The following is a 56,580-nucleotide window of genomic DNA, read 5'->3' as shown; positions in this document are numbered from 1 at the left end:
GGCGCGACCTGATCGTCGCGGCGGCATTGGCGCTGCCGGTCTTTCTGCTCGAAATGGGCGCGCACCTGATCCCGGGCGTCCACATGCTCGTCGCCCGCACCATCGGGGTGCAGACGAGCTGGTACATCCAGTTCGCGCTGACCGCGCTCGTCCTGCTGGGTCCGGGCTTCCGCTTCTACAGAAAGGGAATTCCTGCGCTCCTGCGGCTTGCGCCCGACATGAATTCGCTGGTGGCGGTGGGCACGCTCGCCGCCTTCGCCTATTCGCTGGTCGCGACCTTCGCTGCCGATCGTCTGCCCGCGGGCACGGTCAACGTCTATTACGAGGCGTCGGCCGTGATCGTCGTCCTGGTCCTGCTCGGCCGCTATCTGGAGGCGCGTGCCAAGGGCCGAACCTCCGAAGCGATCAAGCGGCTTGTCGGTCTTCAACCCAGGACCGCGCGCGTGCTCCGCGACGGGGTGCCCGTCGACATGCCTATCGCGGACGTGGTTGCGGGCGATCTGGTCGAGGTCCGGCCCGGCGAGCGCATCCCGGTCGACGGGGCCGTGGTCGAGGGCGAAAGCTTCGTGGACGAGTCGATGATCACCGGCGAGCCGATTCCGGTCGCAAAGCGCACCGGCGCAGCACTGGTTGGTGGCACCGTCAACCAGACGGGCGCGCTTGCCTTCCGCGCGACGGCGGTGGGTGAGGCTACGATGCTGTCGCAGATCATCCGCATGGTCGAACAGGCCCAAGGCGCCAAGCTGCCGATTCAGGCGCTGGTCGATCGGGTGACCCTGTGGTTCGTTCCCGCCGTCATGGCTGCCGCAGCGCTGACCTTCGCCGCCTGGCTCGCCTTTGGACCGTCGCCCGCGTTGACCTACGCGCTGGTGAATGCTGTCTCCGTCCTGATCATCGCATGTCCCTGCGCCATGGGGCTGGCGACGCCGACGGCAATCATGGTCGGCACCGGCCGCGGCGCGGAGCTGGGCATCCTGTTCCGCAAGGGCGAAGCGCTCCAGTTGCTGAAGGATGCGCAGGTCGTTGCGCTCGACAAGACGGGTACGCTGACGGAAGGCCGGCCCACGCTGACCGATCTGGTGCTGACGCCCGGCTTCGAGCGCGGCCATGTGCTCGGCCGGATCGCCGCCGTTGAGGACAAGTCCGAGCACCCGATCGCCCGCGCCATCGTGGCGGCGGCGCGTGAGGAGGGTGTCGTCCTGCCGACCGCCACCGCCTTCTCCTCGGCCACTGGGCTGGGTGTGGAGGCAGAGGTAGAGGGGGAGCGCGTCCAGGTCGGCGCCGACCGCTACATGCGTGACATCGGCCTGGACCCCGGCGTGTTCGCCAAAGAGGCCGCGCGGCTGGGTGCCGAAGGCAAATCGCCGCTCTATGCGGCGATTGGCGGCAGACTGGCGGCAGTGATCGCCGTCGCCGACCCGGTCAAGCAGAGCACGCCGGCTGCCATCGCCGCACTTCATGCCCTCGGCCTCAAGGTCGCGATGATCACGGGGGACAATCGCCGCACTGCTGAGGCAATCGCGGACCCGCTCGGCATCGACGCGGTCGTCGCCGAGGTGCTGCCGCAAGGCAAGGTGGATGCCATCCGCCGCCTCAAGGCCGAACACGGGCGGGTCGCCTTCGTCGGCGACGGCATCAACGACGCGCCGGCGCTGGCGGAGGCGGACGTGGGCATCGCGGTCGGCACCGGGACCGACATCGCCATCGAGGCAGCCGACATCGTCCTCATGTCGGGGCAACTGAACGGCGTGTCGACGGCGATCGCGCTCTCGCGGGCGACGATCGGCAACATCCGCCAGAACCTGTTCTGGGCGTTCGCCTACAATGTCGCGTTGATCCCGGTGGCGGCGGGCGTGTTGTGGCCGATATCGGGCGTGCTGCTGTCACCTGTCCTCGCGGCGGGTGCGATGGCACTGTCGAGCGTGTTCGTGCTGGGCAACGCGCTGCGCCTGCGTCGGGCCGGTGGGTTGGCAGCAGCGGAACGCGCGTAGCAAGGGAAGCCAGGATGAACATCGGGCAAGCGGCGAAGGACTCGGGCGTCTCCGCCAAGATGATCCGTCATTACGAGCAGATCGGCCTGATCCCGAAGGCCGAACGACGGGACTCCGGGTATCGCGATTATTCGCCCGCGGATGTGCACGTCCTTCGGTTCATCCGCCGTGCGCGGGACCTGGGCTTTGCCGTTGCGGAGATCAATGACCTGCTGGACCTCTGGCGCGACCGTTCCCGCCAGAGCGCGGACGTGAAGCGCATCGCAAAGGCGCACATCGCCAACCTGCGCGAGCGGATCGCGAGCCTGGAACAGATGGCGGGCACGCTGGAGACGCTGATCGACTGCTGCGCCGGCGACGAGCGTCCCGATTGTCCGATCCTCGCCGACCTCGAGGACCCCGCCGAGTTCCTGAACGTCGCTTCGGCCCTGAACTTCCGCAAGGCGCATCCTTGACGCGGCAGACTCGCGTTGGCGGACGCCTTGAGAATCAATCCGGAATGAGCGCCCATCCGCGCAGCTGCAGGGTTGCAAGCGTGGTCATGGCGGAGACGTCTACCTCGATGCCGTCGGCGAGCTCGGCGCTGGCAATGCGGTTCCCGAGAAGCGCCTGACTGCAGACGCGCATCGACACCCCGGCGGACCGCAGCGCCGCGATCAGAGGCAGATTGGGATTGTGCCCGCCCTTGTTGCGTTGCGCGTAGGCGGCATCGCTGAGCACGAGCGAAGTCGCGGGGCCATGGATCACGACAACGACATCGCCGGGCCGAGGACGAACCCCGTCGCCGCCGAGCAGATTGAGGAACCGGGCGACCTTCTCCAAGCCTGGATTGACCCCGCCTGTGGCCGGAGCCCCCTTGCTGATGTCAAAGAGCACCCGGTAGCGAAGCGACGGATCGGGCCGCTCCTTCGCGTCTGGCACTTTGGTGATTGCACCGAAGTTCTGGACGACCGGGTGGCGATCATCGGCAGCTGTGGCGCTCGCTTCAGAAATGCACACGATCAATGAAGCCGCCAGAAGCAATATTCTTGGCATTCAACCCACTCTCCATCCCGCCTGAGTGACTACAAGAGCCCGTCCCCTCCGGTCGACCGACTCCCGGGCGACAGGCGCGCGGCCCGCTTGGTTGCAGCGGAGAGATGCCAAGACGGCTGCGGTCGCGCTACTATGATCCGTTCCGTTGACGCACGAAACATACATAGTTACCTAAATCATGATATTCGTTGGCGCGCAGACTGCGTGAAGCAGGGTCAAGGAGTTGGCCAACATGGAACTTGACGTCGGAGCTGCTCTCACCGGCTTAGCTGGAGGCCTCATCATTGGTCTCGCCGCGGCATTGATGCTGATCGCTAACGGTCGGGTGGCTGGGTGTAGTGGTTTGTACGCCCGGGCGCTCGGGTTGTCTCGCGAAGGTGCACCCCGGCAAGGGGCGCTTGCCTTCATGCTCGGCCTGCCCGCCGGTGCGGCGCTCGTTGCAGTCGTAATCGGGGTAGAGTCGCATTTCCCGACATCGTTGCCGTTGCTGGTATTGGCCGGTCTCGTCGTCGGCTTCGGCACGAGACTGGGCTCGGGCTGCACGAGCGGGCACGGCGTGGTCGGCATGGCACGACTTTCCCCGCGCTCGCTGGTCGCCACGGCGACCTTCATGGCGACGGGCATCGCGACCGCGACCATCCTGCGGATGACCGGATGGGCAGCGTGAAAGCGCCGACGATCGTTTCGGCCGTTTCGGGAATCCTGTTCGGCACTGGGCTTGCGGTTTCCGGGATGATCGATCCAGCACGCGTGCGGGCGTTTCTGGACGTCGGCGGCGCGTGGGATCCGACGCTTGCCTTTGTCATGGGGGGCGCATTGTTCCCCATGGCGTTGGCCTGGATGTTCGTGGGTCGCCGCTCCCGCCCGCTCGTCGAATCCCATTTCCACCTGCCCCCGACCAGACCGATCGATCTTCGGCTGATCGGGGGGGCGGCGCTGTTCGGGATCGGGTGGGGTCTGGTGGGTTTGTGCCCGGGCCCGGCCGTCGCCGCCCTGGCGGTGCACCCAGGCCCCGCCCTCGTTTTCTGTAGCGGGATGATCGCGGGCTTCGCGCTGTTCCGCCGGGCCGCGGACGGAGCTGGTCGGTCGTAGCCCAGCTCCCAGCCTAGCCCGCAGCCTCTCACGGCTCGGCGGAGACGAGCTTCACGAGCAGATCGGACGTCAGCACCTGCGGCAACTCCTCCGTCCGCCCGCTCGCATCCGTGTAGAGATAATAAGGGATGGAGTTGCGCCCCTTGCTCGCCAGGAAGCGCGTGATCGCCGGATCGCCGCGCGTCCAGTCGCCGATCAGCGTGACGACGCCCGCCGCGCGGAAGGCTTGCTGGGTCGCGGGGCGATCGATCGCGACGCGCTGGTTGACCTGGCAGATCAGGCACCAGTCGGCTGTCATGTCGACGAAGACCGGCGTGCCGGCGGCGCGCAGTTCCGCATAGCGCTTCTCCGAGAACGTCTCGGTCGCCAACTCCGTCGACGCGGCCGCAGCGCTCGCCGCAGGCAGCTCGATGACTGCGGTCGCGAAGAAGGCGGCCCCGACCGGAACGAGTGCGATCGCAACCCGCTTGCCGCGATGCTGGCGGATACCGACCCACCACAGGCCGATCGCCGCAAGCGTGGCGAGCGCCAGACCCAGCACCATGCCGGTCACACCGACCTGCCGGCCGAGAACCCATGCCAGGCCGAGCGCGGTGAGCAGCATGGGGATTGCCAGGATGCGGCGGAGATCGGCCATCCAGGAACCCGGCTTGGGCAGCAATCGCTGCAGGCGAGGAACGAAGGCGATCAGCAGGAACGGGAGCGCCATGCCAAGTCCGAGCCCCGCGAAGATTGCGAGTGCCGCTGGCGCCGGGAGCAGCAGTGCCGCGCCCAGCGCAACGCCCATGAAGGGCCCGCTGCACGGCGTTGCGATGACTGCCGCGAGCAAGCCGGTGCCAAAGGCGCCGACCCAGTCGCGGCGTGATAGCCAGCCGCCGCTCATCGACGGACCGTGGACTTCGAATAGGCCGGCCAGGTTCAGGGCGATACCGAGCGCAAGAATCGCCAAGGCAAGGATGATCCGAGGATCCTGCAACTGGAATGACCAGCCGATCTCATGGCCCATGGCGCGCGCGCCGAGCAGCACCGCGCCCAGCGCGGTTGTCGCGAGGACGCTGCCTCCGACATAGGCGATGCCTTCGATCCGCGCGGCGCGCTGATCTGCGCCGGACCGCGCAAGACTGAGCGCCTTCAGGGAGAGGATCGGAAAGACGCAGGGCATGAGGTTGAGCAGCAGCCCGCCGATCAGCGCGCCGATCAGCGCCAGGGCGACGGAAGGAGCTTCGTCTTGTCGGACGTCGGATACGGCTTCGGCCGTCGTCTGCGCCGGAGCGGTCGGAGCAGTGGCGGCAATAGTCTCCCCGACGGACTTGACCTGCGGGAGTGGTGCCTTGGCGGTGCCTGCATCGATGCCGGTCCGGGCCTGCACCACGACGGCTCGCCGTCCATCGCTCAGAACCCCCTTGAATGTGCCGGCCGGCGCGCTTCCGCTTGCGGCAACCGAAATAAGAAGCTGGTCGCCGGAGACGCCGACCCGCTGCCGGGCGTCGGCGCTGAACCAACCCTCGGTAGCGGGATAGAGCCGGACCTTGCCGCGATCGATTCCGGCCTCCGGATCGATCCGAAACTCCCACCGGTCCTGCTCGCGCGTGACGCGCATCTGTCCTTTTGCCGGGCGCGGAAGCACCGCTTCGCCGCGGCGAAGCAGGTCGGCGTTCTTGCCGATCGAGCTCGCGTCGCCTGCGACGAGGTCGATCGCGAGGTTTGCCCGCTCGGGCACGCACAGGCTGTCGGAACATGCGAGCCATGTCAGCGCCCCGCGGACAGGCAATGGCGTTCCGCTCGGCACCGAGGAATCGACACGCAGATGCGCGAGGAGCGTGAAGCGCCCTTCGTGAACATAGCTCGCCAGGCCGCCCAGCGTCAGCAGGCTCGGTGCGGGATGTTCGAGCGCACTGATCGTCACGCCCTCCGGCAGGGTCCATGTCACCTCTGGCGGAAGCCCGCTGTCGCCAGGGTTCTGCCAATAGGCGTGCCAACCGGATTGCGGTGTCATGGTGATGCCGATTCGTGTGCCCGCCCCGGGACGTGGATCGGACACGCGCACGGCCATTTCGGCAGCTATGTGCGAGGTGGGCCCCTGAGCATTGCCGGGCGAAAGGGTAGCGATGGCCGCGCAAAGCGCGATCAAGAGCCGGAGCAGCATTGCAGTCAGTCCGCAGCCGCGTCCGGAGCGGTGCGGGCAAGCGTGACCGCCTTGCGAAGTCCACCAAGGTGGACCGCGCCGGGGATCAGATAGGGTCCCACCAGCAGCGCCGGCGTCCCGCTCAGGCCCATCATCATGGCATAGCGGCCATTGCGGTCGATTAGTGCGTCGATATCGCCCTTGTGCGCCTGGAGGTCCGCCTGAAGCCTCGCCCAGTCGACACCCGCCTTGTTTGCCGCAGCCCGGATCGTCTGCGACGAAACCTTGCCCGGTGTTTCCATCAACGCGTTGTTGAAGGCGGCGTGCTTGCCCTGATATTTGGCGGCGATCGCGACATGCGCGGCTTCGACCGATCCGGCACCGAAGATCGGCCAGTCGCGATACACGACCTTCACCTTGGGATCTTCACGCATCAGCTGCTCGAGAGCCGGATGCACCTTGCGGCAGTAGGGGCATTGATAGTCGGAGAACAGGACGAGCGTCACGTCGGCACCCTTGCGCGCGACCGTCGGCGCCAGCGGATCGTTCTGAATTTCCGCCCGAATTCGGGCACCTTCGGCGGCCCGCCGGGTGTCGCCCGTTTCCTCGAACGTCTGCGCTTGGGCGCGATCGGCGGTGCCCAAACGTCCAACAACAGCGCCCACCAACAGCAGGGCAATCGCTGCCAGGCCCAAGATCGTCACTTTCTTCATTGTTGTTTCCTTTCCAGCTCGCGAATCCCGGAGGTCAGAGCTGCTCGCGAGATCTCGCCGGCGTGGACGCGAACGATTTCGCCATCCGCGTTCACGAAAATGGTCGTCGGGTACGCGCGCGCACCCGTGGCGCCGGCAACGCGCTGGGTCGCGTCGAGCAAGATTGCGTCGCTGGGCATGTCATTGATCGAGAGAAAGGCCTTCACTCGTCCCGCCGGCTCGCCCTGGTTGACGAGAAGCACGGGCACGCTTGAGGTCGCTGCCACGTCGATCACCATCGGCATCTCACGCCGACACGGCGGACACCAGGTGGCCCAGAGGTTCAGGACGAATCCGTGGCCGCGCATTCCGTCCAGCGCGACCGGTCTCCCCGTCAGGGTAGTGAGTTGGAGTCCTTCTGGCAGCTGCTTGGCCTTCGGTTCGATGGCGGCGCTCACCGCCGCATGGGTGAGCGACAGCCCGCCCAGCGCGCCGAGCATCAGAACGGTTGCCCGACGCCGCCCCATCTTGACGAGCAGCGCCAATGCCGCCGCCGCAACGCCCACCCAAGGGGAGAAGCCGCCCTGCCACACGGCAATCACTGTCCAGGGTTCCAGCAGAAACGCGGGCAGGTTTTCGAGCACATAGCCCAGCCGCGCAGCGACGAACCCGATCCCGATCGCAGTCCAGCCCGCCTGGCCGGCGTTGCTTCCGGTCCGGGCGGCGATCCACGTCGCGATGGCGAGAAATGCCCAGATCGCAGCGATCGCCAATGCTCGGTCGGTCGCAATCATGAAGGGGCCAAGGCTGATGATGCCGTCCATGTTGGCGCCCATTCCTCCCTCAGCTTAAGAGAGCCTTAGCTGGCGTTAAGGCGGGCATAAGTTTGCAGGTTGACTGAAGCGAGATGCGGATCCTGCTGATCGAGGACGATGACGTGCTGCGCGACGGCATCGCCGCCGGGCTGAGCCTGGAGGGGTTCGAAGTCGACGCCGTCGCCTCGATCGAAGACGCACGTGCAGGCTTGTCGATCAACGATCACGGCGGCGTGGTCCTCGACATCGGGCTGCCGGATGGTTCCGGGTTGGACCTGCTGGCAGAATGGCGGCGCTCGGAGGTCACCATACCAGTCCTGCTCCTCACCGCTCGCAACCTCGTCGCCGATCGGGTCGACGGGCTCGATGCCGGTGCCGATGATTACCTCGGCAAGCCGTTCGACCTCTCGGAACTGGCTGCCCGCGTGCGCGCCATGCTTCGGCGGCAGGGCGGACGGGCGTCGGACGAAATCGTCCTGGGCCGGTTGGTCATCAGCGTTGCGCGGCGAACCGTGACGCTGTCCGGCCAGGCGGTCGCTTTGTCGCGCAGGGAGTTCGCGATCCTCCATGCACTGGCGCAGCACCCTGGGCACGTGCTGTCACGCCGCCTGCTGGAAGACAGGATCTATGGTTGGCAGGAGGAGGTGGAAAGCAACGCCGTGGAAGTGCACATTCACAAGCTGCGTGCGAAGCTCGGTCGCGAACGTATCGAGACGGTACGAGGACAAGGCTACCGTCTGTCGCGATGATGCGGTCGCTTCGTCTTCGCCTGTTCGCGCTCGTCGCTGCCGTCACCTTGCTGGTGTGGGCAGGCGCGGCAATCTGGACCGGCATGTCGGCACGGGCGGAGGTCGAGCGGGTACTCGACCGGCGACTCATGGAGGCTGCCCGGATGGTTGCCGCACTGGACGTGGCGACGCGACGATCCGGAGATGCCCCCCCTCCCGATCCGCTACTCTCGCGATCTGTCGTGCCAGATATGGTCTCTGGACGGCGGGTTGATTGGCCGTTCCGCGGGAACGCCTGACGCCCCGCTGGCGGGCGGCAGGCCCGGCTTCACGGAACGGTTTGTTGGGGAGCGGCGTTGGCGGGTCTACACGCATGTCGATCCCGAACGGGGTGTCCGGGTGATGATCGGCGACAATCTCGCGATCCGCGAGCGGCTGGTGCGCGATCTGCTGCTTGGCCTCGTTCTGCCCGCAGTGGCCGGACTCGTCGCCCTTGGCGTTCTCCTCTGGCTTGGAGTCAGTCGGGGGCTGCGGCCGCTCGGAAGGATTGCCGAGGCGATCGCGGCTCGTTCGCCGGACAGCCTTGCACCGTTGAAGGTCGACCCCGTGCCGAGCGAGCTTACACCGCTGGTGCGAGCGATGGATACGCTGTTGATTGAACTGGATCGCGCCCGACAAGCGGAGCGCGCCTTCGTAGCCAACGCCGCACATGAACTGCAGACGCCACTGGCCGGGCTGAAGACCCAGGCAGAGGTTGCACGGCGGGCGATCGATCCGGCGATGCGGGACCATGCGCTGGAGCGGATCGTCGCCTCTGCAGATCGGACCAGCCGCCTGGTGCGCCAGCTGCTCGACCTTGCTGGGCAGGAACGGCACGAGCGCCGAGCCGGCGCATGGGTGTCGATCGATGACGCGATCGCGGCGATCGAGCAGGACTATGGTCTGATCGCGCACCGCAGCGGTCGCCGGATTGCGACGGCGTGCAGCCGTCCATCCCTTGAAGTGGCGCTGGACGAAGACGCCTTGCGGCTGGCGCTGGGTAACCTCGTCGAGAACGCGGTGCTGCACGGTGGCCCTGGCGATGTGCGCATCGAATGCGCGCTCGATGGCGATCTCGAACTCCGGGTGATCGACACCGGAGCCGGGATTCCGCCGGAGGACGAGGATCGGGTGCGCCGTCGCTTCGAGAGGGGGCGCGGCGCTCGTGCGACCGGTACCGGCCTCGGCCTGCCGATCGCTCAAATGGCGATCGCTTCGGCTGAGGGCAATCTGGACTTCCGCACTCTTCGGAACGGCTTCGCCGTAGTACTTCGTTTTCCGCCTGCTCGCTTCCGTGTCACCACAGCGTAGGTACGTTCTCGGAAACGAGTGCCGGCTCGCTGCTAGCAGCTGAACGGCAGGTCTCGGGAATCGCTAGGTTAGGCTCGGACGTCAGAGTCTGGGTCGTTAGCTGTCCGGCGGGTACCGGCCGCTGAGACCCACAATCGGCTGCTCAGCGTCGTTCATGCGTACACCGGCAGTTGTTTCGAAAACGATGGTGACTCGGGAACTGCCCAGCATTCTCACGAGCGACAAAGTGGGGGTAGGCTATCGGTTACATCGCCGCGAACGTCGTGACGGCGAACTCGATAATCGCCGCGCTGACGCTGTCAGGACGCTCTTGGGCAACCCAGTGTCCGGCACCCTCGATGATAAGCGGCGCGCGAATACGGGGTGCGAGCGTCGGCACGGCCTTGATGATCTCCGACATGCCCGGGATCTGTAATCCGGTATCGCGCTCGCCTGCGATAAACAGCGCCGGCAGCTCGACCTTGATCCCGGCCAGCGCGGCTTGAAGCTGCCAATTGCGGTCCAGGTTGCGATAGTAGTTCAGGCCCCCACGGAAGCCGGCCCGTGTGAATGCATCCGCGTAGACATCCAGATCAGCCTCGGAGAGCCAGGCAGGCAGTTCCTTGGGATCCGGAAGGGGCGCCAGAAGGCCGTCATCCCGCGAGACCATGCCGAAGGGATTTGGCGTGGCGTCTCCTGGCTGGCGTGGGCCAGCATCACCCGAAGCCGCGAAAAGGAGCTTACGCAATGTGCGCCGGGTATCTCGCTCCAGTTCGGCTTCCGCGACGCCCGGTTCTTGAAAGTAGAGCGTGTAAAGTTCGGCGTCGTCGCTCCGTGGGAAAATGCGCGTAGGGGGAACTGGCGGCCTCCCCATGATCGGCACGCTCAACGCCACTACCCCGCGGAAGCGATCCGGGCGCATCTGCGCGGCCTGCCAGGCAATCGTAGCGCCCCAGTCATTGCCGACGATCACAGCGTGTTGTTCGCCCAACACGTCGAGCAGCGCGATCATGTCGCCGACCACGTGGAAGACGCTATATTCGTCAACCGCGCGAGGCTGCTCGCTCCCCCCATAGCCCCGCATGTCGGGGGCAATCGCGCGAAAGCCAGCCTTGGCGAGTGCTTCGATCTGATGCCGCCAAGCATAAGAGGTCTCGGGGAAGCCGTGGCAGAGCAGGATGGCAGGCCCATGGCCTTCATCGACCACGTTCATTTTGATCGTGCTGGTTTCCACATGGCGCTGCTTCATGATGCTTCCCCGCAACGTGATTGCCGCCTTTGACATTTGCGGAAACGACGCTGAGACGGCCGCGGCAAACCCGTGTTTCAAGATAGCTCGCTGATCCACATCAATCGCCCGTTCCGTAACAATCCCAGTTGCGGTATATCGGTACTGCGCCAAAGTGCAACATGCATTGTTACGGAAAGTGATGACGAATGAAACAGGATGGACGGTTGGCGCGGATGGTCCATGTTCTCGTTCACATGGCGCTATTGGGCGGTCGCGAAACCTCGGACACGATCGCGCGCATGCTCAACACGAACCCTGTAGTCGTGCGCAGGATGATGGGCCTGCTGAAGGCAAGAGGGATCGTGCATTCCGAAGGCGGGCGAGGTGGCGGATGGACGTTGCAACGACCGCTCGCCGAATTGACCGTTCTCGACGTTCAAGACGCGCTTGATCAAGGGCCCATACTGGCGCCGGGCTTGTCGAACGACCAGCCAGTCTGCCCGGTGGAGCGCGCCGCTAACACCGCTCTAACAGCGGCATTTGGCGTTGGGGAAGACGTTATCCGGACTGAGTTCGCCAAGCTTACCCTCGCAGATATCGCGCAATCGGCTGTGGAAGGTCATTGATCGGCGACGATGGCACGAGCTGCGCTCTCTTGCACTGGAACATACCTGCCGAGGCACCTGCCGCTTCTCAGAAGCGATAGTGCAGCCGTGCCATCGCAGTGCGCGGCGCGCCCGGCATGGTCCAGAGGGCCGCATAGGAGCTGGAGAACCAGCGCTCGTTGAACAGATTGTCGATGTTTCCGCTCACCCGCAGGCGATCGGTCAGATCGACGCCAGCCAGCACCTTCACCAGTGTCGCGGCAGGCAGCGTGAACGCGGTCCCCGTCTCCCCAAGGCGCTTGTCGATGTACTGGACGCCGGCACCAATCATGGCGGTGCGCTCCCCGATGGTGAAATCCTTAGTCACCAGGATGTTGCCGCTGTGCTTGGGCACGTTGATCAGCGGATCACCGGGCAGGATGGGAAGCGCGAAGTCCGGGTCGCGGAATTCATCGGTCCAGAAAGCGTCGGTGTACGCATAGGCCGCGATGACGTTGAAGCCATTCGGAAGGCGCGCGTTCAGGTCGAATTCGATACCGCGGCTGCGCGCTGAGCCGACCGCCACCACCAAGCCAGAGTTGGCGGGATTGGGATCGGCAGTCAGGATGTTCGACTTGTCGGTAGTGTAAGCAGCCAGCGACGCGGTGATCCGGCCGTCGCGCGAGATATACTTCACGCCCGCCTCATACGCCTCCGACAGTTCCGGAGAGAATGTCTCGCCCCGGGAGTTGGCGCCGTTGTTCGGGCGGAAGCCGCGCCCGTAGCTGCCGTAGAGCGACACCGTCTCGGTCGGTTGGACCACGATGCCGCCCTGAGGACTGAAGCGCCGGACGTGCTGGCGCGCCGGATTTGGAATGATGCGGTTTGGCGGCTGGCGGTTGAACAGCCGCTGGCGGAACTCATCATAGCGTCCGCCCACTCGTACCTTCAGCCAGGGAGCGAGATCGATTTGGTCGTAGAAGTACGTGCCCCAGCTGTGATCGCGTTCATTGCGGCTGAAGACGATTTCCGCACCGGGCAGCCCCGGACGATCACCCGGCTGCGGGAATGCGCCGTAAACCGGGTTGAAGATGTCGATGCCGTTGATCTGCTCCAGGCTTAGCGCGGGATTGTAGATCGGCGGCCGTGAGCGGCTGGTGAGCTGATCGAGCTCGAAATAATCATAGTCCGCGCCCACCACCAACGTGTTGCCCAGGCCGGCGACGTCGAAGCGCCCGGTCAGCTCGGCACGACCGATCAGATTCTCCGAGCGGTGATTGGTGTAGCGGCGCTGGCGCGCGAGGGTGCGGCCATCCACGAACAGCGGCTGGCGCGATCGGACAAGCTCGGGATACTGCCCCGTGCCGCGGATGTGGGTGGTGCGGTGGCCGGCGCCCAGCAGCAAGCTCCATCGGTCGCTGAAATCGTGCTGAAGCTGCAACTGGTGCCCGAGCACGTCGATGCGGAACGGCCCGTCGCTTGGCTCACCCAGGAAACGGGAGCGAGGCAGACGATCGAAGTCTCCGTCGAGGATCGGGATGCCGCGATCGAAGACGATGTCCTGCGAGGCAAATTCCAGCTCGTAGGACACGGTCGTGCCGGACGCAGGTCGCCAGAGCAGCGAGGGCGTCAGGAATATCTTTTTCGTTTCGACCTCGTCGCGATAGCTTTTCGCATCATGGTACGCGCCGTTGATCCGCACGGCGAAGGTGTCGGACAGCGGCGTGGTGAAATCGCCTTCGATCCGGTAATTATCGAAGCTGCCGACCTGGAGTTGCGCGTAGCCCGATCGCTTGAACTCGGGCTTTTTGGTGATGATGTTGACGGTCCCGCCAGGTTCGCCGCGGCCGAACAATGCCGAGGTCGGCCCCTTCAGCACATCGATGCGCTCGACGCTGGACGTGTCGCGCGGACCGGAGAAGCCGCGACCGCCGTTGAAGCCGTTGACGAGGAACCCGCTGGGCACGTTGTTCGCATCCCCTGCGAACCCGCGCACCGAATAGCTTTCCCACAATCCGCCGAAGTCGTTGAGGTGTGCAATGCCGCTCACCAGATCGAGCGCGTTCTCCAAGCGGGTGATGCCGAGATCGCGAAGGGTCGCCGGTTTAATCGACTGGATACTCTGCGGCACGTCGCGCATCGGAAAGTCTCCGACATAAGCCTGGCGCTGGCCGGAGACGATGATGTCATCTTCGGGTCGATCCGCAACCTCCTGCGGGTCCGCCTCACCCGTCCTGACCGTTTGCTGCGACCATGCTGGTGCCGTGACGGCGGTGGAAAGGAAGCCGAATGCGATTAGCCGTCCTGCGCTGGTCTTCATGACGTTCATTGGTGCCCCTGTTGAATCATTCACGTGCCGTCGGTGCCTCGTGGATCACAGCGCAACAAAGGCACTGCCCTGCCACAAATACATCAAGGCTTGACGCGATACGTTATCACATACAGAGACATCGCCGCAGTGCAACATGCCGCGCAAGAATTCCCGACCGCGCGCTGCTCGAGCCTTTCGGCCCTAGAACACCGGGGAGGGGGCTGGTGCCCAGCGGCGGGAGCGAGGCTGCTCGCGCGTATGCCGATCACCGTTGGCTGAAGATTGTTGAGGAGTGACCATGACCTTCCGCTCTGCCGTTCTCGCGGCGACCGCCTGTATTTTCTCTGTTCCTGCGGCTGCTCAGGATGCGCTACCTCCTTCGGTCGCTTGGTCGGGCAGGAGCGAAAAGCTGATCGTCCCTCCCAGCGATGCCTTGGCCACTCCGGTTGAACGCGCTCGCTTCGCCTCTTCCCCGTCGTATCGGGAAACCCGTGCGTGGTTGGAGCACCTCGCCGCAGCCTCGCCGCTCATCTCACTGGAGACGTTCGGCCAGACATCCGAGGGACGCGACCTGCTCTATGTGCGTGCCAGCAAGGGCGGGGATGGGAAACCGGTGGTGCTGGTGCAGGCAGGAATCCACGCGGGCGAGATCGATGGCAAGGATGCCGGCCTCATGCTCCTGCGCGACATCGCGCTGCGCGATAAGGCCAGCCTTCTCGACAAAGTCGATCTGGTCTTCGTCCCCATCCTTAACGTGGATGGGCATGAGCGGACGAGTTCAGGGAACCGCCCGCACGATCGCATACCTTTCGCCAAAGGCTACCGCGCCAATGCGCGTAACCTCGATCTCAACCGCGACTATGCCAAGCTGGACGCACCCGAGACGCGGGCGATCGTGGCGCTGCTGCGCCGGTTCGACCCGGCGCTCTACATCGACTTTCACGTGAGCGACGGTTTTGACCATCAGTATGATGTGACCTTCACCTATGCGGGCTGGGGCAAGTATGCGCGTCATCGCGCCACCGCCGACTGGCTACAGACACGGTTCGACCCGGCTGTAATGGACGCGCTGCGGAAGGCCGGGCACGTCCCCGGCGTCTATCCGAGCGCGATCGACAGCCATGATCCCTCCAAGGGCATCCGCTTCAGTCCAGAGGGCCCTCGCTATTCAACAGGTTATGGCGACTTCATCAGCGTGCCGACGGTGCTGGTGGAGAACCACCATCTAAAGCCCTATCGGCAGCGCGTGCTCGGCAGTTACGTCCTCATGGAGGCTGCACTGCGCCTAGCGGCCACTGACGCTACTGCCATTCAGAGCGCCAAGACGAAGGATCGTGCTTCGCGTCCGGCGGACCTGATGACCCGCTGGCAACCGACGGCGCAGCCGATCGGGTGGATAGAGGACTTCAAGGGCATCGCGTTCGAGACCTATCGGTCCGCCGCGTCAGGGCGTCTTGAGCAGCGCTGGCTTGGCAGACCCACCGCATTTCGAATGCCGATCATCGGGCAGACCGCAACGGAGCATGTCCGCCTGCCAACGGCATGGTGGGTGCCCCCGGGCTATACCGACGTGGTCGAGAGGCTGAAGCTGCACGGCATTCGCTACGATACCATCGATGAAGCTCGAACAATGACGCTGGACGTCGCTCGCATTGAGGGGTCCGCGTTGCAGCCCGCGAGCGAGGGCCGCATACCGATCCAGGCCAAGCTGGTGCATGATCAGCGTCAAGAGACCCTGCCGGCAGGCTCCGTCCGTGTTCCTGCCGATCAGCCGCTCGGCCTCTTGGCCGCGGCTCTGCTGGAACCGGAGAGCCAGGATTCCTTGTTCGCGTGGGGTTTCTTCCATCAGGCGCTTCAGCCTGCACCCGGGACAGACGATTTCGTCCTCGCCGCAATGGCCGACCGCCGTCTAGCGACCGACCCTGAGATGAAGCTGGCTTTCGAGCGCAAGCTGGATAGCGATCCCGCCTTCTCGCGAGACCCTGCCGCCCGCCTCGCATGGTTTCATGATCGTCTCCTGCCCTCCGACCCATATGCGCTGACTTATCCTATCCTGCGCGAAGCCGATCGGGTTCCATCGCGCTCCACGTCGAACCCGCACTAGGTCGATGGCATCTCGCCTAACCGGGACGTATGGTGATCCGCTGCCCCAAGTCATCAAGGGTGAGTTGCCGGCGGATCGCTAAAGGTGCGGTCGTTGGGGACGTGGCATCGCCGCGGCAAAGGAAGAGTGAGCACCCGCGCTTCGACGGGTTTCAGACGCGGCGATGATGCCTTGTAAGCCTCAGGCCCATTCTCTATCGTGTGACAATGTTACATCAAAAGCCCGCGCTGGCCAATCCCGCCAATGCCCCGAGTGCCCGCTTCTTTCCTCATATCGGCATCGCCGCGAACATGCGCGTGCTTGATGTCGGATGCGGCAACGGTGATCTCAGCCGGGTCGTCGCCGCGCTGGTCGGATCCGAAGGCGAGGTGGTAGGTATCGACAGGAGCGAAGACGCCTTGGCATCGGCGCGCTCTGAGCCGCTCCAGCCCGGGAGCGCCCCGATCCACTACCGAACCGCCGACCTGAGCGGAGAACTGCCCGATCTCGGCCTGTTCGATGCAATCATCGGCCGGCGGGTGCTGATGTACCTCCCCGATGCCGCTGCAACGCTGACCCGACTCGCACGACTGGCCAGGCCGGGCACGATCCTGGCTTTTCAGGAGCATGCGCGCGCCGATCTGCCCACCGGCGCTGGCGACCTTCCCGTGCATCGGCAGTGCTACGACAGGGCCTGGGACACCGTCGCTGCGGAAAAGGGCGACGTGACTCTCGGCTATCGCCTGGCGGGTATGGTGCGCGCAGCCGGTTTCGCGATCGAGCACGCCCGAAGCGAAGGCGTGCTCATTCAGCCATGGGAGGAATCCTTCCTGCCGACGCTCACGCGCGTCATGCTGCCGCGGATGATCGAGCACGGTGTCGTCCGCGAGGGCGAGATCGACCTGGACACGCTCGCCCACCGCATCGAGGATGAGCGCCGGGCGGTGACCGAGACGATCTTTTGGGATATGGCTTTTCTAGTTTCCGGCCGCTTCGAAACCATCGAATAGCCAGTGGCCGAGCCTGTGCTTCCTCGCCTGCCGGCGGTGCTGCCAGGGCGTGACCGGAGCTTGATGAGTCTCGATCGGGAAGGTTCAGCGGGACAGCCCATACAGGATTGGTCTACCGATATCCCCGCGTAAAACCGCGTTCTCAGATCCTGTTCCCGATCGCACTTTCCCGAAAAGGCCCGGGGGAAATGGGGAGACGGGACTGCTGCCAGTTGGAAGAACGCCCGGTCTCGGGGATACCCCGCCGATCTACCAACGGCGGAAAATTGAGCCGGGAGCTGATCGGCTGGTCTTGGCTGGTATCCGACCAACTACTCGTGGGGATTTTCCTGCCGGCCAGCTTCCACGTTGGATCGATCCAACGCCGTCGTCCGCGGTGTCAAACCCGGTCGTTCTGAACCGGCGAGTCGATGCGTCAGCTACCGCCGATGGTGACGCCGGGCGGTGGAACGCTGGTCGCCGGCACGAAGAAGTCCGGCATGAGCGGCTGGCCAGGTTCCACGCTGTAGGCCGAGAAATCTTCCACACCTTCCGCGAACAGGAAAGTGTCGTCGATCAGAAATTGGCCGGTGAAGTCCCGCGCCGGTTTGGTGAACACGCGATGGGCGGCATCGGCCATGATCTCCGGCCGACGACAGAAGCGCAGGGTGTTTTCGCCCGTCAGCGCGAACTCGACCGCCGACGTGGCGATAGCGGTGCGCGGCCACAAAGCATTGAACGCGATGCCCTCTCCCCGGAACTCTTCGGCCATGCCCAACACGCACAGGCTCATGTTGTATTTGGCCATCGAGTAGGCGACGTGCCCCTGGAACCAGTGCGGGGACAGGTCCAAGGGCGGCGACAGCATCAGGATGTGAGGGTTCTCCGACCGACGCAGATGCGGGATGCAGGCCTGCGAAGTCAGGAACGTCCCACGCCCGTTGACCTGGTGCATGAGGTCGAAGCGTTTCGGGTCGGTCGCCAAGGTGCCGGTCATCGAGATCGCCGAGGCATTGTTAACGACAATATCGATGCCGCCGAACGTCACAGCGGTCGTCTCGACGCCTTTGCGGATCGAGTCCACGTCGCGCACGTCAACGATCAGCGGTAAGGCCCGCCCGCCTGCCGCCTCGATTTCGGCAGCGGCAGTGTAGATCGTTCCCGGCAGCTTGGGATGCGGCTCGGCGGTCTTGCCGCGATCGCGATGTTGGCACCGTCCGCGCCGCCCGCAGCGCGATCGCGAGACCGATGCCCCGGCTCGCGCCGGTGATGAAAAGCGTCTTGCCCGCCAATGTCACTGGCGCCTCCTCAAAGCTGAATTCGATCGATCACGCGAACTTCGCGAAGTCGGGCGCGCGGCGCTGCGCGAACGCCATGAAGGCTTCCTGCGCTTCGGGGCTTTGCAGGCGTTCAGCAAACTCCTTGCCTTCAACGCCCATGTGCGCCGTCAGCGCTTCGCTGTCGCGCATGAGCCGCTTAGTCGCCTTCACTGCGCCGAGTGGCTGTTTTGTAATGCGCGCGGCGACCGCCTCGATGGCAGGGACCAACTCTTCAACCGGCACGACGGCCGTGGCGAGGCCCCACGACACGGCATCACGCGCCTCGACGGCTTCGCCGAGCGCCAGCATGGAAAAGGCGCGCAGATGACCGATGCGGGTCGGGAGAAGCATGCTCGACGCGGCTTCGGGCACGAGGCCCAGGTTGACGAACGGCGTGGTCAGCTTCGCATCGTCGGCGAGGATGACGTAATCACAGTGCAGGAGCATGGTAGTGCCAACGCCAACGGCGCGACCCTGCACGGCGGCGATCAGCGGCTTGTCGGTTTCCGCGATAGCCCGGATGAAGCGACCGACGTTCTGCAGGCTACCGGGTTTAGCGGACGCGAACTCGGCAACGTCGTTGCCGGCGGTGAACATATCGCCTTCACCCCGGATCACGACGACACGGACCGCCGCGTCCGTGCGCGCCGCCTCGATCTCGTCGGCGAGGACTCCGTACATGTCGTTGGTCAGCGCGTTCTTCTTGTCGGCACGGTCCATGACGAGCGTTAGGATGCCGTCCGCCTTGCTTATCTTGATATGGTCGGTCACTTCGTTGTCTCCTTTGGGAATTTAACGCCGACGGCTTCCAGCCATCGGGCCACGATCGCGAGCTCGGCATCATCGAAGCCATCGCAGAGCTGGTCGTTTAAGACGCGAGCGGACCGCACAGCTTCGGCCCGCACCGCCTTGCCCTCATCGGTGAGCACGATGTGCCAAGCGCGCTTGTCCGTCGGGTCCGGCTGGCGTTCGATCAGACCGTCACGGCCCATCCGGTCAAGGAGGCCGGAGAGCGAGGAAGCGCCGAGGTCGAGCTGCGCGCCGAGCTGCTTCATCGGCATACCCCGCCCGTCCGCCCTCAACGCCATGAGAACCCCAGCGCGCGCCGCAGTTTTCCCATCAACGTCGCCTTGGATCGCCGCTTGGACGCGGCGTTGCGCCACGCTCAACAAGTAGATGAACCTAGGGCGACGCACCGTTCGAAGATTGTTGCCCGTACTTCTCGCCACTGATCGAACCCACCCCGAATCGCTTCGTATGCGTAATATGTAGTTCGTATGCGCAACACAATGTGGGCGGCCTAATGTCGCAACCAACCAGTTTTGATGCCGGCATCCTGCTTCAGCTATTCTAAGGTTTTGGTGCGCTAGGCGCGGCTCAGAATGTCCGCTTCCGAGATCGGAAACTTGCCTTAGCTAAGACCGCCTTTGGGTCGGGAGCGGTCGTGCGCTGAAACCCGCCCAGGACGGCGGTTTCGTGTGTCGATCACCGGCGCGACCCAGAGCGCGATTGCGGGCATCGCGCTCCGCCACATCGTACTTTTGAGCGATTGTGGTCATCTGCTCGAGTTCGTCGGGCGGGGGCGCATTGCCGCTGAGGTCTCGGATTCAGGGTCCAGGACGACGCCAGCAGCCTGGAAGGGTGATCCAAGTGCCGCCTCTGCTCACGGCCTTTTCACTCATCCTCCGGAATTATCGCGCATCTCAAATGCGTGATAATTCCGATTTACCGGTGCCATACCCGCGCGGCGATGGAGCCATGCTGAGACAGCTGTTAGATGGTCCGAGGGTATTTTCTTGAGCGTCTGCTCCACCGAAGACCAGCTCGGGATTCAGCAAAAATGCGACGAACGGGGCGAATGATGGCGATTGATCTGGAAAGGCCGGTTTTCGAGAACGGCGGATTCCGCCAATGAAATCAACAGCGCGACTTTCCCGCGGTGCCTGGGACGGTATCGCAGAGGTGCAGAAATATTTTTCCTCTGGAAGATCAACCGGTTATGATGGTTGCGGATAATCGAGTGGGAGTGACGGAAAGCAAATTTGCGGCAATGACATAGCGCCCGCGCTTGGTATCTAAGCGCGACGGAACATATCGCCAGGGAACGAAGTGGCGGCGGGCGCCAGGGTGTTTCACAGGATCGTTTCGGCGTGATGCTCACAGACAAGGTTGCTCTTGTAACGGGTGCGAGCGGCGGTTTAGGTCGCGAGATCGCTTTTGGCCTGGCCCAGGCCGGTGCCCATGTGCTGCTTCACGGCCGCCACGCTGACAAGCTCACTGCTCTTGCGAACGAGATCGAAAGTACCTGTGGGTCAGCGGAGCTGGCTATCTTCGATCTTGAAGATGAGGTTGCAAGCGCCATCGCCTTGGCCGCGCATGGCCGGATCGACATCCTCGTTAACAATGCGGGGCTTCGGGATCGACGGCCTATCGAAGACCTGGATCGCAACGCCGTTCGCCGGCTGATGGAGACTAACTTGGTCGCGCCATTCGATCTCGCTCGCACTCTTGCAAGCGGGATGGGTCCGGGCGGTCGGATCATCAACGTGACATCAATCGCCGGCCAGATCGCTCGTTCCGGCGACGCGGCTTACACGATGTCGAAGGGCGGGCTGGACAGTCTCACCAGAGCACTGGCAGCGGAGCTCGGAAGTCGGCAGATCACCGTGAACGCCGTAGCGCCTGGCTTCTTCGCGACGGAGGCGAATTCTGAGATGGTCGCCGACCCTTCGGTTGCCGAGCACCTCGCGCGGCGCACCTCGCTCGGTCGTTGGGGGCGCCCGGAAGAGATCGCTGGCGCGGTCCTGTTTCTCGCCTCGGACGCCGCCTCGTACATCACCGGGCAGGTCCTTGCCGTCGATGGCGGGTATCTCGCCCATTTCTGACAACCCCACATCAGAAGCTCAGCGCAGCTGCCCAGTAGCCGTTACGCCTCAGACGTCTGCATCGGCCCGCAAGTGTGCTAGGGCGAACGCGAGATGAGGGCGTCAGAGGTAAGCAAGGCATGCAGCAGATAGGTACGCCCATCGACGAGGTTGGCACGCTGGTGCGCGATGGCGGCGCCTTTTACCTGCGGCGTGACCTTGGCGGTCGGTACCTGCTCGAGCTTCAGCGTACGCCGGTGGATCTCGTCGAGAAGCGGGTGCGGCTGCGCGGCACGCTAGTCGGCCCGGATCTCGTTAACGCACTTGGTGTTGCACCCGAGTAGGCATCGGCGCTGTCCCGAAAACGGACGTTCAGCGACCGTCCGAAAGCTTGGTAGGCCAAGCGGTCAATGGTTCGAGGCAGAAAATCCGGTCGTCCCCAAAGTCGTTGCGGGAACGATCCGTTCCCTAGAGCATTGTTTCGCCGTGCATAAGTCATTCTTTGAGGTTCCGATGAGTAGCGCCGCTCCGCTCTTCGCGTCGCTGATACGGAAGCTTCGACTTCTGGCGCCCACCCTAAACGAAGAAGATGAAGACGCGCTGCTGGCCTTGCCCCATCGCCTCGAGCACGTTCGTGCGCGAAGCTACCTGGTGCGCGAAGGCACAATTCCGGACGAATGCTGCCTTCTCATCGAAGGCTATGCGGCAAGAAGCAAGCTGGCCTTTGACGGTGGACGACAGATCGTCTCGTTTCACATCGCGGGCGACATTCTCGACATCCAGCACCTGTTTCTGGAGCGAGCCGACCACGACATTCAGGCAATCACTGATGCCGCTATACTTTGGATATCGAAGGCAGAGTTGCGCAAGCTTGTTTTGCGCCGACCGGCAATCTCGGTTGCTCTGTGGCGCGACTCGCTGATCGACGCTTCGATCTTTCGAGAGTGGGTTCTGAACGTGGGGCGGCGCGATGCCAGGACGCGGATTGCTCATATGCTGTGCGAATTCATCGCGCGGTGTGAGGCCGTTGGTCTGGGCACGCCTCAGCGGATGAATTTGCCCTTCAGCCAGGAGGAGATTGCAGATGCTACTGGCCTCACCCCCGTTCACGTCAATCGTATGCTTCGCGAGCTTTCCGAGGAAGGATTGATCACTCGTAGCGGCCGAGCACTAGAAGTCCAGAACTGGGATCGTTTTCAGCGCGTAGCAGGTTTCAACCAAGCCTACCTTCACGCCGCCGCTGCCTGAATAACCGGTAATCGAGTTTTCCACTGTTATGGCACTCTATTATTTTCATCTTCATGAGTGCGGGCAGGCGTTGGAGGATCTTGAAGGCGTTGAATGCGCTTCGCTGGACGAGGCTCTGGAAATCGCACGGGCCAACGCGCGTGACGTAATGATCGGCGAGCTTCGACAGGGGAAACTCTGCTTCAACTGGTCCATCTCTGTCGCTGACGCCTCTGCGCAAGAGGTCGCGCGCTTGCGTTTTCGTGATGCGGTAACGATCACTTGACTGGCGGGTGTCAAAATGACGCGCGGAGCCGAACGGCAGGGGCATCTCCTCGTGAAAGGGGCTGCGAGCCGTCTTACGGAACGAGGCCCTTTGCCCGTCGGCCGTAAGCGTGAGGTGGACCGCTAACGGCGGTTTGTCGGTGCTGGGCTAAAAGCTGACGGTACTCGCCAGGCCAGTCCGAGCGGCGAACACCGAATGACCGATGCGCGTACGTCCGGGCCCAGGCGCATTGGCGATCCGGCATTGCTATCGCGGATCGCTGACCCCACATGGAATTCATCGAGGCAGTTCTGATCTGTAGCGTTGTCGGCTGAGAGACCATCGCGCTTTCGCTTACATGTTAAGGCGTTGCCATGGATCTGAACGAGCTATTTTTCCGCCATCAGGTATGTGTCGAGCGGGCAGCTATGGCCAGCAGCGTAGAGGCTAAGGTCGCTCACTGGGGGTTGGCGAGTGGTTATGCCCGCCGGATCTCGGATCTGCGAGCTGACAACAACACCGTGGAGCTGGTGCAGGAAGCGGCGGCATGAATGTCGGGCCGGAAGAGGCTTCCGCGGCCTCGTCAGAGAAGCCGCGCCGCTTCTTCAGAGCCGCACGGACGGCCTGTTCCCTGACCAGGGAAGAGACCGCGCGTGAAGGCTGGATCGTCCGCCTGGCGCTTGATCGTCTTGGAGTAAGTGGCGCACTCACGTTCCTGAACACTTCCGACCCGGTACTCGGTGGACGCCCTATTCAATTGGCCACCGCGTCTCGCGAAGGCGCCGACGCGATGGAACGCGCAATCCTCGCGCTTGGATGAAGCCGAGCGCTGTAAGCGGACCTGAGCCGATGTCTGAAAACGCCCTTGTCACCCTCATCATGGGATCGTTGACCGTTGTGTCACTGGTCGCGTGGCTGGCCCTCGTGGGTGCCTGACCATCCCCTGTACGCCGCGCAAGGGAGCTGCCTGGCGTTCTGAACGAGTGACGGCTGTAGGCTGATGCGAATGTCCTCGCTTGCTCGCGAGGTGACCATAAGTGCCGTTCTCAGGCCTGATCGTCCAGGCTGCGAGGCTGACCTTCATTGGTCGAGGCCACGTAGGTGAGCACACCATCCGTCACCTTCTCGCCTTCTTTGGTTCGAGCCTTCATCAGTTCACGAGCAGAAGCAACTTACCCGGTCGCCGACTTATACCGTTCAAGAAAGCGCATCGTCGATCGCGACTGTAGCGACGGGTTCTGACGCCCGCTTCATCACGATCCGTTGCCGGTGCTCGGCAAAGGAAGTGCAAGTGACGGGGAGGGCTGTCCTGACGTAACAGCCCTCCGCGCCCTCGAACGGACCGCTCAGATCGGCCGCGTCATTTGCCGCGCTTGGCGAGCCACGCCTTCATCTCGGCGATTTCGCGCTCCTGCGCGGCGATCACCTCGGCGGCCATTCGGCGCACCTCCGGGTCCTTGCCATGCTTGAGCGCGACCTGCGCCATGGCCACTGCGCCTTCGTGGTGGGGGATCATGGATCGCATGAAATCCACGTCCGCATTGCCGGTCAACTGAACCGCCATGTCGCGGTGCATCCGGTCGTTGACGGCCTGATACTCGCGCGTGACCGGATCCGGCGAAGCCGCCGCGCCATGGCCCTCATGCCCACTCTGACGGTGCTGCATCGTGGCCTCGGCCGCCTGCTCCTGCGCGCAAGCACCGCTCGCGAGCCCGCCCATGGCAAGCGCCAACGCCCATCCGGTGAACAACTTTGTCATCACACTCTCCTCGGACTTGTCAGATTGCAGTAGCGGGATAGCCTTCATCGGCCAGCGCCCGTTCGATAGCGTGCTAAGCTGCGGCACCGGTGACGTTGATGGTGCGCGACGCCATATTAGCGCCGACCGGCGCACGCAAATCGGCCCGCGCTACCGCCTTATTGATACGGCGGACGCACGATCCGCCGCTCATCTCGTCGACATGGAATTGCATGACGTTCTTCTCCCGGAAAACAGTTGATGACGCCGCTATGGGGCTTCCCATCGTTGGAAGGTCAAGCGCACTGACTCGACCCTCTCGTCCGGGCAACGTCGAACATGCCGGGAGAAATCCCGACCCTCGTTCGTGTTGAGCCTGTTTAAGTACGTGCCGCGTCCAAGCGGCTGAGAACTGCCGTCAAGGCTCCGCTCTGCTGTAGCAACCGAAGCGCGCCCAGCCGCGAAATCGATCCAACACGCAGACCGACAGCCAACCGCCTTCCGTCACGCCACGTCCGGCTCCGCGTCCAGCAGCTTGTCGATCGTGATCGGTAGCGCGCGCACACGTTTGCCGGTGGCGTGATAGATGGCATTGGCGACGGCAGCGGCAGTACCGACGATGCCGATCTCACCAAGCCCCTTCACGCCCAGCGGGGTCACTTCAGGATCGGGCTCATCGACGAAGATCACCTCGATATCCTCGACGTCGGCGTGGGCCGGCACGTGATATTCGGCGTAATTGTGGTTCATCCACCGCCCGAGCTGCCGATCGCCGAACGTTTCCTCGTGCAGCGCCATGCCGATGCCCATCACCACGCCGCCCAGAATCTGGCTGCGCGCCGTCTTGGGGTTGATGATCCGTCCCGCCGCCACGGCGTTGACCACGCGGGTCACCCGCACTTGGTTCAACTCTTCGTCCACCCGCACTTCGCAGAAGATCGCGCTGTGTGTGTTGCGTGACTTGCGCATCATCGAGATCATCCCACTGATCCCAGGGGAGGCGGTTTCCTCCACCTCGATCCGGTCCAGCCCGGCGGCCTTCATCACGTCGGTGATCGTCACGATACGCGAGGGATCGGTCTTCAACGCGATTGCGCCATCGGCGAAGACAAGATCGTCGATCGAATTGGCGCCATGGAGCGGCTTGCCCTCGATCTTCTCCGCGGCTTTCAGCAACTGCTTGGCGACCGACTGGCAGGCAAGCTGGACTGCCGCACCGGTCGATGCTGCGCCCCAGGAGCCGCCCTCCACCGGTGCGGTCGGCAGGTCGCTGTCGCCCAGCTTGGCTCTGATATGCTCGGGTGTGATGCCAAGCGTGTCGGCGGCGACCTGCACCATAACCGTATAGGTGCCGGTGCCGATGTCCGATGCGGCCGACGCTACCTCCAGGCGGCCATCGTCGGTCAGCACCGCGCGGGCGGCCGTCTTGGAAAATTGTGCATCCCACATGCCGGTCGCCACGCCCCAGCCGATCAGCTCGCGCCCTTCCTTCATCGATCGCGGCTGGGGCGTGCGCTTCTCCCAGCCGAACCGTTCGGCCCCTTCGCGATAGGCTTCGCGCAGCGCCTTGGACGTGAACGGCGTTTCGTTCATCGCGTCCACGTTGGAATAGTTGAGCAGGCGGAGGTCGAGCGGATCGACCTTGGCCTTGTACGCCATCTCGTCGACGGCGATCTCGAACAACGTCATGCCCGTCGCGGCACCCGGCGCGCGCATGTCTGCTGAGGTGTAAGTGTCCCGAGGCGCGATGAAGTACTCGCCGCTGGCATTGGGGCAATCGTAGTTCATCATGCCCCAGACGACGATATCCTCCATGTTGCTTTCAAACCGGGAGGTAGAGGTCGTCGCGCTGTTGATCATCGCGCTCAGCTTGCCATTGTGTTCGGCGCCCAGCTTGATCGAATAGCTGCATTCCGGGCGATGCGCATGCGTGAACATCTGGGCGCGCGTCATCACCACCCGCACCGATCGTTCGAGGTGGATCGCCGCCATCACCGCAAGCTGCACCTGCCATTGCGGCCGCAGGCCGGAGCCGAATGCGCCGCCGACATAGCTGTTGACCACGCGCACGTTCTTCTTGCCCAGCCCGAATGCGCTGGCGAGATAGGCCTGGTCGCCCTGCGGTCCTTGGATCTTGTCAAAAACGGTGATGCTGCCGTCACCGTGCCACTCGACGGTAGAAGCGTGCATCTCCATCGGATTGTGATGCTCGGTAGCGAGGTGATACTCGCCCTCCACAGTCAGGTTGGCGGCCTTGAACGCAGCGTCGGCGTTGCCGCGGTTCTTGGGCGGATGATAATTGTTGCGCCGCTTCAGATGGGATGGCGTGAACTTCTCCGCGAGCGACGCTTCGAAATCGATATTGTGCGCCTCCTCCGTGTAGCTCACCTCCACCAGGCTGGCGGCAAAGCGGGCCGCCTCGAACGTCTCGGCGATCACGACGGCGATCGGCTGTCCGGCGAACAGGATCTGCTCGTCGTGGAAAGCCTTGAACGGCTCGCCGGGTATCGACAGCTCGTCCTTCCAGCTGCGGTCTAACCAGGCCTGCTTGGGCCGGTTGCGATGGCTGACGATATCCACCACGCCCGGCACCGCGCGGGCTGCCTCCTCGTCCAGCGCGGTGATCCGCCCTTTCGCAATCCGGGACGAAACCGCCACGCCGTAAAGCAGGTCAGGCACGTTATACTCTGCGGCGTACTTCGCCGTACCGGTCACCTTTTCGGTGCCATCGACGCGGGACAGCGGCGTGCCGATGCCGACCTTGGCGGGTGCGTTCATGGAGCGGCTCCTCAGGCGATGCGTTTGTCGGTTTGCGATTGCGGCGTACCGTTCGCGGCCTGGTGCAACGCGCGGACGATCGCGCGGCGCGCCAGGTCGATCTTGAAGTCATTGTCGCCCTGGCCCTGCGCGCCTTCCAGGATCGCGCCGGCGACCGTTGCGAAGATCGCGTCGCCCGGCGCTTCGCCGACCAGCAACTCCTCCGCCGACGGCGAGCGCCACGGCTTGTGCGCCACCCCGCCCAGCGCCACCCGCGCCTCGGTGATCGCGCCATCCTCAATCCGCATCGCCACTGCCACTGACACGAGCGCGAAAGCATAGGATAGTCTGTCGCGCAGCTTCAGATAGGTGTAGTGGCTGGCGAAATCCTCCGCCGGAAGGTCGATCGCTGTGACGAGCTCGCCGGTTTTCAGCGTGTTGTCGCGCCACGGCTCGTCGCCGGGCAGGCGGTGATACTCCCCGATCGGGATCACCCGCTCGCCCGCCGGCCCAGTCACGTGGATGTCGGCATTCAGCGCCGCCAGCGCCACGCACATGTCGGACGGGTGCGTGGCGATGCAATGATCGCTGGTCCCCAGGATCGCATGGATCCGGTTCACCCCGCCGATCGCCCCGCAGCCCTCGCCGGGATTGCGCTTGTTGCACGGCGTATCGACGTCGTAGAAATAATAGCAGCGCGTCCGCTGGTTCAGGTTGCCGCCGTTGGTCGCGGCATTGCGCAGCTGCGGCGAGGCACCCGCCAGGATCGCCGAGGACAGCAACGGATAGCGCCGCTGCACCCGCTCGTCGTAAGCGGTATCGGCATTGGTCACGAGCGCGCCGAGCCGCAGCCCGCCGCCATCCATCTCTTCGATCGCATCGAGCGGTAGTCGGTTGATGTCGACGACGTGCAGTGGCCGCGCGACATTCTCCTTCATCAGGTCAACGAGGTTCGTGCCCCCGGCGAGATAGGCGACTTGCGCGCCGGCACCCGCCTGAACCGCCTCGTTAACCCCACTCGGTCGCGAATAATCGAAGCGGATCATTCCTGCTTCTCCCCGTTCGCCCGACGATCGAGCACCTCGATCACTGCGTCGGCGATGTTGGTGTAGGCGCCGCAGCGGCACAAATTGCCGCTCATCTGCTCGCGCACCTCCGCGCGGCTGTGCGCATGGCCTTCGTTGATCAGCCCCTGCGCGGAGCAGATCTGCCCCGGCGTGCAATAGCCGCACTGGAAGGCGTCATGCTCGATGAATGCGGCCTGCAGCTGATGAAGGTTGCCGGGCTGCCCCAGCCCCTCGATCGTGGTGATCTCGGCACCGTCCAGCGTCACCGCCAGCTTCAAGCAGGAATTGATCCGCTTCCCATCGATCAGGACGGTACACGCGCCGCACTGACCATGGTCGCATCCCTTTTTCGATCCGGTGAGGTCGAGCTTCTCGCGGAGCAGGTCGAGCAGCGTGGTCCACGGCTCGACCTGGAGCGCGCGCTCTTCGCCGTTGATCGTCAGCTGCAAGGGGAGGGTGGCGATCGGCGTTGCGGCGACGCGTTTGCCGCTTTCGCGTCCCGCCGTGTGATGCAAGGCCTCGGCCCGCTCGGTAATCATCGACATAGGGCCTCGCTCGCTGTGTCCCTGTCAGAACAGCCGCGGCCCGGTTCAGTTCACCCCAAAGCGTCCAATTCTGCCCGTTCCCGCACGAAATCGAGGTCAGACGGCTTGTCGACGTCCACCGCAGCCAGCCCGTCGCTTGCCTCGATTACTACCGCGGTCACGCCCACCCGCCGGCCCAGACTAGCGATCGCCTCCGCCAGCGACAGGCGACCGAACAGATAGCGCAGCAGCAGCCCCGGCCCCAACCGCCCCACAATCCGCCACGGCCGCTTGCGATCGCGCTCCACCGATTGCCACAGCCGCACCGCGGCTTCGGCCTTCGGCGTCGCCAACAGGAAAAGGTTGCAGCCGGACCAATTGCCATCGGCAAAGCGAAGATAGGTGCGCCGCGAACCCGGTGCCGCTCGCTCGATCGCCTCGCACCGTGCCAGCAGCACCGCCACGTCCGCGCCCGTCGGCACCCGCGCCACGAAGTCGCGCACCCAATCCGCGCGTAACAAGGCATGATCCGCAGTGGTGACGAGCAGCGGCGCGCCAAGCATCGCCAGCGCGTCGGCGGTGCTGGCGCTCGGCCCTGCGGCAGCAGCGAGGGGTTGCGCCCCATGCTGCCTCGCCTCAGCCACCACCGCGGGTGCATTGGCGGCCACCGCTACCCGCCCGATCCCGGCCTCGTGCAATGCCCCGATCACCCGCGCGAGCATCGTCTGCCCGCCCAGCGGAATCAGCGCCTTGTCGGACACCCCGGCATAATCCGCGACCGGATCGGTGCCGCCGCGCGATCCCGCCAGCACCAACGCATTCGGCATCACCGCAGCACCATGTGCCGCCACAATTGCCACAGCACGCCCGGCGCGGCCATGATCGGGTGTCGTTCCCGAAACGGCGTCACCGGCACGCGCAGGCCCGTGTGCCGCTCGATCTTCCAGGCCGCATAGCGCGTTGCGCCGTTGAAGGTGAATGCTGCCTTCAGCAACCGCGCGAGGTTGAGCCGCTTGCCGGCATTCTCCAGGGTCAACCAAGCATTGGCGAGTTCAATCACCCGCTCGTCAGAAAGCCGCGGAGAGAGCGTGTTCTCACCCATGGCGAAGTCCACGCCGGCCGCATGCCAGGCCAGCGGCAGCAGCGTGTCATAGCGGGCCCGATCGTAGCTCAGGATCTGGTCCTCGCGTCCCGGCGCCTCGACGCGCAGCTCTGCGGCATAGGTTGCGCGGAACAAGGCGCGCCAGAAGGCATTGGCATCGCCCTGCTCGGGACCATGCAGCGCGGCAAAGCTCGCCGCCGTCACGGCGGCGGTGGCCACCGCGTCGATTGTCCGCTGCCGGGCCACGGCGCCCTTGGCCCACACCAACGCCGCAGGCTGGACGAAGCGCGCCCAGATCGTCGTGTCGAGCGTCGTGCCGCTCGCCGCGCGCTGAAACGTTTCCAGCGGCATGGAAGCCACCTTGGCGCGGATCAGCTCGCCGCCGATGTTGACCTCATGATAGCTGACGTCCGGCCACAGCAGCCGGCCGATCGCGCCGCCTGCCTGGCTGCCGTCGCGCAGCACGTAGAAATCGAGCAAGCCGTCAAGATCTCCGGTGCGCAGCACGGAGCCGTAGAACAGCACCGCCACCCCGCCGAGCCGCCCGGCTATCACGCGCCCGGCATGCACCACCTCAGGCGGCACCGGGCGATTCAGCTCGCCAGCGATGAAACTCGTTAGTGCGGTCACGGCGTCACGAACCGGATTGGCGCGCCCGTGCGTACGTCGATCGTGCCGCCAGGGAACAGCTCGCCGTCAAGGATGAAGCCGCGTTTCAGCGTCAGCCGCACCGGCGGGATGTCGTGGCCATGGTGATAGCCCATCCGCTCCAGCCATGAACCTTCCTTGCCCATCACGACTGCGGCGGCGGCTACCGGCAGCATCCGCGGCGGCGAATCGACCGCCAGCACGTCCAGGCCGCTGCTCGTCGTGCCCAGCGGCTTGATGCCCAGCGGCAGCCGCTGCAGCGTGGAGCCGAGCAGCAGGTATAGCTCGCGAACGCTGGTTTCGCCCGTGGCGTGGTTGAAAATCTCGACCCGCTCACCCGCGCGCCAGCGATTGGCTGATCCGCCAAAGCACGTTTGCGCGATCGCGCCGACCAGCGATAATCCCACCGCAAGCCCGTCGATTGCGCCGAAGCGGTGCGTTCCCTGCGCCAGTTCGGTCGCCAGCACGAAACCGCCGGCCCCGAAGATGAATCCGCGCAGCGGACCATCCCCGTCGTCGCGGCGAACGTCGATCGGCGCGCGCGTCTGGACCCGGCCGGTGCTGTGCGCGGTCACGGCATCCTCCAGCGACCAGCCCAGCGGAATGCCGAGGTCTAAGGCCAGCGCATTGGTCTTGCCCGACGGCAGCAGCGCCAGCGGCGGCAGGTTGTCGCCATAAATCGCGGCCGCGGCGCTCAACACGTCGCGCACGGTGCCGTCGCCGCCATCGATCACCAGCAGTTCCAGCCGGTGCTTGGCAAAAGACTGCAGCGTCTCGACCAACTGCGCATTGGTGGTCGGCGCCGCGGCCAGCACGCCCGGGCCGATCTTGAGCTCCAGATCGACCGTCCAGTTGCGGCGGCTGCGCGGATTGCTGATGATCCCGACCCGTGCCGCGCCCGTAGCGAAACGGAACGACGGGCTGGGCACCGGCGCCACTCGTGACGGGCGCAGGCCGTGGAGCAGATCCGCGCCCACGCCCATCTTGGGATGGAGAGCGGCGCCCATTTGAACATGAATTGTCACGACGCCCTCACGAACCTGTCACAAAGAGGATTTATGTGGATCATCGGCTAATTGCCAGCAGATGCGGCGAAATTGCGACCAGTCCGTCGCCGAAGATGAAACGGACCCTTTCTGGCCGCAAACTTCATCCTCCGCGCGAGGGGGAGGTGGCAGTGCGAAGCGTGAACGGCGGGGGCGAGAGGCGGAACGCCCGAGATCAAACCGCCGCCTCTCCCTTGCGACCTGATTCAATCCAGCGGCTGGCTCACCCTCGCTCGCCCAACCGCGTCACCACATAAGCACTGCGCACCAACGCGATCAGCGCCACGGCGGAGGCGATCAGCGACGCTGCGCCGGCGCCCATTACCCCGAAACTCGGCATCAGCAGGACCACCCCGCCGAACAGCACCACCACCGCCGCCACGCGGATGCGCAACGCTCGCGTGGCATGGCCCGTGCCCAGCAGCACCGGCTCGAACCCCACCGCCATGATGTCGAGCCCCGCGGCAAGGCCGAGCAGGATCAGGATCGGATAGGCACCCAGATACGCCTCGCCCGCGATCAGATGGAGCGCCGGCCAGCCCAGCAGCGGCACGAGCAGGCACGTCGCCAGCCCGACGCCGACCGCCAGCCGCGCGGACTGTCGCATCAGCGTGCGCAACTCACCCATCCGCGCCGCGGCATGCGCGCGGGTCACTTCGGGAAAGACACCGCGCGCGAACATGTCCGCCAGCCGCACCAGCGACTGGCTAAGCTGATAGGCCAGCCGGTAATTGCCCGCCGCCGCCGCCCCGGTCAGCAAGCCGACCAGCACGACGACGAACTGCCGGCTGGCGGCGTTCAGCGTTGCGTTCAGATTGGTGACGAAGGTGAACTGCCAGATACCGGCATTCTCCCGCGACGCCGCCATTGCGCCACGCCAGCCCCGCATCGTGCCCGGCGCCACCCGCAGCGCCGCGATCCAGTAACCCAAGGCGGTCAGCACCTCGGCCGCCGCCCAGGCGAGCAGGAAACCGGTCAGCGTCGCCTGCTGCCACACCGCGATAACCGCGCCGGTGAACCGCACGATCGACGTCACCGAATCCGCGCCGGCGCCCAGCGCGAAGCGATCGTGCAGGCGAAGCACGCCGACCGCGGTCGATCGCACCGACAGCAGCAGCACGACCGAAAAAGCAAAGGCTTCACGCACCAGCGTCGCCGACCAGCCGAAATGCCCCTGCATCAGCCACAGCGCCACGCCCGCGATCCCAATGCCGATCAGCGCCCCGCCTACGTCCAGCGCCAGGCAGAAACAGATCAGCCGCCCCAGCGAATCCTGCCGTCCCGCCTCGCGATGCGGCATGCCGAACCGCACCACGATCTGCCACGTGTCCGAGGCGACCAGCGTCGATACCGCCTGCGCGGTGCTGAGGATCAGCGTGAACAGGCCGAACTGCTGCACGCCGAGTGAGCGGGTGGCGAGCGCCAGATAGACGATGCTCAGCACCGCGGCGAGGCCCTTGCCGGTCAGCAGCCAGCCGACATTGCGCAGCGCGCGGCGAAATGGGGTGATTGCGTCTGTGGGGGGCGTCAACGGCTATCTTCCAATCGCGGCCGCGCTATGGGGCAGGCGGATGCGGATCGCCTTCCTTTATATCGCAGAAGCCTATCAGTGCTACCACGGCGCAGGGATCGCGCACGAACTGGCGCGCCGCACCGGCTGGACAGTGGTCGATTACTACAACGATCCCGAAACGCCGCATCATCTTGCACGTATCGCGCAGGCCTGGGGCGGCCCAGCGATCGAGTCGCGCGCGTTGCACAAATCGCCGCTGACCCGCGCCTTGCAGCGCGGGTTGGGACGCCTGGGCATGTTCAAGACGCTGGTGATGCGCGACAACATCGCGGAGCTGAACGGCTATGACGCGATCATCGCCGTCGAAGACACGGCGGCGGCGCTTCGCCGCCTGGGCATCACAAGGCCCAAGCTGATCTATTATCCGCACGGCGTCGGCGATCGAGCGCGCGGCTTCGTACCCGAGATCGCCATCTTCGATCTGGTGCTGCTCGCCGGGGAGAAGACGGCGGCGCGCATGCTGGATGCCGGCATGATCCGCGACGGCGGCTATGCGCTGACCGGGTCGGTGAAACTCGACACGGCGGATCGGATCGCGCGCACCACCGCGCTGCCCTTCGACGCGCCGCGCGCGACCGTGCTGTACAATGCGCACAAGGAACCGAAGCTGACATCGTGGCACCGCTTCATCGAACCGATGCTCGCCGGCTTCGCTGCGGACCGGTCGATGAACCTGATCGTCGCCCCGCATGTGAAGCTGTTCCGCCGCCGCAGCGAGGCGCTGCGGGTGCGCTGGCGCGCGCGCAGCACCGGCAACGTGCTGGTCGATCCAGGCTCCGATCGCTCGGTCGACATGAGCTATGCCGCCGCGGCGGACATCTATGTCGGCGACGTCAGCAGCCAGGTGTATGAATTCCTCACCGTCCCGCGCCCCTGCGTCTTCCTCAACGCGCACGGGATCGACTGGCGCGACGATCCCAGCTTCGCGCATTGGCACTTGGGCGATGTGGTGGACGATCCCGCCGACCTGATGGACGTGATCCGTGCCGCGCCGGCGCGCCACGCGCTCTATCGCGAACGGCAGGCGGCGATGGCGGCGGCAAGCCTCGGTGACACTACCCCCGGCGCGGCATCCCGTGCCGTCGAGGCCGTGATCGCCTTCCTCACCAAGGAGGCGCGGGCATGAAGGTCGGCTTCCTCTTCAATCATGACGCGCTGCACCAGATCCGCCACACCGCGCCCGTCATAGCGGAGATCGTGCGCTTTCCTGGTGTCCAGGCGGTGGTGCTGACCTCCTCGCCCGAGCAGGAGGCGCATGTCCGCGCCTTGCTCGGCCCCGCCGCCGAGCAGGTCCATTTCGTCCGGCTCAGGATCGGCCGTCTCGCCGAGGCGCTCGATCGGACCCTGCGCTTCGTCGCGCCCTTTCGCCGCGTCGCCACTCTGCGCGAGAATCTGCCCGCCTTCGCCGCGCTCGACGTGCTCGTGGTGCCCGAGACGACCTCGCTCCTGCTGCGCGACCGCTTCGGCCTTACCGGCCCTAGGTTCGTCTGGATCCCGCACGGCGCTGGCGACCGCTCGGTCGGCTTCCGGCCGGTGATGCGTGGTTTCGATCTCGTCCTGCTCTCCGGCGCCAAGGTGCGCGATCGGATGCTCGCCGCCGGCCTCATCAAGCTGGAAAACCACGCGATCATTGGCTATCCGAAATTCGACACGATCGATGAAGCGCCCCCGACGCGGCTGTTCGCGAACGATCGCCCCACCGTCCTCTACAACCCGCATTTCGATCCGAAACTGTCGTCCTGGTACACGATGGGCAAGGACGTGCTCGCCTGGTTCGCGCAGCAATCACGCGTCAACCTAATCGTCGCGCCGCACGTGATGCTGGCCAAGCGCCGCCTCCACGCCTCGGTCGAGCATCGCATCGTCCACTGGCGGCGCGACATCGAACGCCAATACCGAGACCTGCCCCATATCCACGTCGACATGGGCAGCGAGGCGTCGGTGGACATGACCTACACGCGCGCCGCCGACATCTATCTCGGCGATGCGAGCAGCCAGATCTACGAGTGGATTGCGCGGCCGCGCCCGGCGATCTTCCTCAACGCGGCCGGCGTCGCCTGGGCGGCCGATCCCGATTTCGCGCATTGGCGCCTCGGCGAGGTGATCGACGAGGTGGCGGCATTGCCCGCCGCACTCGATGGCGCCGTCACCGACCCCGACCGTCACCGCGCCGCACAGGAGGCTGCCTTCGCCGCCACCTTCTCGCGCACCGACCAGCCCGCCTCGCGCCGCGCCGCCGCCGCCATCGTCGAGCGGTTCGGCGCGGCTTAGCGGCCCCAGTCCACCACCTGCCACCCCCGCGCTGCCGCCAGCGTGCGCAGCTTGGCGTGCGGGTTCACGGCGACCGGCTCATCGACCCAGTCGAAGGTCGGTCGGTCGCTGACATGATCCGAATAGAAGCGGGTGTGTGTGTTCGCCCGATCCAGTTTCGTACTCGCGAACCAGGCGGCGATCATCGCCTGCTTCACCGCGCCATAGCAGTTCGGCCCGTCGAGCTCCGGCAGGAGGGCTCCCGCCCGATTGTGGTTCGCTTCAGTGGCTATTAAGTCTGCCACTCCCAGTCGCCTGGCGATCGGCTCGGCGTAGAAGCGGTGCGCGGCCGTAGCGATGACGATCCGCCGACCTTCGGCGCGATCGGCCGCAAGCTGCGCGACGGCGCCCGGGCGAAGATGACGGCTGACGATCCAGTCAGCGAACTCATCTGAGACTTCGCACAGCCTCGCCGCCGGCACTTCCGGACCTAGCAACAAACGATGCATCGCCTCTTTCAGCCGGTCGCGATGCATCAGACCCGCAATCCGGCGTGCCACAGCAACCCCAATCGCCGGCAACAACCAAAGTCGCGCCGGATGCATACGCCGAGCTGCAAACACTAGAAACGGTGTCCAAGTCGGCAGCCTCGTGATTGTCCGATCTAGATCATAAATGGCGATGCTAGCTTGCGGCGGATCGATCATGATTCGCGCCTATGTCGAGCACGGATGATTGCGTCAAAATGGCGAGTGCCCGCATCACTCCCGCATCATCCCGCCTGCCATATGGAGAAAAGCCTGCTGGATCTCCGTGCCGAGCGTCCGATCGACGCGGCACTCGGCCATCGCGCGGCGCATCGCATGCACCCACAACGAGGCCGTCTCGCGAGTGATGCCCATGTCGCGGTGGATCGACATCATGCAGGCTCCGGGCCGCGCATCGAACCAGATGCGCGGCCCGCCGAGCCATCCGCTCAGGAACTCGGCGAGCGACACGCGCAGCGGGAAAAGGTCCGCCTGGTGCATCGCCCGCAGCGCGGCATAGAACGGCTCATGCTCCATCAAGTCATAGAAGCGCTCCACCACCGCACGCACGCCATCCGCGCCGCCGATCCGGTCGTAGCGCGACTGTTCCGTCATTAAACCTTGTTCCCTTGCATAGCCGGCGCCGCACCCGCGCAAGCGTCCGCTCACCCTCGACCCGCCCGACACTGACGCCCATCTGCCGATCAAGGGTGACGGCGTCCCGGTGGGCGCCACCCACGATCGACTCGACTGCCACATAGTTCTTTTCCTACCCGCAGCCGACCGGATAGTTGAGCAGCACCGTTGAAGCCCATCGTGGCCCAGTTCAACGACGGGGATGCTGCGGATTGGAGTTGACGGCGATCATGTCCCACGCCCTCAGTCGCTCGTGAGCCGCTGGAACAAGGCGCTGATTTTGGAGGCAAGGCCCTAGAAGTGACGGTGCTCGAGTTGTCGGCGGAGTCTGCGATCGACGAGATGGACGCGCTGCGCTGACCAGCCAGGATCATGCCGAGGTGGCGAGCGGTGGCGCGTCGAACAGCGGCAGGGCGGCAGAAACCTCCTCCGCTGCCTCGAAGTTTGACACGGTGACGCCGACCAGGCGGATGCCAGTTTCGGCCGGGTAGATCGAGCGAACGAGCTCGAGGCTCGTGCGGTGGAGCAACGTCCGATCGTTGACCGCCCCGCCGAAGCTGCGGCTCCGAGTAATCAGGCGGAAGTCCTGAAACTTGATCTTCACCGTGACAGTGCGGCCAAACGCCTGAGCCTTCTCGCACCAAGCCCAGACATCGTCCGCCATGCGCAGCACGCCGGCCTCGATCTCGGCCGGTTCGGTGAGATCGCGACCGAAGGTGGTCTCCGAGCCTGACGATTTGCGCACCCGGTGGGGATTGACCGGGCGGTGATCCTCGCCCCGAGCGATGGCGTGATACCAATCGGCCGAACTGCCGAAATGCTGCTCGAGAAAGGCGAGCGACTTGGCGCGCAGATCGGCGCCGGTCTCGATCCCCAGCCGCTTCATCTTCGCCGCGGTGACCGGGCCGATGCCGTGGAAGCGGGCGACGGGCAGCGTCTCGACCCATGCCGGCCCCATGTCGGGCGTCACGGCGAACTGGCCGTTGGGCTTGCGGTGGTCGGAGGCGAGCTTGGCCAGAAACTTGTTGTACGACACGCCGGCGGAGGCGGTGAGGCCGGTTTCGGCAAGGATACGCGCGCGGATCGCCTTGGCCGTCGCCCAGGCGGTGGGAAGGCCGGCGCGGTTCTCGGTGACGTCGAGATAGGCCTCGTCCAGTGACAGCGGTTGGATCAGCGGGGTGAAATCCGCGAAGATCGCATGAATCTGGCGCGACACGGCCTTGTACACATCGAACCGCGGGGGAACGAAGATCAGGTCCGGGCAGCGGCGCAGCGCGGTGACCGAGGGTAGCGCCGAGCGGACGCCGAACGCGCGTGCCTCGTAGCTGGCGGCCGCCACCACCCCGCGCGCGGCGGCATGGCCGACCGCGACCGGCTTGCCGCGGAGCGATGGATCGTCGCGCTGCTCCACCGAGGCGAAGAACGCGTCCATATCCACATGGATGATCTTGCGAGTCGCTCCGCCTTCCATCGCGCACGGCATAGCAGGTCAAGAACGGATGGGGAACGGTGGAGACGCACGCGGGGTCAGGCGTTGGGCTTCATCGGCACGGCATGCCGATGGAGAGTGCAATGACCGAGAAGACGTTCAAGTCCGGCGATCATGTGAAATGGGATACGCCGCAGGGCGAGACGCACGGCAAGGTAGTGCGAAAGGAAACCTCCACCACCAAGGCGGGTGGGCATACCGCCAAGGCAAGCAAGGACGAGCCGCAATATCGCGTGAAGAGCGACAAGAGCGGCAAGGAAGCGGTGCACAAGCCGGACGCGTTGAAGAAGGGCTGACAGGGCTCTTCCCAATGACGTCATGCTGAACTTTTTTCGGCATCCACCGTGCCAACAGCAGCGATCGGGCTGGTGGACGGGTGGACCCTGCAACTAGTTCAGGGTGACGGCCGGAGGGGGGAGGGCGAACGACGTTGCTCGCGCTGTGCCGCCGGTTTGGCGCTGGTGATCCACTTGAGGCCGCCCGAGGCAGCAAGGAGCGCGACGCCGAGCGCAGCGCGGTCGCGGCGGCCGAGGCAGGTGAGGCCGCCAGTGGCGAGGATCGAGGGGATGAGGCCGGCCTTGCCGACCCCGGCAATCCGGAGCGCACGATCGACGCCGCGACCGGTGGCGAACTCGGCGCGCACGCTCGGCGGCGTGGCGGACGGTGTCGGGGCGGGCGCCGCCGACGCAGGCGACTGGCCGGGATTGTTTTCTGACTTCGGCTCCGGTCCGGTGGCGACCGTGTCGGCGGCATAGGCGCCGCGCTGCCCGATCGGCTGCGAGGCGCCGGTGGTGGTGTCGTACGCGGTCTGGCGTTCCAGCTCGCAATTGAACTCGGCACCGAGCAGCAGGACGTAGGCTGACAGGTACAGCCAGGTGAGCAGCACGACCGCCGCGCCGAGCGAGCCATAGGTCGCGTCATAGCTGCCGAAATTGGCGACATAGATGCCGAAGCCGAAGGTCATCAGCACCCACGACAATGCGGCAAGCGCAGAACCGGGGCTGAGCCACAACCATTTGGCGTGCTGGCGATTGGGGGCGAAGCGGTAGAGCGTCGCCGCCGCCGCGGCGCCGACCGCGGCCATGACCAAGTGGGACAGGATCCGGCCGATCGTCAGCACGATATCCGGGAGCCACGGAAAGAGCGTGTCAAGCGAGCTCATCGCGGTGATCGTCGCCACCGCCAGGATCACGCCCAAAACGCCAGCCGCGGTAATGCTGAGTGCGAGGAGGTTGAGCTTGACGAAGCCGCGCGTTTCCTCCTCGTCATAAGCGATGTTGAGCGCGGTGATGATCGCGGTGGCGCCCTTCATCGCGCCGTAGAGCGCGATGCCGAGTGCGATCAACAGGCCGAAGCCCTTCTTGCCATCGGAGGTGGTGACGATGTTGGCGAGCTGCTCGCCGATCAGCCGCGCGGCGTCGGCGGGCATGACGGACATCATCGAGCGGACATTCTCGATCACCGTTTCCGGCGTCGCGATCAGGCCGTAGCTGAGCACGATAGCGCCGAGCATCGGCACCATGGCAAGGATGCCGCAGAAGGCGACGCCCGAGGCGATCAGGCTGATATTGTCCTGCCCCGCCTCCGCCCAGGCGCGCATCGCGACGTCCTTCCAGCCGCGCGGTGGGATAGCCCATGGCTTTGCCGCGTCGTGGCCGGCAGTGCTTGCTTCGGTGGTCGTCGCCATCGTGTCCCCAAACCCTTGTCTTCGCAGACGAACAGGTTGGGGGCGCGGACGTTCCACTGGGGTCGAGTGCGGCCGACGTGTTCGCGTGAGCGCTGGGGTCTTCCTACGTCATGCCGGGCTTGTCCCAGCATCCAGGGTGCCGCGTGCTCTCATGCCGTTAGGTTCGCGGAATACTGGACCCCGGCACAAGGCCGGGGTGACGGAGCATTGGTGGGATCGGACGCTCGTCAGCCCGGCAGCATCGTGCCCGTTTCCATGAAGCGGCGGTGCCAGGACAAGGCCTCGGCCGGCAGCGAGGGGGCGTGGAGGCCGTAAGAACCGCCGCGGGTGCGGGCGGCATAATCGGTGAGCAAAGGCCGGTAATCGGGGTGGGCGCAGCGCTCGATCACCAGCTTGGCGCGCTGCTGCGGGCTTAGGCCGCGCAGGTCGGCGAGGCCCTGTTCGGTGACGATCACCTGCACGTCCTGCATGATGTGATCGACATGGCTCGCCTGCGGCACGATGGCGGAAATGTTGCCGTTTTTTGCCGTGGAGGGCGTCATGAAGATCGAGACATAAGCGTTGCGTGCGAAATCGCCCGAGCCGCCGATGCCGTTCTGGATTCGCGATCCCATCACCAATGTCGAATTGACGTTGCCGTAGATGTCGGCCTCGATCAGGCCGTTCATCGCGATGCAGCCGAGGCGGCGGACCAACTCGGGGTGGTTGCTGATCTCCTGCGGGCGCAGGATCATGCGCTTGGCGTAATGCGCCATGTCGGCGTTGAGCCGCTCCGCCGCCGCGGGGCTGAGCGAGAAGGCGGTGGCCGAGGCCATGCGCAGCTTACCGACATCGAGCAGGTCGAGCATCCCGTCCTGAATCACCTCGGTATAAGCTGTCATCGGGTCGAACGGCGCATCGACCAGGCCGGAAAGCACCGCGTTGGCGATGTTGCCGACGCCCGACTGGATCGGCAGCAGCGAGGCGGGCAGGCGGCCGCGCTTCACCTCATGGCTGAGGAATTCGATGATGTGGCCGGCGATGGCCAGCGCGGTGGCGTCGGGCGCGGCGAAGGGCAGGTTACGATCCGGCGCGTCGGTTTCCACGATGGCGACGATCTTGTCGGGGTCGCAGGCGAGATAGGGCGTGCCGATGCGATCGTCGGGCTTGACCAGCGGGATCGGCACGCGATCGGGTGGCAGGCGCGTGCCGTAGTAAATGTCGTGCATGCCCTCCAGCGCGGCATTCTGCCAGCGATTGACCTCAAGGATCACGCGGCTGGCGCGATCAAGCCAGGTCTTGTTGTTGCCGACCGAGGATGAGGGGATCAGCGAGCCGTCGGGGCGGATGCCGCTGATCTCGATCACGGCGGTGTCGAGCGTGCCGATCACGCCTTCCCAGGCCATCGGTGCGACCTGGCTCAGATGCATGTCGAGATAGTCGATCTCGCCGCGATTGATCTTTTCGCGAGCGACCGGATCGGAGCTGTAGGGCAGACGCTGGGCGATGCCGTCCACTGCGGCGAGCGCGCCGTCGAGCTCCGGGCCGGTCGAAGCGCCGGTCCACAGGTTGACGCGGAACGGGCGGCCGGCGGCGCTTTCGCCAGCCATGCGGCGCGCCAATGCCTGCGGGACCGCCTTGGGGTAACCCGATCCGGTGAAGCCGCTCATGCCGACCGTCTCGCCGGGGCTGATCAGCGCGGCCGCCGTGTCGGCGTCGGTGATGCGGCTGCGAAGGGCGGCACAGGCAATGCGATCGGACACGAGGTTCCTCTTTACGTTGTTGAATGGCCAGTAAGGCTGCCTTTCGACGTTTGGGTCTGCCATGTCGAGGGCGACGCGGCCCAACGCTGCATTTCTTGCTGCGTTGCACGCGTTGATTTTGCGGCGCAGCATAACGATAATACCGCTTGTCACTCCGACCGATGGGCGGAGTTCAGCGACATAGTGGTCGAACACGAGCGGCTGCATCCTTACAGCGGAGAACGATATGATCCCGAGCCTTGGGCGCGGCATGCGTGCGGGTGCGCCATCATCGGCGGTGCACCGGTGAGCGTGGCAACGCTTCCCGTCACCGCGACCGGACAGCCGGTCAACACCAAGCTGGCGCTGTTCGCGCTGGCGATGGGCGGGTTTGCGATCGGCACCACCGAATTCGCGTCGATGAGCCTGTTGCCCGAGCTTGCCGCCGGGCTGGGCGTGGACGAGCCGACCGCGGGGCATGCGATCAGCGTCTATGCGCTGGGCGTGGTGGTCGGCGCGCCGCTGCTGGCGGTGCTCGGCGCGCGGCTGTCGCGGCGCAAGCTGCTGATCGGGCTGATGAGTTTCTTTGCGCTGGCCAATGCACTGTCGGCACTGGCGCCGGATTTCGGCTGGATGCTGGTGTTCCGTTTCCTCAGCGGCCTGCCGCATGGCGCGTTCTTCGGCGTCGGGGCGCTGGTGGCCGCGGGGATGGTGCCGCATGAACGGCGAAGTCAGGCGGTGTCGCGCATGATGCTGGGGCTGACGATCGCCACCATTGCGGGCGTGCCTTTCGCCAATGTCGTGGGGCGGGCGCTCGGCTGGCGCTGGGGTTTCGCGATCGTCGCGGTGCTGGCGGTGGCGACGGCGGTAATGGTGCTGTTCTTCGCGCCGCGAACGCCAGCCGATCGCACGGCGAGCCCGCTGCGGGAGTTGGGCGCGCTGCGCAACCTGCGCGTGTGGCTGGCGCTGGCGACGGGGGCGGTTGGTTTCGGCGGGCTGTTTGCCGTTTACACCTATCTTGCGTCGACGATGACGGAGGTGACCGGCGCGCCCGGGATGATCCCGGTGGCGCTGGCGCTGTTCGGCGTGGGGATGACATTGGGCACGATCATCTGCGCCTGGGGAGCGGATCGTGCGCTGATGCCCACCGCCGGGCTGACTCTGGCGTTTGGGGCGGCAATGCTGGCGATCTACGCGATCGCGGCGGAGCAATTGTGGTCGATGCTGATGATCGTGACGTTGATCGGCATGAGCGGCGGGCTGGGCAGCGTGCTCCAGATCCGCTTGATGGATGTGGCGGGTGAGGCGCAGATGCTGGCGGCGGCGCTGCACCATTCGGCGTTCAACGTCGCCAATGCGCTGGGGCCGTTGCTGGGCGGGGCGGCGATCAGCGCCGGCTTGGGCTGGACCTCGACCGGGTGGGTCGGGATGGGGCTGGCGCTCGGGGGGCTGGCGATCTGGGCGCTGTCGCTGCTGGTGGATCGCCGGTTGAGTCGCTGAGAAGTGAACGTCCGCCGCGTCGGGCCGTTGTCGGTCGAGATTAGCGGAGACGAAGCGATGAGCGATTTCGAGGCCTCTCGCCGGGGCGTGCTGGGTGGTGCTGCGCTGGGCCTGGCCGCGGCGGCGACACCGGCGGGGGCGCAAGGCGGTGCGGGCGAGCGACCCGTGCTGCGCGATCCGCGCACCAAATATCGCCGCGAGCCGTTTCCGGAGCAGCGCCAGCCCTGGCCGGCGCTGGCGAGCAAGATGAACCCGCGCCCGGACCATGGCGAGACGAGCTATCGCGGATCGGGCAAGCTGACCGGGCGCCGCGCGCTGATCACCGGCGGCGACAGCGGGATCGGGCGCGCGGCGGCGATCGCCTTTGCGCGCGAGGGCGCGGACGTCGCGATCAATTATCATCCCAGCGAAGAGCCCGACGCGCGCGAGGTGAAGCAGCTGATCGAACAGGCCGGGCGCAAGGCGGTGCTGCTGCCCGCCGACATCCGCACCCAGAAGGCGTGCGAGGAAACGGTGAAGAAGGCGATCGCGCAGCTCGGCGGGCTCGACATCCTGGTCAACAATGCGGCCTATCAGCAGAGCCGGGCCGACATTTTGGAGATCACGGATGAACAGTTCGTCCGCACCTACGAAACTAACGTCTATCACGTGTTCCGTTTCAGCAAGGCGGCGATCCCGTCGCTGCCGCCGGGGGCGGTGATCCTCAACACAATCTCCGTGAACAGCTATGATCCCGGTGAGGAATTGATCGACTATGCCTCCACCAAGGCGGCGATCCTGAACCTGACGAAGGGCATGGCCAAGCAGCTCGCCAAAAAGGGCATCCGCGTGAATGCGGTGGCGCCGGGGCCGGTGTGGACGCCGCTTCAGGTGGCGGGCGGGCAGTTGCCGGGGAAGATGGGCGAGTTCGGGCAGGATACGCCGTTGGGACGCGCCGGGCAGCCGGCGGAGCTTGGATCGCTGTTCGTGGCGTTGGCGTCGGACGAGGCGAGCTTCTCCACCGGGACCGCGGTGGGTGCGCATGGGGGGAGGGGGAATCCTTGATCCACTAGCGACGCACCGTCACCCCGGCCTTGAGCCGGGGACCCGCTTCTTCTGATACGTGACGAGGCAGCGGGACCCCGGATCAAGTCCGGGGTGACGTATAACCGAGAGGTTAGAGATCAGCCCAGCAGTGTCGCGAGGCGCTCCAGCCGGGCTTGGGGATCCTCGAGCGGCTCCTTGAGCAGCAAGCGGCCGTCCTTTTCCTCCGGGCCTTCCAGCGCGACGGTGCTGCCGGGGCGTGGGGTGAGGGCGATGGCGGCGGGGCCGGCGTCGATGCGGGCAATGTCGAGCGCGCGGGCGCGTTCGCGGGCTCTGGTGACGGCGAGCAGCAATTGCGCCTCCCCCGGCAGTTCGCCGAACCGGTCCTCCAGCTCTGCCTCGAACGCATCGAGATCGGCGTCGCTGCGCAGGCGGCCGAGGCGGGCGTAGAGCGAGATGCGTAAGTCCTCTTCCGGGATCCAGTCGGCGGGGAGGCGGCCTTCGATGCCCAGGCGCAGGTCGGGCGTCCAGCGCTCCACCGTCTCGCCGCGCGCGGTGCGCAGCGCGTCTTCCAGCAACTGCTGATACAGCTCGACCCCGATCAGCCGCATATGGCCGGCCTGGGTATCGCCAAGCAGATCGCCGGCGCCGCGCATGTCGAGATCGCGCGCGCTGATCGCGAAGCCAGCGCCGAGCCGGTCGAACGCCTCCAGCGTGCGCAGCCGCTTGAGCGTGCGCGGGGCGATCGCATCGTTGGCGTCGGTAAACAGCAGCACCTGGCCGCGGCGGTGACCACGCCCGACGCGGCCGCGCAGCTGGTGCAGCTGGGACAGGCCGAAACGGTCGGCGTGCATGATCGCCATGGTATTAGCGCGCGGCACGTCCAGCCCCGCCTCGATGATGTTGGTGGCGAGCAGCACGTCGCCGTCGCCGCGGCCGAAGCGGACCATGGCGTCGTCAATCTCCTCGGCGGGCATCTTGCCATGCGCCTGGAGGAGATCGAGTTCGGGGACGAGCTTGGCCAGCTTCTCGGCGAGCGGCGCCATGTCCGAAATGCGTGGGACGACGACGAAGCTCTGACCGCCGCGCGCGCGTTCGCGCAGCAGCGCGGCGCGCAGCGTCTCGGGCGCGAAGGGGGAGACGGCAGTGCGGATCGGCTGGCGCCGTGCGGGCGGGGTGGCGATCACCGATAGCTGGCGCAGGCCGACCAAAGCCGATTGCAGCGTGCGCGGGATCGGGGTGGCGGACAGCGTCAGGAGGTGGCCGGCAGAGAGATCCTGGAGCTTGTTCTTGTCGGCGGCGCCGAAGCGCTGTTCCTCGTCGACGATGACGAGCGCGAGATCCTTGTAGGCGACGCCCTTGCCGGCGACCGCGCCGGTGCCGATCACGATGTGGACGCTGCCGTCCGCCAGGCCCGCCTTGACGCGCTTCTTGTCGGCGGCGCTGGTCAGGCGTGAGAGGCCTTCGACGACGATGTCGGTGCCCTCGAAGCGGGCCTTGAAGGTTTCGAGATGCTGGCGGGCGAGCACGGTGGTAGGGGCGGCGAGCGCGACCTGCTTGCCCGCGAGCGCGGCGACGGCGGCGGCGCGCAGCGCGACCTCCGTCTTGCCGAAGCCGACGTCGCCGATCACCAGCCGGTCCATCGGCTTGCCTGAGGCGAGATCACTGCGCACCGCTTCGATGGCGGTGAGCTGATCGGCGGTTTCGGAGAAGGGGAAGCCGGCGGCGAACCGCTCATAGGCGGCGACGGGCGGGTCGAGCACGGGGGCGGTGCGATCGGCGCGCTCGGCGGCGAGTTCGGTCAGGCTGCGCGCGGTTTCGGCGATGGCTGCGGCGATCTCGCCGCGGCGGGCATGCCAGCTCTTGCCGTCGAGCGTGTCGAGCGTGACGGCATCGTCCTCTGCGCCGTAGCGCCACAGGCGGTCGGCTTCGCTGACCGGCACCAGCCGCACCGCTTCCTTGGCGTAGTGAAGCTTGATCGTGTCGCCGGCGACCCCTTCGCTTTCGGGCAAGGCTTCGATGCCGGCGACCACGCCAATGCCATGATCCTCGTGGATCACCGTATCGCCGACGCGGATCTCTGCGGTCTGCACCAGCGATAGGTCGACGCGGTGCGCGGCGCCGTCCTCACGTTCGGCGCGGCTGCCGATCAGGTCGGCGGCGGCAACGGCAAGTAAGCCATCGCGGCGGAAGCCGCGATCGGCGGGAGCGGCGAGGGTGAGCAACGTGCCCTTCCTGGCCTTGCGTACGGCGGCCCAATCGGCCGCTGCTGTTGCCTCCGTTTCCAACCGTTTCTCGATGCGGCGGGTAAGGAATTTCAGGTCGCGCGCGCTGCCCAGCAGGACAACGCGATCGCCGGCCGCCAGCGCCTCGCGCGCGGTCTTGGCGAAGGTGGCAAGCGGAGAGCGCTGCTCAATGAAGCGGGCGGGCGGCTCACCCTCCCGCGCCGGCGTCGTGACATCGCGCGTCTCCAGCGCCTTTCGCCAGGCGGTGTCGTCGATCATGTCGCTCGATGCGCGGCGGCTGCCGCGGCGCGCCGCATCGGCGCTGAGCAGCAGCAGGCGGCGCCGACGCTCGTCCGCTGTCGCCGTGATCGCCACTCGCGCGTTCGGCAGGTGATCGAGCAAAGTCACCCGTTCCTCGCCCAGCGGGGGCTCGGCAACGCGGCCGAGTTCGTGCTGTTCGACTTCGCCGATGCTGCGCTGATCGGCGGGATCATAGCGGCGAATGCCGGTAATCCGCCCGTCGGCGGCCTCGATGCGCAGCGGCATGTCGATGTCGGCAGGGAAGACGTCGAGCACCTGCCCACGCAGCGCGATCTCGCCGGGCTCATCGACGCGCTCGTCCGCGACATAGCCCAGTTGGATCAGCGTATCGTGCAGTTGCGACAGGTCGCATTCTTCTCCCACCTTCACTGACGGGGGCGACGCATCAAAACCGGCACGCGGCGGATAGGCGCGCGCAAGTGCCTCGCCGGAGGTGACGAGCACGATCGGCGCGCGGGACTTGGCCTCGCTCAGGCGCCGGATGGCGCGCAGCGCCGATACGCGCTGGCCGACGTTGGCGGGGGAGGCCGGCGCATTGTCGCCGGGCAGCGCATCCGTGCCCGGGCAGAACAGCACATCCGCCTTGGGCAACATCGCGGCGAGCACGCGGGCGAGCGCCACGGCGCGCGTTTCATCGGCCAAGGCGACCACAACATCCTGCTGCGCGGCGAGTTCGGCTAGCGCTGCACCGGTCTCGGCAATGCCCATCGGCGGCGGCAGATCGCTCATCGCGGGCATGGCGGCGATCTCCGCGTCGGAAAGAGTGCGCATTTCAGGTGCTTGGATCCCCAGTGGCGAAGCTCACCGAACGGGCGGCGCGCTTCCCCGTTCCTTGCGATCCCGGTTGCGACGGAACTTCACCCGGCGATGTCACTTAAGCAGGAGATGGCGCGCGATGGTCGATCGCGAAGCGGCACAGGAGGAGAAGGCAATGGCGCGAACGGCGGAAAAGCGTGGCAAGGACGAAACCAAGGCCGCGGAGAAGAAGGTCAAGGCGACCGGCAAGCCCGCCACCGGCGCGCGCGGCGGCATCACGGCACCGGTGACTCCGTCCCAGGAGCTGGCAGAAATCGTCGGCAAAAAGGATCTGCCCCGCAGCGAAGTCGTCAGCAAAGTGTGGGAATATATCAAGAAGCACGATCTGCAGGACGCCAAGGACCGGCGCCAGATCAACGCCGACGACAAGCTGGAGAAGATCTTTGGCAAGAAGTCGGCGAGCATGTTCGAGATGAACAAGCATCTCAGCAAGCACCTGTCTGCCGTCAAGAAGGACTGATTGCCGGTTCCCGGCTTGCCGAGGCCCCTCTGAGGAGGTGGTCACTGACAAGTTGCGTCGTCCGGGCCTTGTGCCGGGATCCACCGATTCGAGAATCCAGTGGTTGAGATTTGCAGCGCTGTGGGTTCCGGGACGGGCCCGGTACGACGAAGTGAGTGTCGCCAGCACGTCTCTGATCCGCACAGGCGTCGTTAGTTGGTATTCGTCGGCGTTATTCCATGATGTCGCGTATGCGGGCGGCCAGTGCGTCCATCGCGAAAGGCTTTGTCACCAGCGCCATGTTGGGCGCGAGCTGGGCGTTGCCGATTACCGCATTCTCGGCATAGCCGGTGATGAACAGCACCTTGAGCGACGGTTTCAAGCTGAGCGCGGCGTCGGCGACCTGCCGCCCGTTCATGCCGCCGGGCAAGCCGACGTCGGTGATCAGCAGGTCGATACCTGGATTAGCCTGAAGCGCCCGCATCGCGCTTTGCCCATCGAATGCTTCGAGCACATCATAGCCGAGATCCTCGGCGACCTCGACCACCAGCATGCGCACGGTTGGCTCGTCATCGACAACCAGAATGCAGCCAGCCTGCGCCTCATCGGCGCGATTGAGCATCGATGTCGTCGCATGAGTTTCGGCCAGCAGGCCGTCTGGCTCGTCCATGTGGCGGGGAAGATAGATGCACATGGTGGTGCCCATCCCGAGCTCGGTGTAGATTCGCACCTGGCCGCCCGATTGCCGCGCGAAGCCATAGATCATCGACAGGCCCAGCCCAGTGCCTTCGCCCATCGGCTTGGTGGTGAAGAACGGATCAAAGGCCCGCCCGACCACGTCCGGCGCCATGCCGGTGCCAGTGTCAGTCACGCAGATCGAGACATATTGGCCCGGATCCAGATCGCGTTCGCGCGCGGCGCGTTCGTCGAGCCACTTGTTGGCCGTCTCGATCGTGATCCGCCCGCCGTCCGGCATCGCATCGCGTGCGTTGATGCACAGATTGATAATCGCGTTTTCAAGCTGGTTGGGATCGACCAGGGTGCTCCAAAGCCCTGCCTTGCCAACGGTTTCCACCTCGACATGCGGGCCGACGGTTCGGCGGATCAGCTCCTCGACGTCGAAGATCAGGCGGTTAACGTCGGTGGGCCGCGGATCAAGTGTCTGGCGACGCGAGAAGGCGAGCAGCCGGTGGGTAAGAGCGGCCGCGCGCCGCACTGCGCCTTGCGCCGCGACCGAATATTTCTCCAGCTCGGTAACGCGGCCCTGGGCGATGCGGACCTGCATCATCTCCAGCGCGCCTGAGATGCCGGTGAGCAGATTATTGAAATCATGGGCGAGCCCGCCGGTCAGCTGGCCGACCGCTTCCATCTTCTGCGACTGGCGCAGGGCGTCTTCAGCGCGGTCTCGCTCGGCGGTGGTTTCCTCCACCGCATGCACCAGTCGCTGACGCTCGGTTTCCAGCTGGCGTTCCACTGCTTTGCGCGTCGACAGGTCAAGCATAGCCCCGACCATCCGCAAAGGCGTGCCGGCGGCATCGCGGAGGACATAGCCGCGATCGAACACGTCGGCGTAGCTGCCATCGCCTTTGCGGAAGCGATATTCGTCGGTCCAGTCGGTGGCGTCGCCATCGATAACAAGGTGAATGCTGGCGAAGATTCGGTTGCGGTCCTCCGGATGGATCTGGCCGAGCCACCATTCGCCGGTCGGCTCCACCGTGGTCAGCGGATGGCCATAGGCCTCAAAAAGCGCCTCGTTCCAGGTGACGTGGTTGGTGCGGAAGTCCCAGTCCCAGACCGCGTCGTTGGTGGCGCGCCCGGCGAGCCGCAGCCGTTCGCTCACTTCGCGCAGCGCCGCTGTGGCCTCGCGATCCTTGGTCACGTCCTGAACCGTGCCGATCAGGCGGATTGCAGCGCCGTTTTCGAAGAACGCCAGGCCGTGCGCGCTGACGTGGCGCAGCAGGCCATCCTCAATGCCGACTGTTCGATACTCGACCTCGAACTTGCCCGCGCCGACAGGGTCCAGCGCGGCGAGAACGGCGCTATGAGCACGTTCGCGATCCTCGGGGTGAAGCCCGGCGAGATAGGTGCCTTCGTAGCTGACCGGCGCTCCGGGTGGCAGCCCGAACAGCGCGCGGCAGCGGTCATCCCAGGTGAGCGTTCCTTCGCGGGGGCGGTAATCGTACCGGCCCAGCTCGGCGGCGGCGGCGGCCACCTCCAGCTCCTCGCGGCTGCGCTCCAGCGCCTGTTCGGTACGGCGCCGCTCGGTCAGATCCGAAAACAGGACGGCGACATGATGCTGCTCCGGCCGATCGATCCGATAGGCATGGGCCAGGTACCAGCGGCTGTCGAGCGCCGACGCGGGCAGCTCGATCCGCTCGGCCACCCCCGTACGCGCGACGCGCCCGTAAATGTCGAACCAATGCTGTTCGTGATCGGGCGCGATCTCGCGCATCCAGCGCCCCGGAGCGTCAGCGATGCCGGTATATTGTTCAAAGGAATCGTTCACTTCCAGGAAGCGATAGTCCTCCGCCCTGCCGTCCGCGCCAAAGCGGAGCTCGATCACGCAGAAACCGGCATCGATCGAGTTGAACAGCGAACGATAGCGCTCTTCGCTGGCGCGAAGTTCCGCCTCCGTACGGGCGCGATCGACCGCGTCGCGCGTGCGAACCGCCACGTCCTCGACCAGCGAAATGTCCATCGCCGTCCAAGCGCGCGGCGTGGGTTCGTGAACGTAGAGCATCGCGTCGAACTGGCCGTCGCGAAGTAGCGGAACCACGACAAGGGCGCGCACGCCGATGCTGTTCCAGCCAGCGAGATGGGCGCCGGTGCGGGGATCGACGGCGCTGTCGCTGACGACCAATGTGCGGCCAGCCCGCAGCTCGGCAATCACGTCGGGGCCGAAGCTGTCGAGCAGGCGTGCTTCGCCCGCTAGGCTGGGGATCGTGCCCGACCAATCGGCATCCACGCGCACAGTGGCGCCATCGGCGCTGATCGCTCCGAAGCCGCAGCGGCCGGCCTTCATGTGAGTGCCGAGCAGTTCAGTTGCCGCAATCAAAATACCGGCGGCATCATCCCGCTGGCGTAAACGATCAAGGAGTTGAAGCTGGAACGTTTGTCGCTCGAGCAGTTGCTCGCGGCTAAGCTCTTCTGATCGCGGCATCGGCATCGGTTTTCCGGAGGTCGCGCCGCGTTATGCGCTTTAGCGGGGGTAGGGAAGTAGCGGCGTGATTGTTTCTTTTCCTGTTTCTTAGCGATGTCGCGCCTGCCGGTATGCTGTCCAGACCGCCGATCTACCCGCGACAGGTCGCATGGGGGAAAATCGGACGTGTGTCTTGAACCTTTAAGTTAGCGTGCTAACTATTCGGCTCATGTCGAGAACCGAGCACGAGCTGCGCATCGCAACCATGTTGAACCCGCTGGCGCAGGCGTGGCGAGCGGCAGCGGATGCGATGCTGGGTGAATTGGGCATCAAGTCCGCGGCGGCGTGGTGCCTGGTGCACCTCGCTCGCCTTGGGCCCAACGTTCGTCAAACTGAACTCGCCGATGCGATCGGGATCAGCGATCCGTCTCTGGCGCGCACCATCGCTCAGGTGGTCGCCGACGGACTGGTCGAGCGGCGCATCGACGAAAATGATCGGCGGTCGAACCTGATGTGCCTGACCGTGGAGGGTGCTGCCCTGGCAAAGGCGGCGGAAGAGCGGCTGGCCGGCCTGCGAGCTGACTTGCTGGGCGAGGCATCTGACGCGGACCTTGCCGTGATTCTTCGTGTGTTTGCCGGAGTGAACGTGCGGCTCGGCAAGGGCGCGCCGGCTGCGTGACCGATCGGTTCGGCCTTGGTGCCGCGCTCTTCTCTCTCAAGAGCTATCTGGCGGCGATGCTGGCGCTGTGGGTGGCGCTGCGGATCGGGCTCGAACGGCCGTATTGGGCTTTCCTGACCGCTTATATTGTTGCGCAGCCGCTGGCCGGCGCGGTGCTGTCCAAAGCGGCGTTCCGCGTGATCGGCACGGTGGTGGGCGCGGCGGTCACGGTGCTGATGGTGCCGGCGCTGGTCAACACGCCCGAATTGCTGGTGCTCGCCTTCGCCGGCTGGCTGGGGCTGTGCGTCTATGTCTCGCTGCTCGATCGCACGCCGCGGTCCTATATGTTCGTGCTGGCGGGATACAGTACCTGCCTAATCGCGCTGCCGAGCCTCGACACACCGGAGGCCATCTTCACCATCGCCAGTCTGCGCGTGCAGGAAATCCTGATCGGCATCGCGTGCGGCAGCCTGATCCATGGGATCGTGTTCCCCAATTCGGTGACCGACCTGCTGCTGAGCCGCGTGGACGCGATCCTGCGCGATGCGGCGCGCTGGTCCCGGGACTCGATCGCGGCCCAAGGCGGCCCGGAGCTAGACGCCGAACGCCGCCGGCTGGCCCAGGATGTTACCGAGCTGCACCAGATGTCGGTCCACCTGCCGTTTGAAACGGCCCGGATCGCGCCGCGGCTTCGCACCGTGCGCGCACTGCAGGAGCAATTGTCGATCCTGCTGCCGCTAGCGGCGGCGATTGAGGATCGGGTGCTGCAATTGGGCGCGGCGATGCCGGCGCCAGTTGGCGACCTGCTCGACGATGCGCAGGCGCTGCTCGGCAATAGCGCGCTCGATCGCGCCGGGTGGCGCGCGCAGGCGGAGGCGTTGATCGCGCGTTGCACGGCGCTGGAGCCGCCGCTTGGCCCCGAGGCGCGCTGGGACGAGATGATCGTGCTGAGCCTCGTCACCCGCCTGTCGGCGTTGCTGGCGGCGCACCGCGACGCGTTCGACCTGCGCGACCAGATGGCGATCCCCAGCGCACGGCCGATCACGCCACGGGTCGGCGAGCTGGTGGCACTCGCGCGCGATCGCGAATTGCACCGCGATCCGCGCGCGGCGCTCGGCGGGGCGCTGTCGGCGGCGATCACGATGATTGTCGGCTGCGCGCTGTGGATCGGCAGTGGCTGGGCGGACGGTTCGACAGCGGTGATGATGGCCGGGGTGTTCCTCGCGCTGTTCGCGGCGGTGGAAAACCCGGTCGGGCCGCTGCGCGGGTTCCTGATCGGCACCGCTTTCGCGACCGCGATCGGCGCCATCTATGGCTATGCGATCCTGCCGCGGCTGGATGGCTTTCTGATGCTGGCGGCGGCCTTTGCGCCGACGTTGCTGCTGCTCGGCGCGCTGCTCGCCTCGCCGCGATGGGGCGGGATCGCGCTGCCGGCCTTGCTCGGGCTGGGCAGCCCGGCGCTGCTCGAAACCGAATATGTCAACAATTTCACCGGCTTCATCAACGGCGCGCTGGCGCAGGTGACCGGCATCTGGTTCGCCATTGCGATGGTGCGGGTGCTGCGCTCCGCCGGGGCGAGCGGCGCGGTGCGGCGGACGATCCGCGCCGGCTGGCGCGACATCGCGCAGAGCGCCAACAAGCCGGGGCAGCCCGACGTGCGCGCCTGGATCAATCGCATGCTGGATCGCATCGGATTGCTGGCGCCGCGGCTGGCCGCACAGGACGAAGGCGAGCGGCTGTACGATGCGCTGCGCGATCTGAGGACCGGCGTTGCCATTGCCGAGCTTCGGCGGCTGCGCATCGATCTGGGTGGCAATGCCGAACCGCTGACGCGCGTGCTTGCCGGCGTCGGCGATCATTACCGCCGGCTCGATCCCGATGCTCCCGCGCCACCCGATGACGCGCTGCGCGGCGATATCGACACGGCGCTGGCGGCGTTGCTGCACGACGGCAATGCGCGGGTGCGGCGCGATGCCGCGATCGGGCTGGTCAGCCTGCGCCGCAACCTGTTTCCGGACGCAACCCCTTATGGAGCACTGGCGGCATGAAGGGTGAAATCGCAATCGGCGGCGTGTTCGTGCCGACCCTGTTGCTGCTCGGCATCGCCGCCTTGGTGCTCACCTTTGCCATCGTGCGCGTGATGAACGCCTTCGGCCTCCACCGCATCTTTGCCTATCGCGCGGCCGTCGACCTCGCGATCTTCGTCCTCGTCATTGGCGGCCTCGCCGTCCTGCTTCAAACCTTCGGTATCCCCTTATGAACAAGTATCTCGCGCTCGTGATGCGCAGCGCCGCCACCATCGTGATCGTCATTCTCGCGCTGATCGTCGCGGTGTGGATGTGGAAGCGCTACGAACGCGATCCGTGGACGCGCGACGGGCGAGTGCGCGCTGATGTGGTGCGCGTGACGCCCGACATCGGCGGGCTGGTGACCAGCGTGGCGGTGCAGGACAATCAGAAGGTAAAGGCGGGCGACCTGCTGTTCGTGATCGATCGCCCGCGTTACTCGCTGGCCGTGGAGCAGGCGAACGCACGGATCGCCAGCGCCCGCGCGACTCTGGCGCAAGCGCGGCGTGAATCGCGGCGCGATCTGGCGCTGGGCGATCTGGTCGCGGCGGAGACGCACGAACAAAATGTCGCGCGCGTCGCCACCGCGCAGGCGGCACTGTCCGAAGCGTTGAGCAGCCGCGACGCGGCGGCGCTCAACCTCAAGCGGACCAACGTCACCGCTTCGGTGAACGGCGTGGTCACCAACCTCGATCTGCACCCCGGCGATTATGTCGGTGCGGGCAAGCAGGCCATGGCGCTGATCGACAGCGACAGCCTGCGCGTCGAGGGCTATTTCGAGGAAACCAAGCTGCCGCATATCCGCATCGGCGCGCCGGTTGCAATACGGCTGATGGGTGAGGCGCGCGATCTGCACGGCCGCGTCGAAAGCATCGCTTATGGCATCAACGATGCCACCCGCAGCACGTCGGACAATCTGTTGCCAACGGTCGATCCCACCTTCTCGTGGGTCCGTCTGGCGCAGCGCATTCCCGTCCGTGTCCGCCTTACGCACGTGCCCGCCGACGTGCGGCTGATCGCCGGCCGAACCGCGACGGTGACGATTCAGCCGATTGGCCAGGCGAGTGCCCAGCCCGTGGGCCAGCCGAAAGGGCGCTGAGCGATGCGGATACTTGCCCTTGCGATGCTCCTGACCCTCGGGGCCTGCGCCACTGCCGGCCCTGACTATCGCCCGCCCGAACAAGCCGTCGCCACGACGCCGGCCGCGCAGGGCCGGTTCGATGCGGCCCGGTCCGACGCTTTCGCTGCGGGCGAGGCGCCTGATGCCTGGTGGCAGCTTTACGGCGATGCGCGGCTGGATGCGTTGGTAACGGCGGCGTTGGCGGCCAATGCCGATCTGCGCGTCGCTGACGCCAATCTGCGCCGCGCCGAGGCGGTCGTGCGTGAGGTGCGCGGCAGCCGTGCGCTGTCGACCACGATTGGCGGCGGCGCGAGCCTCGACCGGCCGTCGCAGCTTGGTGGTAGATTACCCGGCGTGGTCGACGAAAGCCTGACGCTGTCGCTCGCCTATCCGCTCGACGTGCGCGGCAAGATCGCGCGTGCGATCGAGGCGAGCGAGGCGGATCGCGAGGCGGTGCTCGCCGCGCGCGATGCGGTGCGCGCCACGGTCGCGGCCGGCGTGGTGCGCGCTTACGCGGGAACGTGCGGGGCTAATTACAGTCTGGCAGTAAATCGCCGCGTCGTGTCGCTCCAGCGCGACACGCTGAACGCGACCCAGCGGCTGGCCAAGGGCGGTCGAGGCACGGCGTTCGACGTCAGCCGCGCCGACGCCGCGGTGCGTAATAGCGAGGCGACCTTGCCCGCGTTCGAGGCGCAGCGCGACACCGCGCTTTACACATTGGCGGCGCTGCTCGGGCGCGCGCCCGCCGCTTATCCGCGCGAGATCGCCGGCTGTGCCACCTTGCCGCGGCTCAACAGACCGCTTCCGACCGGTGACGGCGCCGCGCTGATCCGCCGCCGCGCCGACATCCGTGCCGCCGAACGGTCGATCGCCGCCGATACGGCGCGGATCGGGGTGGCCGTTGCCGATCTTTACCCGCAGATCAGCCTGGGCGGGTCGGTCGGGATCGACGGCCCGCTTGGCAATCTCGGATCGGGCGCGTCGTTCGGGTTCAGTCTTGGGCCTCTGATCAGTTGGTCCTTTCCGAACCGGCCCATCGTGCGCGCTCGGATCGCGCAGGCGGAGGCGCAGGTGCAGGCCGATCTGGCGCAGTTCGACGCGACCGTGCTGACCGCGCTTCGCGAGACGGAGACGGCCCTCACTAATTATGCCCGCGGCCGGGAGCGGGTGGCGGCGCTCACCCGCGCCCGCGACAGCGCCGCACGGTCAAGTAGCCAGGCGGAACGCCTGTTCCGCTTCGGGCGCAGCGACTTCCTGACTTTGCTCGATGCGCAGCGAACGCTGGCGGATAGCGAAGCGCGCCGGACGCAGGCCGAGGTCCAACTGGTGGACGATCAGGTCGATGTGTTCGAGGCGCTCGGCGGGGGCTGGCGGTAAGCTGGCGCGCGTTGCTGGCACGTACTTCGACAAGGGCGCTACGAACGCAGGATTTGGTCGATCTTTGATTCAGGGTTCTACCGACACGGTCGTCTCGCGATGGATCGGGAAACTCACTGATCGGGCGATGAAGCACATGGCGTGCGCTTGTTCGTGCAGCGCCTCTGCCAGCTTTAAGTCCGACCCCCGCGCGATCGTTACGGTGGGGCGCAGCGTCACGATGGTGAACTGGCCAGCACCACTTGCTTCCTCGACCATCACGCCCCTGGGCTGATCCCGATAGGTTTCGACCACCACGCCGGCACCTGCGCACAGCCCGAGATACCAGAGCTTGTGACAAGCAGAGAGCGAGGCGAGCAACAGTTCCTCCGGGTTCCAGCACGCCGGATCGCCGCGAAAGCTCGGGTCGGATGATCCTGCGATTGCCGGCTTCCCCGGCGCAGAGATGCGG

At 65.7% G+C, this 56,580-nt stretch carries 51 protein-coding genes (2 of these 51 cut by a window edge); 26 read left to right on the top strand and 25 right to left on the bottom strand.

Features of this window, described 5'->3' with window-relative positions; genetic code table 11:
* Together SPHI_RS02805 and cueR are read left to right on the top strand one after the other, a co-directional pair.
* Positions 1-1,991 carry the 3' portion of a heavy metal translocating P-type ATPase gene (locus SPHI_RS02805; protein ID WP_076743588.1) on the top strand. 502 nt of this gene lie to the left of the window's left edge, so the window shows 1,991 of its 2,493 coding nt (coding positions 503-2,493); the start codon falls outside the window, past its left edge; it ends in the stop codon at positions 1,989-1,991.
* A 14-nt stretch (positions 1,992-2,005) separates the two neighbouring features.
* Positions 2,006-2,446, top strand: a complete 441-nt coding sequence (gene cueR, locus SPHI_RS02800) for a Cu(I)-responsive transcriptional regulator (RefSeq protein WP_076743374.1) — start codon at positions 2,006-2,008, stop codon at positions 2,444-2,446.
* Positions 2,447-2,480: 34 nt separating this feature from the next.
* Here the strand turns inward: cueR and SPHI_RS02795 are convergent, their stop codons facing one another.
* Positions 2,481-3,026, bottom strand: coding sequence for a DsrE family protein (locus SPHI_RS02795; RefSeq protein WP_076743373.1), 546 nt, complete (start codon positions 3,024-3,026; stop codon positions 2,481-2,483).
* Between the two features lie 232 nt (positions 3,027-3,258).
* On the opposite strand from SPHI_RS02795, the gene SPHI_RS02790 reads away from it, so the two are divergent.
* Positions 3,259-3,693: a YeeE/YedE family protein gene (locus tag SPHI_RS02790; protein WP_076743372.1), complete on the top strand. Its 435-nt coding sequence runs from the start codon at positions 3,259-3,261 to the stop codon at positions 3,691-3,693.
* Positions 3,681-4,118 (top strand): DUF6691 family protein, encoded by a 438-nt coding sequence (locus SPHI_RS02785; protein ID WP_076743371.1) that lies wholly within the window; start codon positions 3,681-3,683, stop codon positions 4,116-4,118. The genes SPHI_RS02790 and SPHI_RS02785 overlap by 13 nt, the downstream gene beginning before the upstream one ends.
* Before the next feature lie 28 nt (positions 4,119-4,146).
* Here SPHI_RS02785 and SPHI_RS02780 read toward each other — a convergent pair whose 3' ends face one another.
* The 3 genes from SPHI_RS02780 to SPHI_RS02770 form a co-directional block, all read right to left on the bottom strand.
* Entirely contained in the window at positions 4,147-6,171 is a 2,025-nt protein-coding gene (locus SPHI_RS02780) for a protein-disulfide reductase DsbD family protein (RefSeq protein WP_233130627.1), read from the bottom strand.
* 98 nt (positions 6,172-6,269) lie between these two features.
* A complete protein-coding gene (locus SPHI_RS02775; RefSeq protein ID WP_076743369.1) occupies positions 6,270-6,956 on the bottom strand; it encodes a DsbA family protein in 687 nt (228 codons plus the stop codon).
* On the bottom strand, positions 6,953-7,759 hold the full coding sequence (locus tag SPHI_RS02770; RefSeq protein WP_158049603.1) for a TlpA disulfide reductase family protein: 807 nt from the start codon (positions 7,757-7,759) through the stop codon (positions 6,953-6,955). The genes SPHI_RS02775 and SPHI_RS02770 overlap by 4 nt, the downstream gene beginning before the upstream one ends.
* Positions 7,760-7,842: 83 nt before the next feature.
* Between SPHI_RS02770 and SPHI_RS02765 the strand changes: the two genes are divergently transcribed.
* Both SPHI_RS02765 and SPHI_RS02760 read left to right on the top strand, forming a co-directional pair.
* On the top strand, positions 7,843-8,499 hold the full coding sequence (locus SPHI_RS02765) for a winged helix-turn-helix domain-containing protein (RefSeq protein ID WP_076743368.1): 657 nt from the start codon (positions 7,843-7,845) through the stop codon (positions 8,497-8,499).
* A gap of 249 nt (positions 8,500-8,748) precedes the next feature.
* A complete protein-coding gene (locus SPHI_RS02760) occupies positions 8,749-9,828 on the top strand; it encodes an ATP-binding protein (RefSeq protein WP_233130625.1) in 1,080 nt (359 codons plus the stop codon).
* Between the two features lie 244 nt (positions 9,829-10,072).
* Here SPHI_RS02760 and SPHI_RS02755 read toward each other — a convergent pair whose 3' ends face one another.
* On the bottom strand, positions 10,073-11,056 hold the full coding sequence (locus tag SPHI_RS02755; RefSeq protein ID WP_076743367.1) for an alpha/beta fold hydrolase: 984 nt from the start codon (positions 11,054-11,056) through the stop codon (positions 10,073-10,075).
* Positions 11,057-11,244: 188 nt separating this feature from the next.
* On the opposite strand from SPHI_RS02755, the gene SPHI_RS02750 reads away from it, so the two are divergent.
* Entirely contained in the window at positions 11,245-11,664 is a 420-nt protein-coding gene (locus SPHI_RS02750; protein ID WP_076743366.1) for an RrF2 family transcriptional regulator, read from the top strand.
* 67 nt (positions 11,665-11,731) lie between these two features.
* On the opposite strand, the gene SPHI_RS02745 is transcribed toward SPHI_RS02750, so the two are convergent.
* Positions 11,732-13,951, bottom strand: a complete 2,220-nt coding sequence (locus SPHI_RS02745; protein WP_076743365.1) for a TonB-dependent siderophore receptor — start codon at positions 13,949-13,951, stop codon at positions 11,732-11,734.
* Between the two features lie 280 nt (positions 13,952-14,231).
* Here SPHI_RS02745 and SPHI_RS02740 point away from each other — a divergent pair, with 280 nt between their 5' ends.
* Complete coding sequence (locus tag SPHI_RS02740) at positions 14,232-16,037, top strand: M14 family metallopeptidase (protein WP_076743364.1); 1,806 nt, start codon at positions 14,232-14,234, stop codon at positions 16,035-16,037.
* A 206-nt stretch (positions 16,038-16,243) separates the two neighbouring features.
* Positions 16,244-17,026: a class I SAM-dependent methyltransferase gene (locus SPHI_RS02735; protein ID WP_083719673.1), complete on the top strand. Its 783-nt coding sequence runs from the start codon at positions 16,244-16,246 to the stop codon at positions 17,024-17,026.
* Between the two features lie 415 nt (positions 17,027-17,441).
* Here the strand turns inward: SPHI_RS02735 and SPHI_RS02730 are convergent, their stop codons facing one another.
* The 3 genes from SPHI_RS02730 to SPHI_RS02720 form a co-directional block, all read right to left on the bottom strand.
* A complete protein-coding gene (locus tag SPHI_RS02730; RefSeq protein ID WP_233130653.1) occupies positions 17,442-18,140 on the bottom strand; it encodes an SDR family oxidoreductase in 699 nt (232 codons plus the stop codon).
* 193 nt (positions 18,141-18,333) lie between these two features.
* Entirely contained in the window at positions 18,334-19,095 is a 762-nt protein-coding gene (locus SPHI_RS02725; RefSeq protein ID WP_076743363.1) for an enoyl-CoA hydratase, read from the bottom strand.
* A complete protein-coding gene (locus SPHI_RS02720) occupies positions 19,092-19,487 on the bottom strand; it encodes a MarR family winged helix-turn-helix transcriptional regulator (RefSeq protein ID WP_269844739.1) in 396 nt (131 codons plus the stop codon). Before SPHI_RS02720 ends, SPHI_RS02725 begins: the two co-directional genes overlap by 4 nt.
* 990 nt (positions 19,488-20,477) lie before the next feature.
* Between SPHI_RS02720 and SPHI_RS02715 the strand changes: the two genes are divergently transcribed.
* From SPHI_RS02715 to SPHI_RS15070, 5 genes are all read left to right on the top strand, one after another.
* On the top strand, positions 20,478-21,209 hold the full coding sequence (locus tag SPHI_RS02715; protein ID WP_076743361.1) for an SDR family oxidoreductase: 732 nt from the start codon (positions 20,478-20,480) through the stop codon (positions 21,207-21,209).
* Positions 21,210-21,328: 119 nt separating this feature from the next.
* Positions 21,329-21,532, top strand: coding sequence for a DUF5818 domain-containing protein (locus SPHI_RS02710; RefSeq protein ID WP_076743360.1), 204 nt, complete (start codon positions 21,329-21,331; stop codon positions 21,530-21,532).
* A gap of 169 nt (positions 21,533-21,701) precedes the next feature.
* Positions 21,702-22,436: a Crp/Fnr family transcriptional regulator gene (locus tag SPHI_RS02705; protein ID WP_076743585.1), complete on the top strand. Its 735-nt coding sequence runs from the start codon at positions 21,702-21,704 to the stop codon at positions 22,434-22,436.
* 28 nt (positions 22,437-22,464) lie between these two features.
* Complete coding sequence (locus SPHI_RS02700) at positions 22,465-22,701, top strand: DUF6894 family protein (RefSeq protein ID WP_076743359.1); 237 nt, start codon at positions 22,465-22,467, stop codon at positions 22,699-22,701.
* 353 nt (positions 22,702-23,054) lie between these two features.
* On the top strand, positions 23,055-23,231 hold the full coding sequence (locus tag SPHI_RS15070) for a hypothetical protein (protein ID WP_198927803.1): 177 nt from the start codon (positions 23,055-23,057) through the stop codon (positions 23,229-23,231).
* Positions 23,232-24,040: 809 nt separating this feature from the next.
* On the opposite strand, the gene copM is transcribed toward SPHI_RS15070, so the two are convergent.
* On the bottom strand, positions 24,041-24,400 hold the full coding sequence (gene copM / locus SPHI_RS02695) for a CopM family metallochaperone (protein WP_233130621.1): 360 nt from the start codon (positions 24,398-24,400) through the stop codon (positions 24,041-24,043).
* On the opposite strand from copM, the gene SPHI_RS15065 reads away from it, so the two are divergent.
* Positions 24,399-24,680: a hypothetical protein gene (locus tag SPHI_RS15065; protein ID WP_198927811.1), complete on the top strand. Its 282-nt coding sequence runs from the start codon at positions 24,399-24,401 to the stop codon at positions 24,678-24,680. The genes copM and SPHI_RS15065 overlap by 2 nt on opposite strands.
* 242 nt (positions 24,681-24,922) lie before the next feature.
* On the opposite strand, the gene SPHI_RS02690 is transcribed toward SPHI_RS15065, so the two are convergent.
* The 7 genes from SPHI_RS02690 to SPHI_RS02660 form a co-directional block, all read right to left on the bottom strand.
* Positions 24,923-27,196: a xanthine dehydrogenase family protein molybdopterin-binding subunit gene (locus SPHI_RS02690; RefSeq protein WP_076743357.1), complete on the bottom strand. Its 2,274-nt coding sequence runs from the start codon at positions 27,194-27,196 to the stop codon at positions 24,923-24,925.
* 11 nt (positions 27,197-27,207) lie between these two features.
* On the bottom strand, positions 27,208-28,221 hold the full coding sequence (locus tag SPHI_RS02685; protein ID WP_076743356.1) for an FAD binding domain-containing protein: 1,014 nt from the start codon (positions 28,219-28,221) through the stop codon (positions 27,208-27,210).
* The gene (locus SPHI_RS02680; RefSeq protein ID WP_198927802.1) at positions 28,218-28,787 is read right to left on the bottom strand and encodes a (2Fe-2S)-binding protein; all 570 of its coding nucleotides are present in this window, start codon (positions 28,785-28,787) and stop codon (positions 28,218-28,220) included. Before SPHI_RS02680 ends, SPHI_RS02685 begins: the two co-directional genes overlap by 4 nt.
* 50 nt (positions 28,788-28,837) lie before the next feature.
* Positions 28,838-29,593 (bottom strand): NTP transferase domain-containing protein, encoded by a 756-nt coding sequence (locus SPHI_RS02675; protein ID WP_076743355.1) that lies wholly within the window; start codon positions 29,591-29,593, stop codon positions 28,838-28,840.
* Complete coding sequence (locus SPHI_RS02670) at positions 29,593-30,498, bottom strand: hypothetical protein (RefSeq protein WP_076743354.1); 906 nt, start codon at positions 30,496-30,498, stop codon at positions 29,593-29,595. The genes SPHI_RS02675 and SPHI_RS02670 overlap by 1 nt, the downstream gene beginning before the upstream one ends.
* A complete protein-coding gene (locus SPHI_RS02665; protein WP_083719668.1) occupies positions 30,495-31,523 on the bottom strand; it encodes a diacylglycerol/lipid kinase family protein in 1,029 nt (342 codons plus the stop codon). The genes SPHI_RS02670 and SPHI_RS02665 overlap by 4 nt, the downstream gene beginning before the upstream one ends.
* 262 nt (positions 31,524-31,785) lie before the next feature.
* Entirely contained in the window at positions 31,786-33,093 is a 1,308-nt protein-coding gene (locus SPHI_RS02660) for a lipopolysaccharide biosynthesis protein (protein ID WP_083719665.1), read from the bottom strand.
* A 40-nt stretch (positions 33,094-33,133) separates the two neighbouring features.
* On the opposite strand from SPHI_RS02660, the gene SPHI_RS02655 reads away from it, so the two are divergent.
* Together SPHI_RS02655 and SPHI_RS02650 are read left to right on the top strand one after the other, a co-directional pair.
* Complete coding sequence (locus tag SPHI_RS02655) at positions 33,134-34,261, top strand: hypothetical protein (protein ID WP_076743581.1); 1,128 nt, start codon at positions 33,134-33,136, stop codon at positions 34,259-34,261.
* Entirely contained in the window at positions 34,258-35,406 is a 1,149-nt protein-coding gene (locus tag SPHI_RS02650; RefSeq protein ID WP_076743353.1) for a hypothetical protein, read from the top strand. Before SPHI_RS02655 ends, SPHI_RS02650 begins: the two co-directional genes overlap by 4 nt.
* On the opposite strand, the gene SPHI_RS02645 is transcribed toward SPHI_RS02650, so the two are convergent.
* The 3 genes from SPHI_RS02645 to dinB form a co-directional block, all read right to left on the bottom strand.
* Positions 35,403-36,092: an HAD family hydrolase gene (locus SPHI_RS02645; RefSeq protein ID WP_076743352.1), complete on the bottom strand. Its 690-nt coding sequence runs from the start codon at positions 36,090-36,092 to the stop codon at positions 35,403-35,405. The genes SPHI_RS02650 and SPHI_RS02645 overlap by 4 nt on opposite strands.
* A 54-nt stretch (positions 36,093-36,146) precedes the next feature.
* Positions 36,147-36,527, bottom strand: coding sequence for a group II truncated hemoglobin (locus SPHI_RS02640; RefSeq protein WP_076743351.1), 381 nt, complete (start codon positions 36,525-36,527; stop codon positions 36,147-36,149).
* 391 nt (positions 36,528-36,918) lie between these two features.
* On the bottom strand, positions 36,919-38,019 hold the full coding sequence (gene dinB / locus SPHI_RS02635) for a DNA polymerase IV (protein ID WP_076743350.1): 1,101 nt from the start codon (positions 38,017-38,019) through the stop codon (positions 36,919-36,921).
* Between the two features lie 101 nt (positions 38,020-38,120).
* On the opposite strand from dinB, the gene SPHI_RS02630 reads away from it, so the two are divergent.
* The gene (locus tag SPHI_RS02630; protein WP_076743349.1) at positions 38,121-38,333 is read left to right on the top strand and encodes a hypervirulence associated TUDOR domain-containing protein; all 213 of its coding nucleotides are present in this window, start codon (positions 38,121-38,123) and stop codon (positions 38,331-38,333) included.
* 98 nt (positions 38,334-38,431) lie between these two features.
* On the opposite strand, the gene SPHI_RS02625 is transcribed toward SPHI_RS02630, so the two are convergent.
* Positions 38,432-39,724: a YihY/virulence factor BrkB family protein gene (locus SPHI_RS02625; protein WP_083719662.1), complete on the bottom strand. Its 1,293-nt coding sequence runs from the start codon at positions 39,722-39,724 to the stop codon at positions 38,432-38,434.
* A 227-nt stretch (positions 39,725-39,951) separates the two neighbouring features.
* On the bottom strand, positions 39,952-41,466 hold the full coding sequence (locus tag SPHI_RS02620) for an acetyl-CoA hydrolase/transferase family protein (protein WP_076743579.1): 1,515 nt from the start codon (positions 41,464-41,466) through the stop codon (positions 39,952-39,954).
* 360 nt (positions 41,467-41,826) lie between these two features.
* On the opposite strand from SPHI_RS02620, the gene SPHI_RS02615 reads away from it, so the two are divergent.
* Both SPHI_RS02615 and SPHI_RS02610 read left to right on the top strand, forming a co-directional pair.
* Positions 41,827-42,945: an MFS transporter gene (locus SPHI_RS02615; RefSeq protein WP_083719736.1), complete on the top strand. Its 1,119-nt coding sequence runs from the start codon at positions 41,827-41,829 to the stop codon at positions 42,943-42,945.
* A gap of 57 nt (positions 42,946-43,002) precedes the next feature.
* Complete coding sequence (locus tag SPHI_RS02610) at positions 43,003-43,989, top strand: SDR family oxidoreductase (protein ID WP_076743348.1); 987 nt, start codon at positions 43,003-43,005, stop codon at positions 43,987-43,989.
* A gap of 119 nt (positions 43,990-44,108) precedes the next feature.
* Here the strand turns inward: SPHI_RS02610 and SPHI_RS15385 are convergent, their stop codons facing one another.
* Positions 44,109-47,285 (bottom strand): helicase-related protein, encoded by a 3,177-nt coding sequence (locus SPHI_RS15385; RefSeq protein WP_083719659.1) that lies wholly within the window; start codon positions 47,283-47,285, stop codon positions 44,109-44,111.
* Between the two features lie 124 nt (positions 47,286-47,409).
* Between SPHI_RS15385 and SPHI_RS15470 the strand changes: the two genes are divergently transcribed.
* On the top strand, positions 47,410-47,790 hold the full coding sequence (locus tag SPHI_RS15470) for an SWIB/MDM2 domain-containing protein (RefSeq protein WP_408640468.1): 381 nt from the start codon (positions 47,410-47,412) through the stop codon (positions 47,788-47,790).
* 211 nt (positions 47,791-48,001) lie between these two features.
* On the opposite strand, the gene SPHI_RS02595 is transcribed toward SPHI_RS15470, so the two are convergent.
* Complete coding sequence (locus tag SPHI_RS02595; RefSeq protein ID WP_076743575.1) at positions 48,002-50,929, bottom strand: PAS domain-containing protein; 2,928 nt, start codon at positions 50,927-50,929, stop codon at positions 48,002-48,004.
* 208 nt (positions 50,930-51,137) lie between these two features.
* Here SPHI_RS02595 and SPHI_RS02590 point away from each other — a divergent pair, with 208 nt between their 5' ends.
* From SPHI_RS02590 to SPHI_RS02570, 5 genes are read left to right on the top strand one after another with little or no spacing between them, the layout of a single operon-like run.
* Entirely contained in the window at positions 51,138-51,587 is a 450-nt protein-coding gene (locus tag SPHI_RS02590; protein ID WP_076743347.1) for a MarR family winged helix-turn-helix transcriptional regulator, read from the top strand.
* The gene (locus tag SPHI_RS02585) at positions 51,584-53,614 is read left to right on the top strand and encodes an FUSC family protein (RefSeq protein WP_076743346.1); all 2,031 of its coding nucleotides are present in this window, start codon (positions 51,584-51,586) and stop codon (positions 53,612-53,614) included. The genes SPHI_RS02590 and SPHI_RS02585 overlap by 4 nt, the downstream gene beginning before the upstream one ends.
* Positions 53,611-53,826 carry a DUF1656 domain-containing protein gene (locus SPHI_RS02580; protein ID WP_076743345.1) on the top strand — a complete coding sequence of 72 codons (216 nt, stop codon included), beginning with the start codon at positions 53,611-53,613 and terminating at the stop codon, positions 53,824-53,826. Before SPHI_RS02585 ends, SPHI_RS02580 begins: the two co-directional genes overlap by 4 nt.
* On the top strand, positions 53,823-54,731 hold the full coding sequence (locus SPHI_RS02575; RefSeq protein WP_076743344.1) for an efflux RND transporter periplasmic adaptor subunit: 909 nt from the start codon (positions 53,823-53,825) through the stop codon (positions 54,729-54,731). The genes SPHI_RS02580 and SPHI_RS02575 overlap by 4 nt, the downstream gene beginning before the upstream one ends.
* 3 nt (positions 54,732-54,734) lie before the next feature.
* Complete coding sequence (locus SPHI_RS02570; RefSeq protein ID WP_076743343.1) at positions 54,735-56,129, top strand: efflux transporter outer membrane subunit; 1,395 nt, start codon at positions 54,735-54,737, stop codon at positions 56,127-56,129.
* 69 nt (positions 56,130-56,198) lie between these two features.
* On the opposite strand, the gene SPHI_RS02565 is transcribed toward SPHI_RS02570, so the two are convergent.
* Positions 56,199-56,580: the 3' portion of an OsmC family protein gene (locus SPHI_RS02565; protein WP_076743342.1), read on the bottom strand. 89 nt of this gene lie beyond the right edge of the window; only the last 382 of its 471 coding nucleotides appear in the window; the start codon falls outside the window, past its right edge; its stop codon occupies positions 56,199-56,201.

The sequence above is a fragment of the Sphingomonas jeddahensis genome (genome assembly GCF_001981525.1).
GTDB classification, from domain to species: Bacteria; Pseudomonadota; Alphaproteobacteria; order Sphingomonadales; family Sphingomonadaceae; genus Sphingomonas; species Sphingomonas jeddahensis.
This window is presented reverse-complemented; position numbering and strand designations above follow the sequence as displayed.

Excerpts from the sequence above, each read along its gene's own strand:
- cueR (WP_076743374.1), top strand. The coding sequence starts at position 2,006 with ATGAACATCGGGCAAGCGGCGAAGGACTCGGGCGTCTCCGCCAAGATG.
- SPHI_RS02795 (WP_076743373.1), bottom strand. The coding sequence starts at position 3,026 with ATGCCAAGAATATTGCTTCTGGCGGCTTCATTGATCGTGTGCATTTCT.
- SPHI_RS02790 (WP_076743372.1), top strand. The coding sequence starts at position 3,259 with ATGGAACTTGACGTCGGAGCTGCTCTCACCGGCTTAGCTGGAGGCCTC.
- SPHI_RS02785 (WP_076743371.1), top strand. The coding sequence starts at position 3,681 with ATGGGCAGCGTGAAAGCGCCGACGATCGTTTCGGCCGTTTCGGGAATC.
- SPHI_RS02780 (WP_233130627.1), bottom strand. The coding sequence starts at position 6,171 with ATGGCCGTGCGCGTGTCCGATCCACGTCCCGGGGCGGGCACACGAATC.
- SPHI_RS02775 (WP_076743369.1), bottom strand. The coding sequence starts at position 6,956 with ATGAAGAAAGTGACGATCTTGGGCCTGGCAGCGATTGCCCTGCTGTTG.
- SPHI_RS02770 (WP_158049603.1), bottom strand. The coding sequence starts at position 7,759 with ATGGACGGCATCATCAGCCTTGGCCCCTTCATGATTGCGACCGACCGA.
- SPHI_RS02765 (WP_076743368.1), top strand. The coding sequence starts at position 7,843 with ATGCGGATCCTGCTGATCGAGGACGATGACGTGCTGCGCGACGGCATC.
- SPHI_RS02755 (WP_076743367.1), bottom strand. The coding sequence starts at position 11,056 with ATGAAGCAGCGCCATGTGGAAACCAGCACGATCAAAATGAACGTGGTC.
- SPHI_RS02750 (WP_076743366.1), top strand. The coding sequence starts at position 11,245 with ATGAAACAGGATGGACGGTTGGCGCGGATGGTCCATGTTCTCGTTCAC.
- SPHI_RS02745 (WP_076743365.1), bottom strand. The coding sequence starts at position 13,951 with ATGAACGTCATGAAGACCAGCGCAGGACGGCTAATCGCATTCGGCTTC.
- SPHI_RS02740 (WP_076743364.1), top strand. The coding sequence starts at position 14,232 with ATGACCTTCCGCTCTGCCGTTCTCGCGGCGACCGCCTGTATTTTCTCT.
- SPHI_RS02735 (WP_083719673.1), top strand. The coding sequence starts at position 16,244 with ATGTTACATCAAAAGCCCGCGCTGGCCAATCCCGCCAATGCCCCGAGT.
- SPHI_RS02715 (WP_076743361.1), top strand. The coding sequence starts at position 20,478 with ATGCTCACAGACAAGGTTGCTCTTGTAACGGGTGCGAGCGGCGGTTTA.
- SPHI_RS02710 (WP_076743360.1), top strand. The coding sequence starts at position 21,329 with ATGCAGCAGATAGGTACGCCCATCGACGAGGTTGGCACGCTGGTGCGC.
- SPHI_RS02705 (WP_076743585.1), top strand. The coding sequence starts at position 21,702 with ATGAGTAGCGCCGCTCCGCTCTTCGCGTCGCTGATACGGAAGCTTCGA.
- SPHI_RS02700 (WP_076743359.1), top strand. The coding sequence starts at position 22,465 with ATGGCACTCTATTATTTTCATCTTCATGAGTGCGGGCAGGCGTTGGAG.
- SPHI_RS15070 (WP_198927803.1), top strand. The coding sequence starts at position 23,055 with ATGGATCTGAACGAGCTATTTTTCCGCCATCAGGTATGTGTCGAGCGG.
- SPHI_RS15065 (WP_198927811.1), top strand. The coding sequence starts at position 24,399 with ATGGCAAGCGCCAACGCCCATCCGGTGAACAACTTTGTCATCACACTC.
- copM (WP_233130621.1), bottom strand. The coding sequence starts at position 24,400 with ATGGGCGGGCTCGCGAGCGGTGCTTGCGCGCAGGAGCAGGCGGCCGAG.
- SPHI_RS02690 (WP_076743357.1), bottom strand. The coding sequence starts at position 27,196 with ATGAACGCACCCGCCAAGGTCGGCATCGGCACGCCGCTGTCCCGCGTC.
- SPHI_RS02685 (WP_076743356.1), bottom strand. The coding sequence starts at position 28,221 with ATGATCCGCTTCGATTATTCGCGACCGAGTGGGGTTAACGAGGCGGTT.
- SPHI_RS02680 (WP_198927802.1), bottom strand. The coding sequence starts at position 28,787 with ATGTCGATGATTACCGAGCGGGCCGAGGCCTTGCATCACACGGCGGGA.
- SPHI_RS02675 (WP_076743355.1), bottom strand. The coding sequence starts at position 29,593 with ATGCCGAATGCGTTGGTGCTGGCGGGATCGCGCGGCGGCACCGATCCG.
- SPHI_RS02665 (WP_083719668.1), bottom strand. The coding sequence starts at position 31,523 with ATGGGCGCCGCTCTCCATCCCAAGATGGGCGTGGGCGCGGATCTGCTC.
- SPHI_RS02655 (WP_076743581.1), top strand. The coding sequence starts at position 33,134 with ATGCGGATCGCCTTCCTTTATATCGCAGAAGCCTATCAGTGCTACCAC.
- SPHI_RS02650 (WP_076743353.1), top strand. The coding sequence starts at position 34,258 with ATGAAGGTCGGCTTCCTCTTCAATCATGACGCGCTGCACCAGATCCGC.
- SPHI_RS02645 (WP_076743352.1), bottom strand. The coding sequence starts at position 36,092 with ATGATCGATCCGCCGCAAGCTAGCATCGCCATTTATGATCTAGATCGG.
- SPHI_RS02640 (WP_076743351.1), bottom strand. The coding sequence starts at position 36,527 with ATGACGGAACAGTCGCGCTACGACCGGATCGGCGGCGCGGATGGCGTG.
- dinB (WP_076743350.1), bottom strand. The coding sequence starts at position 38,019 with ATGGAAGGCGGAGCGACTCGCAAGATCATCCATGTGGATATGGACGCG.
- SPHI_RS02630 (WP_076743349.1), top strand. The coding sequence starts at position 38,121 with ATGACCGAGAAGACGTTCAAGTCCGGCGATCATGTGAAATGGGATACG.
- SPHI_RS02625 (WP_083719662.1), bottom strand. The coding sequence starts at position 39,724 with ATGGCGACGACCACCGAAGCAAGCACTGCCGGCCACGACGCGGCAAAG.
- SPHI_RS02615 (WP_083719736.1), top strand. The coding sequence starts at position 41,827 with ATGGGCGGGTTTGCGATCGGCACCACCGAATTCGCGTCGATGAGCCTG.
- SPHI_RS02610 (WP_076743348.1), top strand. The coding sequence starts at position 43,003 with ATGAGCGATTTCGAGGCCTCTCGCCGGGGCGTGCTGGGTGGTGCTGCG.
- SPHI_RS15385 (WP_083719659.1), bottom strand. The coding sequence starts at position 47,285 with ATGCGCACTCTTTCCGACGCGGAGATCGCCGCCATGCCCGCGATGAGC.
- SPHI_RS15470 (WP_408640468.1), top strand. The coding sequence starts at position 47,410 with ATGGTCGATCGCGAAGCGGCACAGGAGGAGAAGGCAATGGCGCGAACG.
- SPHI_RS02595 (WP_076743575.1), bottom strand. The coding sequence starts at position 50,929 with ATGCCGCGATCAGAAGAGCTTAGCCGCGAGCAACTGCTCGAGCGACAA.
- SPHI_RS02590 (WP_076743347.1), top strand. The coding sequence starts at position 51,138 with ATGTCGAGAACCGAGCACGAGCTGCGCATCGCAACCATGTTGAACCCG.
- SPHI_RS02580 (WP_076743345.1), top strand. The coding sequence starts at position 53,611 with ATGAAGGGTGAAATCGCAATCGGCGGCGTGTTCGTGCCGACCCTGTTG.
- SPHI_RS02575 (WP_076743344.1), top strand. The coding sequence starts at position 53,823 with ATGAACAAGTATCTCGCGCTCGTGATGCGCAGCGCCGCCACCATCGTG.
- SPHI_RS02570 (WP_076743343.1), top strand. The coding sequence starts at position 54,735 with ATGCGGATACTTGCCCTTGCGATGCTCCTGACCCTCGGGGCCTGCGCC.